Origin of the sequence: Dyella sp. (assembly GCF_036746095.1) — a bacterium.
GTDB lineage: Bacteria > Pseudomonadota > Gammaproteobacteria > Xanthomonadales > Rhodanobacteraceae > Dyella_B.
The window spans coordinates 1-55,857 of record NZ_DAIOEU010000031.1 but is presented as its reverse complement, the minus strand read 5'-3'; the positions used below and the strand labels follow the sequence as shown (position 1 = coordinate 55,857).

Here is a 55,857-nt window from a genome sequence, read left to right as displayed (position 1 = left end):
ACGAAAGCCGTGCGTGCGGGCGCGCTTGAGCTTGCTGGGCTGGAAGGTCCGCTTCATGGCTTCCTCCTAATAGTGAATGGGTGAAAAAGATCACGGAGTATGCGGAAGCAGACCGGTCCGTGTCAAATGCGGCCGTGGCAACAAGTTGTGGATATCCATGTGGATAGTTGCCGGGTTGGTGCTGGTAGACTTCCCGGTCCACCCTGCGCGAAAGCGCCCCTGCTGCGGTTGAAAGCATCCATGAGTGATCTGTGGCGGCGCTGTCTCGAGCGTCTTGAAGCTGAATTGAGCGCGGAGGACTTGCACACCTGGCTGATGCCGCTGCAGGCACGTGAAGATGTGGATGGATTGCAGCTTTACGCCCCCAATTCCTACACGTTGGACGTTGTTCGCGACCGTTATTTGTCTCGAATCGAGGCTGTGGTGAGCTTGCTCAACGGGCAGAGCCTGCTGGTTCGCCTGGAAGTAGGCTCCAGTGCCGTAGCGGCGGTGAACGGCCGCCATTCGAGCGCGGTGAAGCCGTCGCCATCAGCTGCCGTGGCCGAGGCCACGCCGGTGAATTTTCACCATAACCTGGATCCGCATTACACCTTCGAGACCTTCGTCGAGGGCAAGTCCAACCAGCTGGGCAAGGCCGCGGCGATGCAGGTGGCCCAGAATCCCGGGCGTGCCTACAACCCGCTGCTTTTGTACGGCGGCACCGGCTTGGGCAAAACGCACTTGATGCACGCCGCTGGCAACCTGATGCGCGAGCACAATCCGGGCTTCAAGGTGTTGTACCTGCGCTCGGAGCAATTCGTGGGCTCGATGATCGAGGCGCTACGCACCAAGAGCATGGACGAGTTCAAGCGCCGCTTCCGTTCGGTGGATGCGTTGCTGATCGACGACATCCAGTTCTTCGCCGGCAAGGACACCACGCAGGAGGAGTTTTTCCACACCTTCAACGCGCTGTTCGAGTCCAAGCAGCAAATCATCCTGACCTGCGACCGTTATCCCAAAGAAGTTGACAAGCTCGAGCCGCGCTTGAAGTCGCGCCTGGGCTGGGGACTATCGGTGGCAATCGAGCCGCCGGATTTTGAAACGCGCGCGGCGATTCTGTTGGCGAAAGCGCACGACAAGAGCGTGAAAGTGAGCGAGGACGTGGCGATGCTGCTGGCTAAGCGCATCCGCTCAAATGTTCGCGACCTGGAAGGGGCGCTCAATACGCTCGCGGCCCGCGCCAATTTCTATGGGCGGCCGATCACCACCGACTTTGCGGAAGAAACACTGCGCGACCTGCTTGCCACCCATGCGCAAGCGGTAACGGTACCGAACATCCAGAAGATCGTTGCGGAGTATTTCGGCGTGCGCCTGCAGGACCTGCTTTCCAAACGGCGCGTGCGTTCGCTCGCGCGGCCGCGGCAGATTGCAATGGCGCTGTCCAAGGAGTTGACCGAGCACAGCCTGCCGGAGATCGGCGAGGCCTTCGGTGGCCGTGATCACACCACGGTGCTGCATGCCTGCCGCACTATCCGCAAGCTATGCGAGACCGATACGCGCATGCGGCAGGACTGGGAGCAGCTTATCCGCACTCTCACCGGCTGATGCTTGAACAAGCGCTTGAAAACCGGGCGCATATCCTGTGGATAATATGAAGACGCTTTGATGCAGCAAACTTATCCACTGACGATGCACAAGCCGCGAGAGCTTCAAGGCACAGGGAAATTTTTTTCAAGCTATTGTTTGTAAAGGGTAATTCCCGGTTTTCAAGTTATCCACCGCCTCAGCTGCAACCACTACTCTTCTTTTAAAAACAGAACTGCAGGATAGGGAAAGCACAAACATGCAATTCAGCATCCAACGAGAAGCTCTGCTTAAACCCTTGCAGCAGGTTGTCGGTGTGGTGGAGCGTCGCCAGACGTTGCCGGTACTCGCCAATCTTCTGGTCAAAGTCGGCAACGGCAAATTGTCTTTCACCGGCACTGATCTCGAGGTCGAGATGGTCGCCGCCACTGACGCTGAGAAGCTGGTGGACGGTGAAACCACGATCCCCGCGCGCAAGTTGTTCGATATCGTTCGCGCACTGCCGGATGGGGCGAGGATCGAGCTGAAACAAAACGGCGATCGCGTTGCGTTGAACGCGGGACGAAGCCGGTTCACCTTGGCCACTTTGCCGGCCACCGAATTTCCGACCGTCGACGAAATCGAGTTGGTGGAAAGGGTGAGCCTGCCTGAAGAAGTCCTGCGCGACTTGATGGAACGCACGGCCTTTGCCATGGCAAACCAGGATGTCCGGTATTACCTCAACGGCATGTTGCTCGATCTGCAGGAACACGCGCTTCGTTGCGTGGCCACCGATGGCCATCGCCTTGCGTTGAAGGAAACGCATCTGGAGAGCAAGGTTTCGTCGCGTCGCCAGATCATCATTCCGCGCAAAGGGGTCAACGAGCTAGTGGGTTTGCTCGAATCAGGCGACGGTTCCGTGGAGCTCGAATTTGGCCGCAATCACCTTCGCGTACGCCGGGGCGAGGTCGTGTTTACCTCGAAGTTGATCGATGGTCGTTTCCCTGATTACGAGGCCGTCATTCCACTGGGTGCGGATAAGCGGGCGACGCTTGATCGCGAAGTGCTACGCGGCGCTTTGCAACGGGCGGCCATTCTTTCGAACGAAAAGTACCGGGGTGTGAAGCTGGAGTTCTCTCTGGGCAAGTTGCGTATCGTGGCGCATAACCCCGAACAGGAAGAAGCGGTGGAGGAAGTGGAAGCCGAAACCGGCGTGTCTGATCTCACCGTGGGTTTCAACGTCGGTTATCTGCTTGACGCGCTGGGTGCGTTGCGCGGTGAGAAGGCGCGGTTGAGTCTGCGTGACGCACAGTCCAGCTGCCTGGTGGAAGAGGACGAAAATGAGCAGTCACGGCACGTGATCATGCCGCTTCGCCTCTGACGCTCGGTTTCATGTTCGAATACAGGCGGTCATTGCCATCACGACGCCGGAGTTCACAGCTCCGGCGTTTTCGTGTGGGTGCCAACCATTCATGAGACTCGAACGTTTGCATTTGCAGAGGATGCGTTGTATTGGCGATCTCAGCCTCGACTTGGCACCTGGATTCAACGTTTTGGTCGGTGCAAACGGCGCCGGCAAGACCTCCGTGCTGGAGGCGGCCTTTCTGCTTTCGCATGGGCGCTCGTTTCGCGCCGGAGCGCGGGAAGCGCTGGTTCAGCGCGGCTCGTCCGGCCTAAGCATTTTTTCCAGCGTGCGGCGCGACGATGGTGTCGTGCATCGTCTCGGTTTGGGACGCGAAGGTGTTCGTTGGGAAGCCCGCCTCGATGGGCAGGATGTTTCTCTCGGTGAGCTGATTCGTGAGTGTGCCGTTGTGTGCTTTGAACCCGGCTCCCACGCGTTGATTGCTGGGGGAGCTGAAGAGCGGCGCCGCTTCCTCGATTGGGGCGTGTTCCACGTGGAACACGAGTTCTTGGGCATCTGGCGGCGGTACCAACGGGCGCTAAAGCAACGCAACAGCTTGCTCCGTCGAAGTGGCGTGCTCGATGAGGGCCTGATGGCCCCGTGGGAGCAAGAGCTTGGTCGGACGGCGCTCCTCATTGATCAGTGGCGCAAAGCCTATCTGGACGCCTTTGTTCCCTTCCTTAAAAAACAGGCAACGGTGCTCCTACCCGAATTGGGAACCATCGAGCTTCGACATCGCCGAGGCTGGCCGGAGGGTGAAGATCTGGCGGAAGTGTTGGCTGCTCAACGCCAAAAGGATCAGGGCAGGGGGCACACCAGTTCGGGCGCACATCGGGCAGATTGGTCGGTATCTTTCGAGCGGGCGCCACAGCGGGAACATCTTTCTCGTGGCCAGGAGAAGCTGACGGCGCTGGTCTGCGTGCTCGCTCAGGCGTGGCTCGACGCTCAGCATCGCGGGGAATGGCCCATCGTATGCCTGGACGATCTCGCTTCAGAACTGGATCAGGCGCACCAGGCGGCCGTTGTCGACAGCCTGCGGGACACGCTGGCGCAGGTATTTATCTCCGGGACCGAGCTCCCTCAAGTACTGGCAGCCCAGCCTATGCAAATGTTCCACGTGGAACAAGGGCAATTGGCGTCCCTGTTATAATCGATCGGTTGCATCCAGCCCGGCCACTTTGGCGCCACACCGGGCGGATTACTGGCGTCGGAATATGGTTACTGCATGAACGCATCTTACGATTCGAACAGCATCAAGGTACTCAAAGGCCTCGAAGCGGTGCGCAAGCGCCCAGGTATGTACATCGGCGATACCGATGACGGCACCGGCCTCCACCACATGGTGTTCGAAGTTGTCGATAACTCCATCGACGAAGCGTTAGCCGGCTATTGCGACCACGTCATCGTGACCATCCATGAGAATGACTCGGTCAGCGTGCAAGACAATGGCCGCGGCATTCCGGTCGACATGCATCCGGAGGAGGGCCGTTCCACCGCCGAAGTGGTGATGACCGTGCTGCACGCTGGTGGCAAGTTCGACGCGAACTCCTACAAGGTCTCGGGCGGCCTGCACGGCGTAGGTGTGTCGGTAGTGAATGCGCTGAGCGACCACCTGTGGCTGACCATCTATCGCGACGGCCACGAATACCATCAGGAATACAGCCTGGGCGAACCCCTGTATCCGGTGAAGCAAGTAGGGCCTTCAGAACGGCGCGGCACCACCGTACGCTTTCTGCCGAGCCCGCAAACCTTCTCCAATATCGAATTTCACTACGAAATACTTGCCAAGCGCCTGCGCGAACTGGCTTTCCTGAATTCCGGTGTCACCATTGATCTGCGCGACGAGCGCGGGGAAGGGCGCCACGATACGTTTGCCTACGAAGGCGGCATCAAATCATTCGTGCAACATCTGGCGCAGCTGAAGACCGCGCTCCACCCCAATGTCATCAGCCTGAGCGCACAGCAGGACGCCATCACGGTCGATCTGGCGATGCAATGGACCGACTCCTACCAGGAGACGATGTTCTGCTTCACCAACAATATCCCGCAGCGTGATGGCGGCACTCATCTCACCGGGTTCCGCGCCGCACTGACGCGCGCGATCCAGGCCTATATCGAGAAAGAGGGACTGGCCAAGAACGCCAAGGTCACCCTGTCGGGCGACGACATGCGCGAAGGCCTTATCGCCGTGCTCTCCGTAAAGGTGCCGGACCCGAAATTCTCCTCGCAAACCAAGGACAAGCTGGTTTCGTCCGAGGTGAAAACCGTGGTGGAGCAGGTGGTCTACGAGAAGTTGGGTGAGTTCCTGCTCGAGCATCCGAACGAAGCCAAGGCAATCGCCGTCAAGGTGGTCGATGCGGCACGTGCTCGTGAGGCCGCCCGCAAGGCGCGTGAGATGACCCGCCGCAAGGGAGCCCTGGATATCGCCGGGCTGCCGGGCAAATTGGCCGATTGCCAGGAAAAGGATCCGTCGCTATGCGAACTGTTCCTGGTGGAGGGTGACTCTGCAGGCGGCTCGGCCAAGCAGGGGCGCAACCGCAAAACGCAGGCTGTGTTGCCGCTCAAAGGCAAGATTCTCAACGTCGAGAAGGCGCGCTTCGACAAAATGCTTTCTTCTGCCGAAGTCGGCACGCTGATCACTGCGTTGGGTACCGGCATCGGAAAAGAGGACTACAACCCCGACAAGCTGCGCTACCACCGCATCATCATCATGACCGACGCGGACGTGGATGGATCTCATATCCGCACGTTGCTGCTCACGTTCTTCTATCGCCAGATGCCGGACCTGATCGAGCGCGGCCACATCTATATCGGCTTGCCCCCGCTGTACAAGCTCAAGCAGGGCAAACAGGAGCTGTATCTGAAGGATGATGCAGCACTCAACGCGTACCTGATTTCAAGCGCGGTCGACAATGCTGGACTGCTCTGCACCCCGGATGCGCCGCCTGTCAGTGGCGAGGCGCTCGAAAAACTGCTGCGCGATTATCAAACCGCCCTGGATCAGATCGAACGCCTGGGCCATCGCTTCGACGCAAACGTGCTGACCGCGATGGTCGAGCATGAACCTATCCAGTCGGCCTACTGGGATGAAGCCGCCGCCATGCAAACCTGGCTGGATGGACTGGCCAAGAACCTTGCTTCCAGCGGACTGGGCAAGCCACGCTATCGCTTGTCGTTCCGCCCCGCCCATGACGATCAACCCGCAGCGATCGAGGTGGTGCGCGACCAACACGGCATCAATCACACCTGGCTGTTGCCGCAGCCATTCTTCGCCGGCTCGGAATTCCGCCCCATTCTGTCCATCAGCCAGCAACTGGCCGGGCTGATCCAGACCGACGCCGTCGTGCGTCGCGGGAATGCGTCACGCGGGGTTATCCGCTTCGCCGACGTGCGCACCTGGCTGCTGGAAGAGGCGAAGAAAGGGCGGACGATCCAGCGCTTCAAGGGTCTGGGTGAAATGAATCCGGAGCAGCTGTGGGAGACCACCGTCAATCCGGAAACGCGCCGCATGCTGCAGGTTGGCATTGAGGATGCCATTGCCGCCGACCAAATGTTCTCGATGTTGATGGGCGAGGCGGTGGAACCCCGCCGCGACTTCATCGAGGCCAATGCGCTGAAAGTCGCCAACCTCGATATCTGAACTTCTGCACGTGTGCCGCGCTGTTCGCGGCGCACGTCAGCACCCGCTGCTGCATTAGCGCGTTAGTACATTCCTACAGCCATACACACGTCCGTCACGGCGTTCGCCTGATCCTGGCCTGCACACTTGGGGCGGAATTGTGTCCGCAATGCGCCACCGTATGGCGACAATGGCATAACCGCTTGATTTTAAAGAGAGTTTAATGCGGCATTGCAGCTTGTTATCGATAGCAAGGTCAGGTTAATCTCAGTGATCCCCCGCACAGCTCGTGCGTGAAATCCGACTCCTTTCATTTTGAGGAACGCTATGAAACACGCTTCCCTGAAGATGCTGGCTGGCGCTGCGCTTGCGCTGATGTTGGCGAGCACTCCGGCGCTAGCGAGCGACAACTCGTCAGGCGATCAGCAGAAGGCGGCTCCGCAATATCCCAATGCGACGCGCAAAGAACCCAAGCTGGATCTGACGGACAAGAAAGAACAGGAAGCGCTCAACAAAGGACTCGATGCGGCGCAAGCCAACAACAAAGATCAAGCAACGCAGCTGCTGCAACCGCTGATCGACAACAGCAAAAGCAAGTATGTTCAAGCGATGGCATTGCAAGGCCTGGCTCGCGTCCATGCGATGAACAACGATCTGCCTGGTGCCATCGATCTGCTCAAGCGTTCGCTCGATAACGGCGTCCTGCCGAACGACGCCTACTTCCAGCTCGAATACGAACTGGCCACGTTCTATGTGCTCAACCAGCAATATCAGCCGGCGATCGATCAGGTAGAAAAGTGGCGCGCGGAAGGCAAGAAAGAAACGCCCGAATCTTACGCACTGGAAGGCGAGGCCTATTACCGCCTGCAGAAGTATCCGGAAGCAATTACCGCCATCAAGAAAGCGCAGTCGATGACGAATAAGCCGGATCCGCGCTGGAACCAGCTGCTGATGCTCGCGTACAACGACTCCGGTCAAAAAGACAAAGCGGCCGAGATTGCAAAGCAGGCTGCTGCAGCATCACCCACGGATCCCACCAGCTTCCACAACGCGCTGAGTCTGGATATCCAGATGCAGAAATACGATGACGCGTTAAAGCTAATGGAAGATGGCAGGTCGAAAGGTCTGCTCACCACGGAGAGCGACTATGTAACCCTCGCCAAGCTCTACATGAACAAGGCGCAGGACCAAAGCACGCAAGATCCGGGTCCACTTACGGACAAAGCCGTGCAAGTGCTGCAGGAAGGCATGACCAAGGGCGTCGTAAAGCCGAGTGCAGATAACTACCTGCTCATGGGCGACGCGCACATGATCGGCGGCGACGCGAATGCAGCGGCAGATGCTTATCAAAAGGCCATTCCACTAGCGAGCGACGGCGAACCGGCTTACAAGGCGGGCGTGGCACTCGTAACGCAGAACGAATTCAGCAAGGCCAAGCCGCTATTGCAACAAGCCATCAGCAAGGGCGTGAAGCACAAGGGCAAAGCCTATATGGCGCTTGCCCAAGCGAACATTGGTCTAAAGGATAAGGCTGCTGCTGCCGAAGCAGTGCTGGAAGCCGAGAAGGATCCGGAAACCAAAGCTCAAGCGCAAAAATGGTTAAAACAAGCCAACATTGGCGGTTGATAAAAAGCTACATGACGAAAGCGTTTAGCCAGCTAGATGGACGTCTAAAAAGATTGCCATCTTTTGCCTACACAAATGCTATACAAACGCCATGTGCTGTTGTACCGTTGGACTTTTCCCGCGTTGTCCAGTGGCAAATGTCATCCCTTTGGGACCGGACTTTTGCCGCCGAATGCTGCGACCACGACATTCCGATTACTAGCTCCTGATTGAAAGCGACAGATGGCCTCAAGTAACGAAGCAACCGGCACTAAGCCGTTCAGTTGGGGGCGCACATGGGCGCTGGCGGTAGCCATCGCGCTGCATGCGTTTGCTTTCCTGATACTGATCGCGCCGATGGCGCCCCCGAAAACGGCGGAAGTTCAGAAAGAAAAGATCGTGCAGGTGAACTTCATCGAACCGCCGCCGCCACCACCACCTCCGCCACCGCCGCCGCCGGAACCGCCGAAGCAGCCGCCGCCGAAGGTCATCAAGCAGGTGATCCCGCCGCCGACGCCGCCGCCACCTGCGCCGCCGCCGGCCGTGGAAGAACCGTCCACCAATCCGGCTCCGTCGCCACCGCCTGCGCCACCTGCGCCGCCGGCACCGCCTTCGGATATCAAGGCAGGCGTTGATCCCTCTTACAGGGACAAGCTGCAGCCGAAGTATCCCCCGCAGGCTATCCGCCAGCGGCACGAGGGTACGGTAGTCCTCGAGGTTGTCGTTGGCACCGACGGCAGTCCGAAGAGTGTTACGGTCAAGCAAAGCAGTGGTTTCCGCGAGCTTGATCGTGCAGCGATGGAATCGGTCCAGAAGGTCCGGTTCAATGCTGAGATAAAGAACGGTAAGCCGGTCGAATCGACGGTAGACATCCCGATCACCTTCAACCTTAACCAGCTGTAATCCCAATTACAGTTACAGTTCACGCCTGACTTCTTAAGGGTAGCGTTTATGTTCCAACAAACTCCTGCTTCCGATGCCGCCCCGGCTCTGGGTGGCAACGCCAACGCCATGGCCATGCAACAAATGGGTTTTGGCGATCTAATCCACAACGCCGATTTCCTAAGCTGGATCGTGCTCGTGGTGCTGGTGATAATGTCCTTCGGCTCCTGGTATTTCATCATCGCTAACGCGATTCGTAACTCGATGGTGCGTAGTCGTGCTGACCGTGTCATCAATGGCTTCTGGTCCAATAATTCGACACAAGATGCCATTCGAGAGTTGGAAGCCCAACCAAAGGGCGAACCCTTCTCGAAGATCGCGCTGGATGCAGCTTCGGCGGTTGCTCACCACCAGCAGGCGTCCGCCGGTGGTGGTCGTCTGGCCGAATCGCTGAGCCGTTCGGAATTTATTGACCGCGCTTTGCGCCAGGCCGTAGCTCGTGAAAGTCTGCGCTTGGAAGGCGGTATGACTTTGCTCGCTACGGTTGGATCTTCAGCTCCCTTTGTCGGTTTGCTTGGAACGGTGTGGGGTATTTACCATGCGCTAATCCGAGTCGGCGCGTCTGGGAATACGTCGATGGAGGCGGTAGCCGGGCCCGTGGGCGAAGCGCTGATCATGACTGCTTTTGGTTTGTTCACAGCTATTCCAGCGGTGCTTGCCTATAACTTTTTCACCCGTTCGAATCGCCTAACCTATGCAAGATTCGACGAATTCGCGCATGACCTGCATGATTTCTTTGCAACTGGCGCACGTGTCGAAGGCGTAGCCCCGAGTCAGAAGTGAGGAATTGACCCATGGCGATGAGCTCCGGAAACGAGTCCGGCTCGCCGATGTCGGAAATCAATGTCACGCCGCTGGTCGACGTGATGTTGGTGCTACTGATCATCTTCATGATCACTGCACCGCTGATGTCGCACCGGATTAAAGTGGATCTGCCGACGGCCAATCCGAAGACCACGGATACGCCACCGCAGACGCCACCGAGGGATCTGGCCATCAAGGATGATGGCTCCATGTATCTCGATGACGATCAGAATCCGATCACTGAGGCGGAGTTGAAAGCGAAATTCACGGTGTTCGCGTCGATGTCGCCGCAGCCTGAACTTCAAATCCGTGCCGCCAAGGACACGGAGTTCAAGCTCGTGCGCAAAGTGCTTGGCGATGCCAAGGACTCGGGCATGGTCCACGTCGGTTTCATGACGACCACCAGCAAGGAGTGATGTGCCATGGCATTTAGTATGGGTGGTGGCAAAGGCCCCATGGCTGACATCAACGTCACGCCGCTGGTCGACGTGATGCTGGTGCTGCTGATCATCTTCATGATCACGGCACCAATCATGACGCATAAGATCAAGATTGACTTGCCGCAGCCGAATCCAAACGTCATCCCGCCAAGCAACCCGCCGGAGCCGATCCGTCTGAAGATCGATCAATCGGGTGCGTTGTATTGGAATGACACGCCGGTAGATGAGCAGCAATTGAAGACGCAGATCGCGGTCATTGCGACCAAAGCGGAAGCGGATCAACCGGAAGTACAGATCGATGCGGCTGACCAGGTGCCTTATCAGGTGGTTGCTCGAGTACTTGCCGATGCCAAGAGCTACGGCTTGAACAAGATCGGCTTTACCGAGAGCGGACAGTAAGTAACAAGACACCGGTTGAATCGGAACAGTTCAACCGTGTTGTTCAGGCGTTACCCCGAGAACCCTCCGCGAAAGCGGAGGGTTCTTTTTCTATGGAAATAAAACGCAGAACGCAATGCGCGATATAGCCACCTTCGTGCAGTCGAGTTCTCTCCAAGCCCAAGCAAACAGCCGTCTAAACGGCCAAGCTTCAACGAAGAATTTGCAGATAATTGCGCACGGTATTGTTAAGACCTTCGTACAAGGCCTCGCCAATCAGCGCATGGCCGATGGACACTTCGGCCAATCCAGGAATAGCGGCACGCAACGTACCCAGGTTGGCTTGGCTAAGATCGTGTCCTGCGTTCACCGCCAAACCAGCCTGTTGCGCACGACGAGCTGTTTCAACGCATAACTCCAATTGCTCCCTTGCATCGCCCTCGGCAAAGGCATGCGCATAAGGACCGGTGTAGATTTCAACGCGCTGCACGCCGAGTGCCACGGCGTGTTCGAAACCTGTCGCGCCGGGATCGACGAACAAACTCACCCTGCAGCCCAATTCGCGCAGCTGATCGACGAATGGGCGCAAGCGTTCCGCATCCTGCGCAAGGTCGAAGCCATGGTCGGAGGTGATCTGTCCATCGCTATCCGGCACCAGCGTCACCTGGGCCGGGCGCACCTCGCGGGCGAGTGCGACCAGTCCTGGGTATTCGCCGCGCGGCTCCGCAAAGGGGTTGCCTTCGATGTTGTACTCGACGCGTCCCCGCAAGATGCCGGCAAGCAGTCGCACATCGTCGGGTCGCACATGCCGCAGGTCGGGGCGTGGATGTACCGTAATGCCGCCACAGCCGGCCTCGATGCAGGTCACCGCGGCGCGGGCGATATCGGGTTCATTGCCGCCGCGCGAATTCCGCAGCACGGCGATCTTGTTGAGATTGACGCTGAGCAGGGTCATGGAGGCCAAAGAAAAAATTCGTGGGCCGGACACAGTGCTCCGATCATGGGCCGTCGGCAAGTGTCCCATACCGGATGTCCCGCGCGTGCCCTCGCCAAGCCACGCTACCGACGTAGCCTTCTCCGACCAGCGCCGGGCGAAGCTGCCATTGCGCGGCGTCATCGCCATCCAGCCAAAGCAGGCGCGGCGCCGCAGGGGGAACTGCCAGTCGCAGTCGTTCCAGGCCAAACGCAATGCCGCGCCCCATGGCTTTGAGCACGGCTTCCTTGGCCGTCCAAAGCTGGAGAAAGCCTCGCTCTTGCTCCGATTTATCCAACGCCAACAAAGCGGCGGTTTCCTCTGGATGAAAAAAGCGCTCGGCAAGTTGCATCGCGCGTGGACGTGGACGGAGCTGCTCGATATCGACGCCAGGTGCACAACCACGCGCTACCGCGATGAGCGCCATATCCCCACTGTGCGACCAGTTGAACTGCAACGTACGATCAAATGGCTTCGCCAATTCCGGGCGGCCGTGTTCACTTTCGACCAGCACGACGGCATCCGCTGGTACACCTAGATAAAGCCCCAGCAGCGCACGCAATGGCGCGCGCCGTTGCGCGCGGTTATATCCAAGGCGCCACACATGAATCTGGTCTTCGCTCAACTCAGCCGCAATAGCGCTGACGTGAGAGCTTTGATTCGTCTGCATGCGCGCATGTGGCTGGAATGGGAATGGGGTGGATATACAAGCACAGTACCTCTCTCCTTTCGGAAAGAGGCGACGCGACCATCACTCAGCGAATCAGCCGCTCATCCACCAGGTTCTTCACCACCGCCGGATCGGCCAGCGTGGAGATATCACCCAATTGGTCAGGCTGGTTCTCGCCGATCTTGCGCAGGATGCGGCGCATGATCTTGCCTGAGCGCGTCTTCGGCAAACCTGGCGCCCATTGAATGTAATCCGGCGTGGCGATCGGCCCGATTTCCTTGCGCACCCAAGCCACCAATTCCTTGCGCAGCTCCTCACTGCCCTGTTCGCCGGCGACCAGCGTAATGTAAGCGTAGATGCCTTGGCCCTTGATCTCGTGCGGGCAACCTACTACCGCTGCCTCGGCCACCTTCGGGTGCGCCACCAGGGCGCTTTCAACCTCGGCGGTGCCGATACGATGGCCGGACACATTGATTACGTCGTCCACGCGGCCGGTAATCCAGTAGTAACCATCTTCGTCACGGCGCACGCCATCGCCGGTGAAATAGTTGCCGGGGTAGGCTTTGAAATAGGTATCGATAAAGCGCTGGTGATCGCCATACACCGTGCGCATCTGTCCCGGCCAGGAATCGGTAATCAGCAGATTGCCCTCGGCGGGACCTTCCTGCACCGTGCCGGAAGCATCCACCACGGCGGGTTTGATGCCGAAGAACGGCAGCGTGGCCGAACCGGGCTTGGTGTCGATCGCACCGGCCAGCGGCGTGATCAGGATGCCGCCGGTTTCCGTCTGCCACCAGGTATCCACGATCGGGCAGCGCTCATCGCCCACCACGCGGTGATACCACTCCCAAGCTTCCGGATTGATCGGCTCACCCACCGAGCCAAGCAAGCGCAAACTGGCGCGCGAGCATTTCTTCACCGGCGCTTCGCCCTCGCGCATCAGTGCGCGAATAGCCGTCGGCGCGGTGTAGAACAAGCTTACCTTGTGCTTGTCCACCACCTGCCAGAAGCGGCTGAAATCCGGATAGTTCGGCACGCCATCGAACATTACCGTCGTCGCACCGTTGGCCAGCGGTCCGTAGACCACATAGCTGTGCCCGGTGACCCAGCCCACATCGGCGGTACACCAGTAGACGTCATCCTCGCGCACGTCGAACACCAGCTCGTGCGTCAGGCTGGCGTACACCAGATAGCCGCCCGACGTGTGCAACACGCCCTTGGGCTTGCCGGTGGAGCCGGAGGTATACAAGATGAACAAGGGATGTTCCGCTTCCACCGGCTCGGCCGGACATTCAGCCGACTGTCCGTCCATCAATACGTGGTAATAGCGATCACGTGGCGACTGCATGGGTACCGCCGAACCTGTGCGGCGCACCACGATCACCGTTTCCACACTGTTCGTGCCGGGCCGCTCGAGCGCCGCATCGACGTTGGCCTTGAGCGGGATCTTTTTGCCGCCGCGCACGCCTTCGTCTGCGGTAATCACCATCTTCGCCGTGGAATCGGCGATGCGGCCGGCCAGGGAATCCGGCGAAAAACCACCGAACACCACCGAATGAATCGCACCGATGCGCGCACAAGCCAGCATGGCGACCGCCACCTCAGGAATCATCGGCATATAGATCGCGACGCGATCGCCTTTGGTGATACCCAGGTGCTTCAGCGTATTGGCGAACTTGCATACTTCCGCATGCAGCTCACGATAGGTGATGTGACGCGATTCGGAAGGATCGTCGCCTTCAAAGATGATCGCGGTCTTGTCACCGCGCATGGCCAGATGACGATCCAGACAATTGGCCGACACGTTGAGCTGCCCGTCGTCATACCAGCGGATGTGCAGGTTCTGCGGATCGAAGGAAACGTCGCGAATGCGCGTGGGCTTCTTTGACCAATCCAGCCTCTCGCCCATGCGGCCCCAGAAGCCATCGGGATCCTTGACGGACTCAGCATACAAGGTTTCGTAATCGGCTCTGCGAAGGCGCGCCTTGGCGGCAAAAGCGGGATCGACCGGATAAACCTTTGACATATCAGCCTCCTGCTCGCCGGTCTGCCGGGAGCGCACTCAGTGGGTAACCGCCTGGCACGAACGTGTCGTGTCAAGCGCCCGAGTGTAGCGTTTGGACGGCCGAACCGCCAAAGTTGCGGCGCACCATCGCGCTTGCGGGGGTTTATCCCGATGCTTATGAACGCAAGTCGGATCGAGCATGGCTTCCGGCCGTGCATTCGCTTCGATGCGTGCCTGCGCAAAGGCGAGTGCGGTGACGAAGGCGCCAGCGATGCCGGCGAACAGCCAGAGCGCCATGGCGCCGGGACCGTGCCGCGTAACACAAAGCACCCACGACGCCAGCGTCGCAAACAGCCATAACCAGCGCATCACAGGTTCCCCCTATCGCCATCCCTTCGAAAGCCGGGCCAGCGTACGCTCGCCAACGTGGCGGAATTGCGATCCGATCCGCGCCGCACACATGGCCTCCCCGTAAGATGGATCCTTCGAGCAGGACCAGGAAAAAAGGGACACGATGGCTGAGCCAAACCCATCCACATCTGGCCCGAAGCGGTCGCTGATGGCCTGGACGGACATTGTCGACTGGCTGGGCATCGGCCTGGACCACTGCAAGCCGATTCGTGTTTCGCTGCTGGTGCTGGCCTTCGCCACCATCGTCATTACCAACGTGGACCAGGCGACGGAGTTGTTCCTGATCGCGTTGTGGGTCGATCCGAGCGACACACGCTACGTCTTCTTGCTTGCCACCAGCGCATTGGCTGGCCTTGCCATCTGGCACGCGACCCACCATGCGTATCGCTTGACCTACCCGCGCTGGCCTGCGCTGCAGGATCCGCGTGCGGCCGCATTGCGGCGGTGGTTACCGCGGCTGCTGGCCATCGTTGTACCGCTGTTGGTGCTGTACGGCTATCTGCTGGCGCTGCGCACACCACATCCTGCCTGTACCGTACACGCGCAATGTATGCGGCGCGATCTGCGCAGCGCCGGGCTATTGGTTGTCGCGGCAGCGATGATCGTGTTTTTCATTGGCCGCCAACGCGTGTTGGAGAGTGCCGCCGAACGCACGGCCAAGGCGATCGAGCCGCGGGTAGCAACGATCAAAGCCTTGGGCACGCTGCCGCTGAGCATCTTCCTGGCTGCGCTGATCTTGAATGTGCTTATTACCGTGCTGGTGACGTTTCAGCCACGCCAATTCGATGGCATGGGATCGCTGGCCGTGGCGCTGATCTCAGCCAGCTTCTTCTGCATGAGCGGTGGCTTTCTCTGCATGCTGGCGGATCGCCACGGTGTGCCATTGCTTAGCCTGCTCATGGCACTGTCGTTGGTGTTGCACGCCTTGCATCTCAACGACAACCATCGCGTTCGCCAATACCCCGGCATGAGCACGCATCAGCAGCCGCAAGCGCCGCCTGCCGATCGGCGGCCCAGCTTCGAGGCGTATACCAAGGCGTGGTTGCAAAGCCGCTGCAACCCCCAGCGAACATGTCCTGTGATCCTGGTTTCCGCTGAAGGAGGCGGCCTGCGCAGCGCCGCGTGGACGGCGATGGTGTTGAGCGAATTCACCGCACGCGTCGATCAGATATGGCCGCCCCAGGGTGGCGAGCCAATGTTCGAGCGCTACCTGTTTGCGGGCAGTGGTGTTTCCGGTGGCAGCCTTGGCTTGGCTACCTATGTCGCGTCCTTACGGTTGGCGCCGGGCACGGGTGAAGCCGCACAATCGCGCAGCGAACACATTCTCGACCATGACTTCCTCGCGCCGGTGATGGCGAATGCGTGGTTTATCGACTTTACCCAGCGTTGGCTGCCAGGCGCATGGTTTGACGATCGCGGCCGCGCACTGACTCGAGCGTGGGAGCAGGCCGCGCAGGAACAAGGTATCGACGCGCTGGCACAATCATTCTCGCAGATGTATGAGGGCGCCCATGGCGAGGTCAGCACGACCACGCCCGCGCTATTTTTCAACAGCACCACGGTCGGACAAGGCTGGCGCTTCATCCAGCATCCGTTCCGGCCCTTTGCGCATAGCCCGTGGACGACGGCCTATGATGGCGCGCTATGGCAAGACCCGCGCATACCGCTCAGCGAGGTGGTGCTCAACAGCGCGCGCTTTACCTATTTGAGTCCCGCCGGCACGCTGCAGACGTCGGGCGGACGTGCATCGCTGTCGCCGGCGGCATTTCAGTTGGTAGACGGCGGTTACTTCGAGAATTCGGGCACCGCAACATTGCTGGAGGTCATGCGGCGCTTGCGTGCGATCGCGGCCTCTGTTGCGCAGCCGATCCGCGTCATCGTCTTGCATATCAGCAATGACCCCAGCTTGCATGATTTCGTCGAAGCGCACGATCCCAAGCATCCGCTGCTGCTCTATTCGCCAACCTGTCCGCGCACGTTGAGCCCCACAGAGCTGCACAGCTACGGCGAAGTTACCGCTCCGCTCGTTGCCCTGCTGGATACGCGCAATGCGCGCGGGGAGTTCGCCAGGTCGGCATTGCTGGCCTCATTGCAGACAAATGCGGCGGACCCTAACCGCGGCGACGTGTTATGGCACCTGCGACTTTGTCCCGGCAATTATCCGTTGCCGTTGGGCTGGACGATCTCCTCGCCGGTGTTCGATGAAATGCATCGCCAGCTGGAACAGAACTATCCCCTTGCAACCATGGGCACATGGTTGGCGCAACAGATCAAAGCCGCCACGCAACCTTAAGTGTCGCACCGGCTGAGATAGCCAGGGAGCATGATGGCGCGATGGCAGATCTTCCTCACGCATTCAAAGGCCGCGGCGCTGCGTCCAACCCGGAAGGACGCTTCGAAAGCATTCGCCATCACGCCGAAGATGACGGCTGGCAACACGCTGTGCTGGATGAAGAGCAACCGCGTCCGCGTACCGAAGTCACCGAAAAGCACGCGCGCAGCGTGATCACGCACAACGACTCGCCGGACATCGCCTTCAGTTCGGCGATAAACCCGTATCGTGGTTGCGAGCACGGATGCATTTATTGTTTTGCGCGGCCAAGCCATAGCTATCTGAACCTGTCACCGGGCCTCGATTTCGAAACCAAGCTGCGTGCGAAAAGCAATCTCGCAGAGGTGCTGCGCGCGGAGTTATCCAAGCCTCGCTACGTGCCGAGTCCGATCAATATCGGCAGCAATACCGATCCCTATCAGCCGATCGAAAAGACCTGGCGCATCACCCGCGCCGCATTGGAAGTACTGGCCGAATGCCACCATCCGTGCACCCTTGTCACCAAGAACGCACTGGTCGAACGCGATCTGGATATTCTTGCGCCGATGGCGCGCGAAGGACTGGTGCAGGTTTTCATTTCGGTCAATTCACTGGACAACCATCTGGCTGCCAAGCTCGAGCCGCGCGCAAGCGCACCGCATCGCCGCTTGAAAGCCATTCGCACGCTTGCCGAAGCGGGCGTGCCGGTTGGGGTATTGGTGGCGCCGATCATTCCGGCCTTGAACGACCGCGATATGGAAGCCGTGTTGGACCAGGCCGCTGCCGCCGGCGCCAGCTGCGCGGGTTATACCGTGCTGCGCTTGCCGTACGAGCTGAAGGCGTTGTTCCGCGAATGGTTGTCGCTGCATGCACCGCAGCGCGCAGAACATGTGATGAGCCTGGTGCAGCAGCTCAACGGCGGCAAGGATTACGACAGCAATTTCGCTACGCGCATGCGTGGTCAGGGTGTGTTTGCCGAGTTGTTGAAGCGGCGTTTTGAAGTGGCGTGTAGGCGCCATCATTTTGGGCGCGCGCGCGAGTTGCAGCTGTCTACGTCGCGGTTTGTGCCGCCGCGTAAGCTGTCGCCGCAGGGCGAGTTGTTTTGAGGGAAATGGGCTGCTTGCCATGTTGGGGTTCGGCTATGCCTCACCCCAACCAATATCGTGCATAGTGTGCGTTACTGGGGCGGCAAATATTTCTCGAACCAATTCAACGCCCGTTGCAATACATCGCGTTGGTTCGCCGGCTTGTTGAAGTGATGTCCTTCACCTGGATACACCACCAATGACGTCGGCACGCCAAGCGTGCGCAATGCGTGCCAGTATTCAAATGACTGCGGCGCCGGGCATTCCGCATCGCGCTCGCCCACCACGATCAGCGTCGGCGTCTTTACCTTCTTGATGAAATTGATCGCCGAACTCTTCGCATACACCGCCGGATCGTCGTACACGGATGCGCCGAAGAACGGAATCATCCACTGGTCGATCTCGTTCTGGCCGTAGTAACTCTGCCAGTTGGCAATACCGGCACCGGCCACTACGGCGCGGAAACGCTGGGTCTGCGTCGGCACGAACATGCTCATGAAACCGCCGTAGCTCCAGCCGGTCAGTCCCAGGCGATGGTCGTCGACCGGCACCTTTTTCTCCACCGCATCCACGCCCGCCAGCGTGTCGCGCAAATCGCCGTAGCCGAAATCCTTGCGATTGGCCTGGACGAATGCCTCGCCCTGTCCGTAACTGCCGCGCGGATTGGGCATGAATACAAAGTAGCCAAGGGTAGAGAACGGAATCGCGCTGTAACCGACTGACGGCCAAAGCGGCATCACTGCACCCGACGGACCGCCGTGAATATTGACGATCATCGGATAGCGCTTGCTGGGATCGTAGTTGGCCGGATACAGCAGCCAGCCTTGCACGTGGAAACCTTCGTTGTCCCACTCCACCGATTCGGCCTTGCCCCAGCTCGGCTTGAAATTCGCATTGATGGCGGTCACCGCAGCCGGCATGCCGTTGTCGATCGTGCCTGCATACACTTCCGGCGCCGCGGCGTACGACGATTGTGCAAAGGCGACTTGCCGATGATCGGCGGAGAACGAAAGCCCCAATATCGCGGTGCCGTCGCCCACGTATCCCGCCGTCGTAAACAATACGTGCTGCTGTTGCGCCTGATGGGCATCGATCGAATAATCGGCCAACTGTACGCTGCCGTTGCTGATCTGATTCACCAGCAGCGATTGCGGCGAACGCCAGCTAAACCACGACGGCGTGACATGGATGCCCGGCGTGAGATCGACCGGCGCACCGCCCGAGGCGGCAACGCCGTACAGATCACCGCCGGTAAAACCCTGGTCGCTCATCAGGCCGCCGATGAAAACGATGCGCGATCCATCCGGCGACCAGCGCGGCAGCGCGATCTGCAATCCATGCAGCGGGCCGCTCACCGTGTTCGGATCGACCAAAGCCGCGCGTGATGCATTCGGCTGCGCAGCCTGAACATAAAGCTGTGCAATCCACCAGTTGTTGTCACCCGGCGGTGGCGCCGCCACATAGGCGACGCGCGCGCTGTCCGGTGCCCAGGCAAACTCATAGACATGGCTGTTCGCCGGCGTGATTTCCTGCAACTGGCCACCCTGTGCCGGCACCGTGGCGATGCGCTGCACTTCGATGCCTTCCACACCGATCTCACCGATGGCGGGTTTGGCTGCCGCCAGTGCGCTTGCACGCCGCGTTGCACCCTGTACGTAAAGGAACGCCAGCGTTTTGCCGTCCGGCGACCAGCTCAGCGCATTCGCATAACCGTCGAGCGAGGCCAGGTGCACGGGCTTGGCCTGGGAGGAGACGTCGAGCACGTAGATATCCGGCTGCTTGTTGCCGCCCATGCCCGCACGGCTGCTGGCGCAATTGGAGAGAAACGCCAGATGGTGCGAGTCCGGCGCCCAGGCCAGGCCGCTCTCGCTGCATGCACCGGGCTTGGCTGCCAGGCCGATGCTGTGCGCATGCTTGCCGTCGGCATCAGCCAGCATGATGCCGGGCTTGTCCTGGGTTTCCACCACCCATGCCAGGTGTTGTCCATCCGGCGACAAGGCCACCTCGTGGATGGCGCGCACTTTGCCCAGCTCGGTGAGCAGGGCTTCGATGCGCGGATCGGTGGCGCCGCGCGTGTCGGCCAGTGCGACGGGCGCAAGAAATGCCGCCAGCAGCGGCAGCAGCAAACGAGAGGGCTTCAGCATGACAGTACATTCCCCAGACACGACAAAGCCCAACGCTAGCAGCTACCACCCGCCCTCCCCATGTGCATGAAGGCACTGCCACGGGTCCGGACCATGCATGTCACCGTCATCCCGTACAATCCGGCCCCATGAAAATCGCCTCATGGAACGTGAACTCGCTGAAGGTGCGCATTCCGCATCTCACCCAGTGGCTGTCTGATGCACGCCCCGACGTGGTGGCGCTGCAGGAAACCAAGCTGGAAGACGCCAAGTTTCCCGTCGACGAGCTCGCCGCCGCCGGCTACCAGGCCATCTATGCCGGGCAGAAAACCTATAACGGCGTGGCGATTCTTGCCCGCAACGACAAAGGTTTCCGGTTCGAGGACGTGCTCACCGACATTCCGGGCCTGGATGATCCGCAGCGGCGCATTCTTGCCACGACGGTTGGCGGCGTGCGCGTGGTCGATCTCTACGTCGTCAACGGCAAGGCCGTGGGCGACGAGAAATACACCTACAAGCTGCACTGGCTGGAGCGCGTGCGCGGCTTTCTGGCGGAAGAAATCAAGCGCCATCCGAAGCTGGTGGTGCTGGGTGATTTCAATATCGCACCCGACGACCGCGACGTATACGACCCGCTCGCCTGGGGCGAGGAGGTCCTGTGTTCCCCGCCCGAACGCGCGGCCCTGAAAGCCATGACAGACCTGGGCCTGCATGACAGCTTCCGGCTGTTTGAAGAGGCTGGCGGCCATTTCAGCTGGTGGGACTACCGGCAGGGGGCGTTCCGGCGCAACATGGGTCTGCGTATCGACTTGATCCTGCTTGGCGATGCCCTGAAATCCTCGGCCAGGGCTGCCACTATCGACCGCGAACCGCGGCGCTGGGAGCGGCCTTCCGACCACACGCCAGTCACGGTGGAACTGGATATTGAATGACGATGAGCGATACCAAGACCAACTGGCCCAGTTCGCTGGACGATAGCGAGCTGGACGAACTGGACGCCTACCTGCGCACGCACGCCCAGGAAGGCCAAGGCCATCTATTGCTCGACGGTGTGCACGGCTTGCTGAGTGCCTTGGCCGTCGGGCCGACCAAAGTGCTGCCCGATGAATGGCTGCCCGAAGTGCTGCACGAACCCTTCGCCGACGAAGAAGAAGGCAATCGCGTGCTCGCGCTGCTGGCCAAGCTCAATGATTCGATCAGTGCCGAACTAGACGTGGATGCCTACGAACCCATTCTCGGCGAATTGGATACCGAAGCCGGTCCTGCGCTGTCGGCGGCCGGCTGGTGCGAAGGCTTCAGCCGCGCCATCGACCTGCGTGCCGGTCTGTGGGAAAAGCGCTTGGCCGACGATCCATCGTTGATGGAAATTCTCGGTCCGGTGATGGCCTTGGCGGTAGACGAAGGCATCCTGAGTGCCGAAGCCGAATTCGAAAAACTCACCGAAGACGAATACGACGACTGCCTAGCGCAGCTGCCCGCCGTGCTGGCCGCCGTCAACCACTATTGGTACGAGCATCCCGCCACCGACGCAGAACTCGACACGCTGCACCACGCGACGGAAACCGGCGCCGACCATCAGCCGCCACCGCGGCACCGTAGCGGGCACTGGGTGCATTGACCGCGGCTTTCCCTCTTGCATGGAGAGGGAACGTGATTGGCGGCACCATGCACGAGGCTGTGCATATCGCGAAACAGTCCGTTCGCATCGACCAGTCTTGGGCTTGCGCGCCGGCACAACCATCATGTGCGCCAGATCCTTCTGACGGGAGCACAGCATGACCGAACGCCGCATTCTCCGCCGCATCCGCGGTACCGATACCTCCGACGGTGCAGGCGTGAAACTCAAGCGCATCATCGGCCAGCCGGGCCTGGACATGCTCGACCCTTTCCTGCTGCTGGACGAGTTCCGTTCCGATCAGGCCAACGACTACATCGCCGGTTTTCCGGAACATCCCCATCGCGGTTTCGAAACCGTCACCTACATGCTGGCCGGTCGCATGCAGCACGGCGACAACCACGGCAACCGCGGTGACCTGAAGCCCGGCAGCGTGCAATGGATGACCGCCGGCCGCGGCATCCTGCACTCGGAAATGCCGCAGCAGGAAAACGGTCTGATGTGGGGCTTCCAGCTGTGGGTGAACCTGCCGGCAAAGGACAAGATGACCGCGCCGCGCTATCAGGACATTGATCCGGAACACATTCCTGTTGTGACGCCGGCCGATGGAGTGACGCTCAAGGTCATTGCCGGCCATTTTGGTGACGCAACCGGTCCGGTGTCCGGAATTGTCACCGCGCCGGTGTACCTGGATATCGCCCTCGATGCTGGCGCCGGGATTGAGGTTCCGCTGCCGGAAGGCCACCACGCGTTCGCCTATGTGTTCGACGGCAGCGATGCCCAGGTGGCCGGCGAGGAGCTCTCCCGCAGCGAGCTGGCGGTGCTGTCCACGGGCGACAGTGTGCGGGTTGCCGGCCGCGAAGCCCCGGCCCGCGTGCTGTTGGTGGCTGGCCAACCGTTGCAGGAACCGGTCGCGCGCTATGGCCCGTTCGTGATGAACACGCCCGAGCAGATCCACGAGGCGATTGCCGATTTCCGCGCCGGCAAGTTCTAAGCCACAACCCGCGCTTCAGCCATGCCATGGCCCCGCCGATAGAGATATGGGCGGGGCCATGTGCGTTCGGTCACAGCCCTCACCAAAGTGGCCAGCTTGACGGGTCGACGGCATGGACGATGCATCAGGTTCCACGCCGAAAGCGTTAAGGATTCGCCGAGAAAAAAGGGTTGCGGAGCGAAAAAGTACGGCGTTAAATTAGAATTAATCCAGCGCTCAACATATGCCTGTACAATCTTGCTCCGTAAAGTTTTTAGAAACCGCAGTTAACTCGTTGTTTTACCAGACCATGACCGTCCTAACCTTCACCATCATCGTGGTTTTCGCACTCGCCGCCGTAGCGGTGAAGCGCGTGCCGGCGGGACAGGTCTACAGCCTCTACCGCAACGGCAGGCCGGTGCGCCTGCTGCAGCCTGGTACCCATGTCGTCCTGCCGCTGCTCGACCGCGTCGGCCATCGCATTGATCTTGGCGGCCGCGTAATGCGCTTCGATGCTTCCTTTGACGAAACCACGCCCGTGCAAGGCACCGTCTACTGGCAGGTACTGGAACCGGAACGCGCCGACGCCGTGATCGAAAGTGCCGACCAGCTCATCCGCAGCGGCGTGCTGCAGGCCCTGCAAACCGAGACGGACGCCGATCAGCAGCAACGCCGCGAAGTGGCTTGCCGCCTCAAGACCAACCTCAACCAGCAGCTGCGCGAGCGCGGCGTGATGGTCACCCGCGTGGAACTGGACGCCGCCGCGTAACAAACCGAATCTGGCCAGGTCGCCCAAGAAGCACCGGCTCAGGGGAATCTGAAAGACTCGACCCGCTGCGGCGGGTCTTCTTTTGGCCGAAATTCACAGGGATACTGCGCGGCCTTGCCGCGCCCGAGGAATCGCGATGACCGACCGCTCCGCCCTGCAAACCCAGCTCGAACAGGGCATTGCCGCGCTCGGCTTCACCTTGCCGGGGCAAGCCGTGCCGCGCCTGCTCGACTATCTGGCCCTGCTGGAACGCTGGAACGCGACCTACAACCTTACGGCTATTCGCCAGCCCGCGGAAATGGTGACCCGGCATCTGCTCGATTCGCTGGCGATCCTGCCCTACGTGCAGGGCGACACGCTTGCCGACCTCGGTACAGGTCCCGGCCTGCCTGGCATTCCGCTGGCCATCGCCGCACCGGGTCGGCAGGTATTGCTGGTGGATTCCAACGGCAAGAAGGTGCGCTTCCTGCGCGAGGCCATCCGCTCCCTGAAACTGGAAGGCGTGCGCGCACTGCAATCGCGGGTGGAGGATGTGGAAGGCCATTTCGACTGCATCACCGCACGCGCCTTCGCCAGCCTGGCGGATATGTTGGCGTGGGGTGGTCATCTGCTGACCCCCGGCGGCGTTTGGCTGGCGATGAAGGGCAAGACGCCGGAGGAGGAGTTTGCCGGCGTCCCGTCCGTCTTTGCCGTGCGGGGTATCCACGCGCTGGCGGTGCCTGGACTGGGCGCGGCAGAGCGCCACCTGGTCGTGCTACAGCACGCAAAGGCCTGAATACATCAGGCTTTGCCGCCCCCTTCCTGCTAATCTACCCCTCCTTTCGCACACGCCTCGGTACCGGACAAAACATGGCCCGTATCATCGCTGTCGCCAACCAGAAAGGTGGCGTCGGCAAAACCACTACCGCTGTCAATCTCGCCGCAGCGCTCGCTGCGGCGAAGCGCAAAGTGCTGCTGATCGATCTCGATCCGCAGGGCAATGCGACCATGGCATCCGGCGTGGACAAGCACGAAGCCTCGCCCAGCGGCTGCGAAGTGCTGCTGGCCGAAGCGCCGATCGATACCGCCATCGTCACCACCGAAGCGCATTACGACCTGCTGCCGGGCAACGGCGATCTCACCGCCGCCGAACTGAAGCTGATGGATGCGCTGGCGCGCGAGAACCGTTTGAAGGAACAGCTGGCGAAAATCGGCGGCAAATACGACATCATCCTGATCGACTGCCCGCCCACGCTGCACCTGCTCACCGTCAATGCCCTGACCGCGGCGAACAGCCTGCTGATTCCGGTGCAGTGCGAATACTTCGCGCTGGAAGGTCTTTCCAGCCTGCTCGACACGGTCAAGGCCGTGCGCCAGCGCCTGAATCCGCAGCTGGAGATCGAAGGCCTGCTGCGCACCATGTACGACGTGCGCAACAACCTCGGCAACGAAGTTTCCGCGCAGCTCACCCAGCATTTCGGCGACAAGGTGCTGCGCTCGATCATTCCGCGCAACGTGCGCCTCGCCGAAGCGCCCAGCCACGGCCAACCGATCCATCTCTACGATCGCAGCTCGCGTGGTGCGATTGCCTACATTGGCCTCGCCGGCGAAATCATCCGCCGCGAACGCGGTTCGCAGGCAGCCGTGGCAGCGTTGCACGCCATGCATGGCGATGCCCCCGGGGAGTCGTCGATCGAAGCCTCGGCACATCTGGACCAGGAGTAGGAATGTCTGCTGCGAAGAAACGTGGACTGGGACGCGGGCTCGATGCCCTGCTCGGCGGTGGCGATACCGGCGCACCTTCGGTGATCGAGCAGGAAGGCGAGCTGCGCACCCTGCCCATCCAATACATCCAGCCCGGCAAATACCAGCCGCGCCGCCATTGGAACGATGAAGCGCTGGATGAGCTGGCCGCATCGATCCGCGCCCAAGGACTCATTCAACCGGTGGTGGTGCGCGCACTCGGCAAGAACAGCTACGAGCTGATCGCCGGCGAACGCCGCTGGCGTGCCGCGCAACGCGCGCAGCTCAGCGACATTCCAGCGCTGGTCAAGGACGTCCCCGAAATCGCGGTGCCGGCGATGGCGTTGATCGAAAACATCCAGCGCCAGGACCTTACCCCGCTGGAAGAAGCCGACGCCGTCAAGCGGCTGATCGACGATTTCGATCTCACCCACCAGCAAGCTGCCGATGCGGTAGGCCGTTCGCGCGCGGCGGTTTCCAACATGCTGCGCCTGATCGACCTGCCCGCATCGATCAAGCGTCTGCTGGACGATGGCAAGCTGGAGATGGGGCACGCGCGCTGCCTGCTCACCCTGCCCGAATACCAAGCCGAATCGCTGGCGCTGGAAGCGGCGCGCAACAACTGGAGCGTGCGCGAGCTGGAAGACGCCGCCCGCAAAGCGCAGACCGCGCCCAAGGGCAAGGCCAAGAGCGCACCGGCGCGTGATCCGAACGTCGACGCGCTGGAACGCGAACTGGCCGAGCGCTTCGCCACCAAAGTGGAAGTGGCGCATGGCCGCGGCGGGCGCGGCAAGCTGGTGATCCACTACCACAGCAACGACGAGCTGGATGGGATTCTCGGCAAGCTGCGCTAGCCCGTCATGCCGGCGCAGGCCGGAATCCAGTGGGACATGCGTGCGAAGCACACGACCTCGTTTTGCATGCTTCGCATGGTTTATTTGGACTGGATTCCGGCCTGCGCCGGAATGACGAGCAAAAGCATGGCGCTCGTCAATACCGTTTACGCATTAAAAGGCCTTACTTCATGCCGCAACTCTCCGTCGTCGTGCCCGTCTTCAACGAACGCGACAACATTCCCTCGCTGCTCGCCGAAATCGCCACCGCCCTGCGCGGTCACGTGGACTTCGAGGTCGTCTACGTCGACGACGATTCCAGCGACGACAGTCGTGCAGTGTTGCAGGCGCAGAAGGCCAGTTATCCGGAACTGCGCGTGCTGCATCACGTGACGCGCAGCGGGCAGAGCACGGCGGTGTGGAATGGCGTGCATGCCGCACGTTCGCCGTGGGTGGCGACGCTCGATGGCGACGGCCAGAACGATCCGGCTGATATTCCCAAACTGCTGGCCGCGCGCGATTCGGCACCGGCAGATGTGAAGTTGCTCGCTGGTTGGCGTACCACGCGTCGCGACAGCTTCAACAAGCGCATCTCCTCCAAGATCGCCAATGCTGTGCGTTCGCGCATGCTGCGTGACGCTACGCCGGATACCGGCTGCGGCCTCAAGCTGTTCGAGCGCGAGATATTCCTGCGCTTGCCCTACTTCGACCACATGCATCGTTACCTGCCGGCCCTGGTCAAGCGCGCTGGCTTCAGCAGCCAGAGCGTGCCAGTGGGGCATCGCCCGCGCACGGCCGGCAAATCCAAGTACGGCATGCTCGATCGCTTGTGGGTCGGTATCGCGGATTTGCGCGGTGTCGCATGGCTCATGCGAAGGGCCAAAGTCACCCGTATCGAAGAACTCTAGGGCCTGGCCCCGGAGCAGCCACCATGCGGCCGCGCGTAACTACTTCGGGCCATGCTGAGACATCAAACAGGCTCTTGGAACCCGCTCACATCGTTTGAATGACCGGGGCGTATGCTTGGCGGACGTCGTACCCGCCAGGAGGCCGTCTGTGAGCATCGCTGTCAAACGTGTCTACGAACCTGTCGCCAAATCGGATGGCTATCGCGTGCTGGTGGATCGCATCTGGCCGCGCGGCTTGAAGAAGGAAGATGCAGCGCTGGATATCTGGGCGAAGGAACTGGCTCCCAGCACGGCGCTGCGAAAGTGGTTCGGCCACGATCCCGCATGCTGGGAAGCCTTCCGCCATCGCTACGCCAGCGAGCTCGATAAACACAAGTCGTTCTGGCAGCCGCTGATCACGCGCGCCGAGCGTCATCGCGTCACGCTGCTGTTCGGTGCGAAGGATGAAGAACACAACCAGGCGGTTGCGTTGAAGATGTACCTGGACAACTGGATGAAGGCGAACGGCCTGGGTTGATGCCGGGGCGCGTGCTCATCGCGAACGCGGTTGCCACGCTTCCAATGACGTGCGCATCTTTTCGCGCCCGGACTCGACCAAGTTCCGCGCGCGATGAAAGGCATACACGCTGGACACATTGCGCGGCAGTTGCACCAGCAAATCCGGTTGATAGGCCGCCAGGCGCAAACGCGAAAGATTGGCCTGCATCAAATCCATCGATTGGCCCAACAGCTCCAGCGCGCCCAGTTCATGCGCCTTGCCGGGCGCGAGGGCCTTGGCGTCGCTGCCCGGCAGCAGCTTTTCCAGCAGGCGACTGAGTCCGCTCCTGCCCCTGGTTTCATGCGCCGACATTTCGACCGGCAGATTCGCCTCGGCCGGCCCGTCGATGCTGACGGCAATCACGTAGTCCGCCGGTTCGCGAATCAACGGCGTGACCGGTACCGGATTGAGCAAGCCGCCGTCGACCAGTACGCGTCCATCGATCAGCTGCGGGCGGAACAGCGTGGGGATGGCAATCGAAGCGCGCACGGCATCGAACAGCGAGCCGCGCGTGAGCCAAACCTCGCGCTCGCGTTCAATATCCGTGGCGACGGCGGTAAAGGCGATCGGCAAGTCTTCAATCTGCACGTCGCCGATCAGCTCCAGCATGGTGCCGATGATCTTCTCGCCCTTGATCAAGCCGCCGCCGGCAAACGAAAACGACCAGTCCACCAGTTTCAAGATGTCGAACTTGTCGAGGGAGCACACCCAATCGCGGTAAATCGGCAGCTTGCCTGCTGCATGGATGCCGCCGATCAGCGCGCCCATCGAACAGCCGGCGATGGCGACGATCTCGAAACCCTGCTTTTCGAGTTCCTCGATGGCGCCGATATGCGCCAGCCCTTTGGCACCGCCCGCGCCCAGCGCCAGCGCGACGGTGGGCTTGCGCGATGTGTCGTCCTTGCCAACCTGCAATTGAATCTCGGTGGATGGCATGAGTCGTGGTGACGATAAAAGGGCTTATTGATAGCCGGTCAGTGCGAGCTGCAGCATGATCTTCATTTCCTCGCGCAGCGGCAGGGGCGCGGCGATCTCCGCATCCGGCCCGTATTTCAGCACGTCCATCAGCAATTCGCGCGAATTGGAATACGGCAGCTGCAACTCGTAGCGACCATCGGGCAGCCACGTGCCCTTCTGCTGCGAATGCCAATGCTCATCCGCCACCCAGCGCGCGGCATGCGCAGAGAAACGGATGGTGGCCCACGCTTTGGGTTTGCCGGCGAAGATGCCGTAGCTGGAAGCGAGCAGATCGTTGAGTTCGTTTTCGGCGACGTCATTGGCCGCCGCTTCCAGCGCATGCGGTTCGGCAATGCGATCGACCGCGAAGCTGCGCAGCGCTTCGCGGTCGTGATCCCAGGCATCCAGATACCAGTTGTCGCGGTAATGCGTCAGACGTTGCGGCGACACCGTGCGCTTGCTTTCATTGTTGGTGGTGCGCGCGCGATAAACGAAGCGCAACTGCTTGCGATCCAGCACCGCGCCGGCGGTAATGCGGAACACCTGCTGATCCAGCTTGCGCTCGCCCCACGGAATTACCCGGATGCGTTCCACCGGCAAGGCCTTGCCGCTGGCACGATCAGAGAGCAGATGCTCGATGCGCGCCTTGAACGGCGCCAATGCGCCGGCGAGCACGCCGGGCCCGCTGCGCCCGATCAGCTCGTTCAAGGCGAGCAGGGCTGCCAGTTCATCCGAGGTGAGCCACAGCCCCGGCAGTTCGAAACGCTGCCCTTCGGTGGCTTCATAACGGAACGCGGCATGTTCGCCGCCCGCGCTCTCGATCGGTGCACCCAGCGCATCGCGCAGGAAGGCGATATCGCGGTAAAGCGTGGCACGTGAACAATCCAGCTCGTCCATCAGCCGCGGCAGCGGCACCGGATAGTGGGCCGACTTCAATAGACGGTGCAGGGTGAGAATGCGCTCGTAGCGATCCATGTCGGCGTTCGGCAGGGGAGGGTTTTGTGTAGCATGGAGATGCTAAGTGACGCCCGCAAGCGTTAGGTAACCTTTGATCTCTTCCTACAGATCCGGCATGAGGTCCAGAAGACGCGCATACAGTGCGGCGACGGGTACGTAGGAAGAGATCAGAAGCTCCTTAGGACTTTCCCCGGTCCACATGGCTACACGCCCCAATCCAATGCAGTCGGTCGATGGCGACCCGGCAACCCTACCCGTGGGGCTGGCGCCTATGCTCCTGGAAGTCCTGGCCTTGTGCGGCTATGGGCTGTGGATGCTGCTCGGTTTGGCGCTGGCCCTTGGCATTTACAGTCCCGGGCGGGGCGATGCCCTGGTGCCGCTGGCGCTGGGTTGCGTTTTCGTCAGCGCCGGCCTGGTCGCTGCCTGCCTGCGCCTGCGCACGCTTTCGGAGTGGCATGGCTGGCAGATCGGGCGCCCGCAGCGACCCACCCGCGAAGCCGTGCTGGCCCTGGCTACCTACCTGCCCATGCTCGGCCTGGCTGGCCTGGTACGCGGCACCGATGATTTCTGGGCCACGCGCAGTATCAGCCTGGTGCTCGCATCGGGCAGCCTGGTTTGCCTGATCACCAGTGCTTACGGCTATCGCACGCGCCGGCTGGCCGACCAGGCCGGCGTCGCCGTGCAGCTACCGATCAGCCGCGTGCTTTCGGCCTGCTACGGCGGCGGCCTGTGGCTTTGGGTCTGCCTGGCCTTCCAGGCGGATTTGCCGCACACCTCCAAAGCCTCGCTGCCGTGGGCGATCGGCTTGCTGCTGCTGGCCATGCTGCTGGGGCTGGTCGATGGGGTGGGCTGGCATTCCCTGCGCGCCTCCAGCCTTGGCGAACGCCGAGAGCGTTCCCAGCAAGGATTGCAAGCACGCCGCTTCCTGGCCGCCGTGCTGATCTGCGCCATCCCCTGCCTCAGCCTGCTGGTAGTCCCGGTGCTGCCGGCAGGCCGCTGGCTGACGCCCGTCGCGGGGGCGGCCTATATCGTCGGCAAAAGCCTGGAGCTGTGGCTCTATGACTTCGCGCTGACACGCTTTGCCATTGCCCGCCTACAGGCCAGGTCATCAGGGCTGACATCGGCGAGTCATTAAGATCGCTCTAAATATTCACAAAGCATTCAAGCCGCGCCGCTAAAGTGGCCTGTCCCCAACAGCTTTTTAACATTGGACGATCCAGCGATGAAAAACCTGCTGATGACCGGCCTGGCGCTCGCCGCCTTGGCCACGTTCACCGCCCACGCCCAGGACACGTCCTCCGGCACCCAGACAAGCACCGGCACCTGGACCGGTTCGGGTGAACTGGGCTTCGCCTCCACCACCGGCAACTCCCGTTCGCAGAACGTGAACGCAAAACTGAACCTGGCCCAGGAAACCGACCAGTGGAAGAACAGCTTCTTCGCTGACTGGCTGCGCTCCAAGGGCCAGGTTACCGTCACCAACGCGCAGGGCAACGCGGTCAAGCAATTCGACACCACCGCGGACCGCTACGACCTTGGCGCATCGGCCGGCTACAAGCTCGACCCGCGCAGCTACATCGTGGCCGCCGGCCGTTATGACCACGATGATTTCGCCGCTTACCGCTGGCAAGGCACGGTCTCGCTCGGCTATGGCTACATGGCGTTGAAGACCGACCGCACCCAGCTCTCCTTCGAAATCGGCCCCGGTTACACGGAATACCAGCCGGCCACCGGCACCCAGACCATCAACGGTGTAGCCGTACCGCTGAAGGAACCGCGCCAGAGCCAGGTGGTGGCGCGCGGCCTGGTGAACTACAAATACCGACTCACCGAAAACACGGCTTTCGACGATACGTTCCTGATGGAAGCCGGCAGCAAGAACACCTACCTGCAGAACGATGCAGGCCTTGCCGTCAGCATGACCAAGAAGCTCTCGATCAAGGTGGGCTTCCAGGTACGCCACAACAGCGACGTGCTGCCAGGCATTCGCCGCACCGATACGCTGACGACGACCAATATCGTCTACAACCTCTGATCATTCGCGGCGATCCCGCCGTACCTGTCGACCCTCCGTGTTCAAGCACGGAGGGTTTTGTTTTGTGCCTGTCCTTGCTTTGATGGCGTCGATCCCTCGCACCGCTGTCAGCGTTGGAATACCCGCCCTCAGGCCGATGCCTGCTACAGCATCGGCGTCATATCCCGAACACTGCGCGCACATCAAATTTTCGTAAAGCCGTCCGATCGCGACGCGATTCGGCACGGGCGCAGAGGGATGGTTACATGAAACATAAGACACGAATCGCGACGGCGATTGCCGCAGCGTTGCTCATGAGTGCGGTCCACGCACAAGATGCCTCGCAAGCAGAAAGCGGCGAAACCAAATCCAAAACGCTGCAGGCCATCACCGTCACTGGCTCGCATATTCGCAGTGTGGACGTGGAAACCTCGCAGCCGGTGTTCACCATCGATCGGCAGGCGATCAAAGAATCGGGTTTGACCAACCTCAACGACATCCTTGCGCGCCTGCCTTCGGCGGGTACGCCCGACATCACACCGCAAGACACGTTGGGCAGCGGCATGGATGTAGGTGGCCGCTACGTTGATATTCGCTATCTGGGCGCAACGCGCACCCTTGTACTGGTGAACGGCCACCGCTGGAGCACCAGCTTGGGTGGTTATACGGACATCTCCACCATTCCGGTTTCGATGGTCGAACGCATCGACGTGCTCAAAGATGGCGCCTCCTCAGTGTACGGCTCTGATGCGATCGCCGGCGTGGTCAATATCGTCACGCGCGAAAAGTTCGATGGCGCCGAAGCCAACGTGTACTACGGTTCAAATCAAAAGGGCGACGGCCAGCAGAAAAACGCCGATTTCACCTGGGGATACAACACTGAAAAATCATCCACCATCATCAGCGCGTCATACCAGGATGAATCGCCGATGTGGGATCGCACGCGTGACATCACCCGTTATGCCTACGGACCGCGCCATCCCGACGACGGCTTAGGCACCGGTCCGTGGGGTCGCGTGACTGATCCGCGCGCGCCTGGCACACAAGGAGCCGGCAAATATAACGAGCAAGGACAGTGGACACCGAACCAGTACGTGGTCAATCACGGAAGCGCGAACACTGGCAATCTCGACAACTATCACTTTTACGACGGCAATCCGGGCGACCTGTACAACGCCAACCAGATCATGACATTCCGCGCTGGCAGCAAGCTGAAAACGCTGGCCGTACAAGAGCGCTACAAACTCACTGACAGCATCACCCTGACCGGCAACGCCACGTACAGCACGCGCGATACATCCAGTCAGCTGGCGGGCTATCCGCTCTCCACATCAGGCGTTCCCACTGCCAATCTGGTTATCGATCCGAACAACGCGTACAACCCATTCCCGGGTTACGAAACTCAGTTCGCGCGACGCACTGTCGAGTTGCCGCGCATTACTTGGGCAAATTCCCGGCTGGCGCACCTGGACGTCGGTGCGCAGGGCTACTTCACTTTCCTCGACCACGACTGGAGCTGGGACGCCAACTACACCTTCTCGCAGACGAATGTTCGCCAGATCACGACGGGCAATCTGTATCTGCCCAACGTGTTGAATGCGATCGGTCCCACGACGATGTTGGACGGGCAACCTGTCTGCGCCGACGCAACAGCACGCGCTGCCGGCTGTACCCCCTGGAATGTGCTGGCAGGCCCCGGCTTTACCTCGTCCTCGCAGTGGGATTACCTCAATTCGGTCAGCATCGCGCGCCAGCAAAGTCAGACGGACGACGTATCCGTGAACGCGGGCGGCGGTCTCTTCGATCTACCGGGCGGAACGGTGAACATCGCGGGCGGTTTGGAACATCGTCGCGAAAAGGGGTATTTCCGCCCCTACGGTCCTGACTCGGCAGGCCTCACCACCAACCTTGCGAGCGATCCCACCAAGGGCCGTTACAACGTAAACGAGGCCTACTTGGAGGTGGATGTTCCACTGTTGCGGGATTTGCCAGGCGCGCAAGAACTCGGCATCAACCTTGCCAGTCGCTACTCGCACTACAGCAGCTTCGGCAGCACCACCAACAACAAGTACAGCATTCGCTGGCGCCCGATTGAAGAGCTACTGGTGCGTGGCACGTATGCCAAAGGTTTCCGTGCACCGGCATTGCAGGATCTCTACGCGGGCAGCGCGCAAAGCTTCGAAAGCTTCCTCGATCCCTGCGACAGCATCTATGGCACAGCCGCCAGCACGTCCGGCGTAGCATCTGCGTGTGCGGCTGCCGGCGTGCCGACGGGTTATCGCCAGATCAACCAAGCGGGTCAGGCCGTAGGCCCCAATGGCGGTCAAACGCCGATTCCGTTCACATCGGTTTCCAACCCGACCCTGAAGCCGGAAACCTCCAGCACCCGTACGCTAGGCTTGGTCTACAGTCCGCACTATGTCGATGGCCTGGACTTCACCCTGGACTACTACGACATCCGCCTGAAGCAAGCCATCACCTACCTGGATGCCAATCAGGTCTTGAGCTATTGCTACGGCCAGAGCATCAGTAGCTATTGCGCAAACATTACGCGCGATAGCACCGGTCAAATCGTGCAGCTTTACGAAGGTCCGGTTAATCTCGATGCGATCAGTACCGCCGGTTTTGACTTTGGCATTCATTACCGCTTGCCGGCCACACCATTCGGTCAATTCCGTGTTGGACTGGATGGCAATTATCTAAGCAAGTATCAGCAAAGCAACGGGCCTGGCACGCAGCCCTCAAACATGGCTGGCTGGATGAACGGTACACAAGCCTTGTATCGCCTGCGTTCCAACCTGCAAGTTGATTGGCAATACAAGCAATTCGGTGCGGGATGGACTGTGCGCTATTTCTCCGGACTCAAGGACAGTTGCTGGGACGCCGACACCGAATGCGGCAATCCGAACTACACCAATCCGGTGTATGCAGGCCAAGGCATGGCGCAAAAAGGCTCGGTGGCTTTCAATGATGCGCAATTCCGTTACAAAACATCATGGAATGGCACTCTTTCCGTCGGCGTGAACAACATCTTCAACAAGAAGAGTCCGTTCTACTACAACGTTTCTTTTGCAGGTTCGGGTAGCCCACCGCTCAATCCGCAATTCGATATCGATCGCTACTTCTACGTGCAATACAGCCAGAAGTTCTGAGTGCTTTATCCGCGCGATGTTCGAAAAAAACGGGCCAGCTGGCCCGTTTTTTTAATGTGCAAGCAGCGTGCCTGCGCCTTGTGCGAACAGGGCTTGCGCCACCTCCTTGCCAAGCACCACCGCGTCATCGCCGCTACCCGTTGCTTCCGCAAGCAAGAGACGCCCACTCGACACATCCCCCACCATGCCGCGCAAATGCAAGCCGCGCTCGGTCACCGTGCACCACGCACCCACCGGCACCGTGCAGCTTCCGCCCAGCGCTTGATTCATTGCGCGCTCGGCGGTGACAGCCAAGCGTGTATCGGCGTCATCCAGTACCGCAAGCGTTTCCAATACATCGAGCTGATCCGCGCGCGCTTCGATCGCAATGGCCGCCTGTCCTGGTGCTGGCAACCAATTGGGTGCGGCCATGCGGCTACGGATGCGATCGTGCATGCCTAAGCGTTCCAGCCCGGCGCAGGCGAGAACGATCGCGTCGTAATGGCCAGCATCCAGCTTCTGCACACGCGTACCGACGTTGCCGCGCAGATCGAGCAGTTCCAGATCGGGCCGCACCGCGCGCAACTGTGCTTGGCGACGCAAGGATGAGGTGCCTACGCGCGCACCGAGCGGCAGCGCAGTGACGTCAGCGTAGTGATTGCTGACGAAAGCGTCCGCCGCATCGGCGCGCGGCAGGATGGCGGGCAGGGTAAAACCGGGTTCCAATTCCGCCGGCACATCTTTCAGCGAATGCACGGCCAGATCCGCGCGGCCTTCCAGCATGGCCACTTCCAGTTCCTTGAGAAACAAACCCTTGCCGCCGATCGTCGCCAGCGGCTTGTCCAGAATCTCGTCGCCGCGTGTAGACAACGGCACCAATTCCACACGTAGACCAGGATGCGCCCCGCGCAACAAGGTTGCCACGTGCTCGGCCTGCCACAGGGCAAGCGCGCTCTTGCGGGTGGCGATGCGTAGCAGGGAAGGCGACATGACAGCTCCGGAAAGGGTGGCAGTCGTTATTGTCGCGCACTCGTCAACCCACACGCAGCAGCTTGCGCAAGGTCGGCAAATTGCGGCGGCTGACTTCCGGACTGAAATCCGTACCAGCCAGCCGCGCCAGCACCCGGCCATCGGCCAGTGTCTTCAGCCCCACCAGGCGATTGGCCGGCACCAGGCAATTGCGATGCAGGCGAATCAGATGTTCGGGATAGGTTTCCTCAAGCTGCCGTAGCGAATCATCGAGCAGCAACTGATCGCCCGCGCGATGCGCCACCACGTATTTCTCTTCCGCCACCAGGCAGATCACGTCGTCCAGCGCAATGCGGATGGGCTCACCACGTACGCGCGCATGCAGCCAACCCACCGGCTCGCGCGGCTGCGATTCCAGCCGCTGGCGCACGCGCCGTAGCGCATCGCGCAGCCGCTCCACGCGCACGGGCTTCAACAGATAATCGGCGGCGCCCAATTCGAACGCATGCACGGCGTGTGCTTCATAAGCGGTGCAGAACACCACCTGCGGACGCGTGCGGTTGGCCAAGCGCGCGGCCAGTGCCTTGCCATCCAGGCCGGGCATGTTGATGTCGAGCAGCAGCAGGTCCGGCTGCTTTTCGGAAATCGCCGCCAGCGCGGCTTCGCCGTCGGCCACGCTGCCGACCACGTCCACGTCCGCGCACTCTTTCAGCAGCGCGTCCATGCGCGCTCGTGCGAGTGGTTCGTCGTCAACGATCAGTACGCGCATGATGCATCTCGATGGGAAGCTGCAACGTCACTACAAAACGATTCCCTTGCGGTCCCGCCTCCAGGCTCGCCCGTGGTCCGAAATGATAAGCCACGCGCTGGCGCACGTTGTTCAAGCCGTGCCCGCTGCCGCCAACAGACGGTGTTTCGGCGAGCGGATTGTCGATCTCGATGCGCATCATGGCGCCCGCACGCACACCGCGCAGCACGATCTCGCCGCCTTCACGCAGCGGCTGCACGCCGTGGCGCACCGCGTTCTCCACCAATGGCTGCAGCAACAGCACCGGCATCAATGCATCCCTTGGCAGATCATCCAGCTCACGCCGCACGCGCAAGCGTTCACCCAGGCGCAGTTGTTCGATGTCGAGATAACGATCCACCAGATGCAGCTCTTCACCCAGCGTGCCGCTGTGCGTATCGTCCTGGCCCAGAGCGGCACGGAACAGTTCGGAAAGATCTTCCACCGTACGTTCGGCCGCTTCCGGATCCACGCGCACCAGCGCCGCCACCGTATTCATGCTGTTGAACAGAAAGTGCGGGCGAATGCGCGCCTGCAAGGCTTCAACCCTGGCGTGCGCGACGGCGGCGAGCCGCGCCTGCCATTCGGCCAGCACGTAGAAATAGCGCAGCATGGCCGCGCCGAGCAGGGCGGCGATCAAGCCGTTATCGCGCACGAATGTGTTGGAGCCAGCCGGTATCAACTGCATCTCCAGCATCGTATCCATCCACTGCGCCATCACGCTGCCCAGCACCACGATCGACACCATCACCAGCCACACGCCCGCATATGGCAGCAGGCCGGGCAGGCGCAGCAGCCAGGGACGCAGCTTGCACAGCGCCACGCCGATCACCATGCCCACCCACTCCACGAACAGCATGCCCACGCTGTAGCCACGCCAGCCGCGCGTGCTCTGCGGCGCCAGCCATGCCAGCGTCACGCACAGCGCGCCCACCACCAGCAGCGCCGAGATCACCGGCAGGCTGCAGAAGTCCGGCAGCGGGCTGTGCGGCTGTGAAGAAGGTTTGCTGGTCGTCCCCGGCATGCGCGCAGTATGCCCGCATGGCTCGCTGTTTTTCAGCGCAGGCGTTCGCCGATCCAGCGGCGCAGGTCGGCGATCTCCTGCGGATGGACCGAGTGCGGCATCGGGTAGGTATGCCAGTCCACCTGATAGCCCAGTGTTTCCAGTGCGGCACGCGAGTCGACGCCTCGCTGCAGCACCACCACCGGATCGAACGTGCCGTGTCCCCAGAAAATCGGTATGTGGGCATTGGCGGCGCTACGTTCGCCCGCCAGCGTATGGGCGATCGGCAGATAGGTGGACAGCGCCACGATGCCCGCCAGTTTCTGCGCATGACGCAGGCCGGTTGCCAGGGCAATTGCACCGCCCTGCGAAAAGCCCGCCAGCAGAATGCGTTCGCTCGGCACGCCGCGCTCATGCTCGCGAGCGATCAACGCCTCCACCTGCTTGATGGCTTCGCGCGTGCCCGTTTCATCTTGCGGCGCGCCCGGCTCGAAGCTATAGATGTCGTACCACGCACGCATCGCCATGCCGTTGTTGATCGTCACCGACCGCACCGGTGCATGCGGAAATACGAAGCGCAGGGCCGGCCAGTCGGGCGAGACCAGCTCCGGCACGATCGGCGCGAAGTCATGGCCGTCCGCGCCTAGACCATGCAGCCAGATGATGCTGTAGACGGGGTTGGCGGCGGTTTCGTTTTCGACGGTGGGGAGCAGGGTCATAAGCACATGAAGGCACAGGTAAGCAGAGCCGCATCGTAGCAGCTGCCATTGCACTCCTTGCGTGCTTGACGCACATTGCCCGGCTTGTTCTGCGGCGAGGCACAGGCACATGGAATGGAGCGACGTTCGGATCTTCCTTGCGGTGGCGCGCAGCCAATCGCTGGGTGGCGCGGCACGCATGCTTGGCATCAGCCACCCTACGGTGGGTCGCCGATTGCGAGCATTGGAAGCGGCCACCGGCCAGACTTTGTTCCAGCGGCATAACGATGGCGTGGTACTGACTGACGCCGGCGAGGGCGTGCTCAAGCTTGCCGAAGACATGGAAACCAGCGCGTGGGCCATGCAGCGGCGTCTTGCCGGTGAAAGCGATCATCCCGAAGGTGTGCTACGCATATCAGCCGCCGAATGGTTTGCCGCTTATGTGTTGCCGCCGGTACTGCAGGAATTGGTGGAGCGGTACCCGCGCGTTACGCCGGAATTGATAGCCGGTACGCGCCTGTTTGATTTGTCGCGCCGCGAGGCTGATCTCGTCTTCCGCGTCGTACCGTTCGCCGAGGCCGACATCGTTCAGCGTCGCCTGATGCGCATCGGTTATGCGGTTTATGCCGCGTATGATGCCGATGATCCGGCGAGCGATGGTGCCAATACGAACCTGCTGCTGATGGATACAAGTTACTATCACTACCCCGATGTCGTCTGGCTGCAACAGCGACTGCCGAAAGCACGCATCGTGTTCACCACCAACAGCCGCGAAATGCAGGCACGGCTCTGTGCTCGCGGCATGGGCCTGGCCGTGTTGCCACAGCCTATCGGGGAGCAGGTGCCAGGCCTGCGACGAGTGAATCTGGGCGAAGCACCGCCCAGCCGCGATATCTGGATGGGCTATCACCAGGACCTTCGCCGCATGGATCGCCTGCGTGCGATGGCGGATATCGCCGGACGTTTATTGGGCGAAACCTCCGAACAGAATTGAACGGCTGCAGTGCACGTTCGTCAGTGTTTTAGCCATGACGTGTTGCGCATGCTGGCGTTCTCCCCTCAATGAGGATCTGTCATGTGCGCGTCCGCACCCAAGTTTCGCCCAAACCGTGGCTACTACGCCATGGCACTCGGCGCCTTCACCGTCGTGGCGTTATCGGATGGCGAGTTCGAACTGCCCGCCGAGAAACTGTTGATCGAACGTCAACCTGGTGATGTAAACGACCTGCTGACGCATGCGGGATTGCCGGGCGTTGTATGCAGCGACGTCAATGCTTATCTGCTCGACACCGGCGATGCGTGCGTGCTGGTGGATGCCGGAGCAGGGAGCTTGCAAGGCCCAGGACTAGGTCGTTTGGTCTCGCATATGCATGCCGCCGGCTACGCACCGGAACATGTCGACCTGGTATTGCTTACGCATCTGCATCCCGATCATGTCGGTGGCATAGCAAGTGAAGGGCTCGCTACGTTTCCAAAGGCCATAGTGTGTGTCGACGAACGCGAACTGGCATTCTGGTGCAACCGCGCCAATGCCACGCTGGTGGATGAAAGCGTACGTGCCAGTTTCGACGGCGCCGCCGCATCACTGCAACCGTACAGAAAGGCAGGACGTCTTATTGCCTTCCAGTCGGGCGATCAGCTGGTGCCTGGCATCGTGGCGATCGAGCTGGATGGCCATACCGTGGGCCATACTGGCTTTCGCGTTGAGAGTGAGGGACAGCGCCTGCTGTTATGTGGCGATGTCCTGCATGTTGCCGCGGTGCAGTTGGCCGATCCTGACATCGCCATCCGTTACGACAGCAATCCAAAGAGAGCGAGCGAGACACGAATGCGTATGCTTGCGGAAACTGCCGCGCAAAATTGCTGGCTGGCTGCCGCACATGCGCCGTTTCCTGGGATAGGAAAGATCAGGCGCGCAGACGAAGGATACGAATGGGAACCGGCCGTCTGAAGCTTGGTTTCCAGGAGCCGGAAGTGTCGGATCACTGCGCGCTCGTGTTGAGCATGTCGTTTGATCACAGATCCAGCGCAGCTCACAACTCCTGCTCGTCGTTCCGGCGAAGGCCGGAATCCATTCCGCATGTCGCGGGATGTTCAACACGCCTGATGACTTCACGCTCCGTATCGAGAACGGATTCCGGCCTTCGCCGGAATGACGATTCGCTTCGATTTGGATTAGATGTGAATCCTGGATTAGTCGGGTTTGTACCCAACCGACGCGATCACCGCGCAGGCAACCCAAGCTCCTGCGCAAAAAACGTCAACATGATCGCCGTATTACCAACACGCTGACTAAACGGCGCACCAATCCCATGCCCCGCATTCATGCGCGTCAGCAACAGGATCGGTTGGTCCGACGTGGTCGCGTTCTGCAAGGCCGCGGTGAATTTGCGCGACTGCCACGGTGCCACGCGCGGATCGTTCGCACCCGTCGTCATCAACACCGCCGGATACGCCGTGTGCGGTTTCACGTTCTGCAACGGCGAATACGCCAGCGTGGCCTTGAATTGCGCCGGATCGTTGACCGTGCCGAACTCGCTCACGTTGTAGGCACCGTTGGTGAAGTGGGTCTCGTGCCGAATCACGTCATAGATGCCGACCATCGCGACCACCGCGCGATAATCGTCCGGATGCTGCACCAGCGATGCACCCATCAGCAGGCCGCCGTTGCTCTCGCCGAGAATGCCCAGATGCTTGCGGTCGGTCCAATGCGTGCCGAACAGCGCCAGCGCAGCCGCGTGGAAATCATCGAACACGTTTTGCTTGTGCAGCTTCTGGCCCTGCGCATGCCAGTCCTGGCCGTATTCGTTGCCGCCGCGGATATTGGCAAAAGCCAGCACGCCGCCGCGCTCCAGCCAGGCCAGTTCCGGCCCGATGAAGTGCGGCGTGATCGGAATGTCGTAGCCGCCGTAGCTGTACAGAATGGTTGGCCGCTGCCCGTCCGGCGTGATGCCGGGCATGCTCAGCACGGTGACGGGTATCTTGGTGCCGTCCTTGGAGGTGCCGTCGATGCGATGCACCTCCACCTTGCTGTAATCGGCCGCGGGTTTCACTTCGAACACCGTGCGCAGGCTGCCGCTTTTCGCATCGTAGTCGGCCCAGCGCGCGGGCAGCGTCCAGCCGCCGTAGGTGATCAGTGCGTGATCCTGGCCTTGTTCCGCGGCGATGCCTTCGATCGTGATGTCATGCGCTGGCAGCGGCAAGCGGCGCACCCGTCTGCCTTGAGCGTCGTATTGTTCCGCCCACCAATCGGGGCCCCAGCTGCGCGTTACCAGAAAACCGTCGGCGATCGGCGCAATGTTCTGCAGTGCTCCCTCGCGTTGCGTTACCACGGTAGTGACCTTGCCCTGCGCATCGACCGCCAGCAGCTTGCCGCGTGGCGCATCGGCAAAGCTCGTCACCAGCAGGCGCTGGCCAACCCAGGCCGCATTGCGCACGTTGGCTTCATGGCCCAGCACTTTCTTCCACGCAGCGCCTTGGCGCAGGTACACCTCGGCGGAGCCGCCATCGCCGATGTTGGCCAGCACGGCAAGCTGCGTGGCGCCGGGCGAGGCCAGCAAACGGTATTCGGCCACCTTCGAATAGCTTTTGCCGAACACCACCTCATCGGAGCGTGAGGCTTGTCCAAGCACGTGATGCACCAAGGCTGCATCGAACTGGCGTACTTTCGTACCCGATGGCGGCAACGGAAAGCGCACATAGACGAAACCGTGCTCGTCGGCATCCCACGCAACATCTTGCGGGGTCGTGCCGCCGCCGGCATACGGCAAGGCATCGCTCAGTACCTTGCCGGTGGTCGCGTCGAGCACGTGCAGCGTGGTCAATTCGCTGCCACCTTCCGCGGTGCCATAGGCCAGGTAGCGGCCAGTCGGTGACGGCCAGTAACCGGTGATCGCCGTACTGCCGTCGCCGGCATTGAGATCCACCAGCACGCGCGCCTTGCCATCCGGCCACGCCTGCGCCATCAGCTGCGGTTGCGGCTGGGGCGGCGTTTCCTGCATGTAGAACAGCGTGCCGCCGGCGAGCAGCGGCGAGGAGCGCGTGGTCGAGGTAATGGCCAGCTGCTGCACGCGCTCGGTCATCGCCTTGCCGTCGGGCATCGCGGCGAGCACCGCTTCGGTGTGTTCGTTCTGCGCCTTGATCCAGGCTTGCACGGCAGGATCCTGTGCGTTTTCCAGCCAGCGGTAGGGATCGTTGACGGTCACGCCATGCAAGGTGCTGGCGGAGGGACGTGTCGGTGACGCAGGCGGTTTGCCGTCACCGGCATAAGCGGCCACGCTGGCGACCAACGCAAGGGCAGGCAGGCAACGCAGGAAAAGGGACATGCCTTGAGATCCTGTGGCTAGAGCAGACCAGCCAGCCTATACCGTGCGCAGACTCAGGCGAAACGGGACCCATGGCGCTTGTCAGCGCGGCGCGCTTGGCTATGCTGGCCGATTTTCCGACCCGGAGTTCCACTCATGCGCCGACTGCTGCTCGCCGGTCTGATCGCACTCGCCGTACTGCCTGTGGCAGCAGAAACCCCTTCGACCACATCGAAGCTTGATCTGGAAACCATCATGGCCAATCCGGACTGGATGGGGCAGGCGGTGGAGAATCCGTATTGGAGCGTGGACGGCCACAGCCTTTACTACCGCCTCAAGCGTGATGGCAGCGCGGTACATGATCTGTATCGTGTCGATCCCGCGAGCGGCAAGAACACCAGGCTCGACGCCGCTGCCACGGCCCAGGCCGAAGGCCCGGCCGTGTACGACCGCGCGCATCGCCGCGCGGCTTACGTCTTCCACGGCGACGTGTTTCTGGTCGACCTGGGCAGCGGGCGCCGCACGCAAGTGACGCGCAGCGCGCTGCCGGAATCCTCGCCGCGCTTTTCCGCCGATGGCCGTGCCTTGCAATTTCGCGAAAGCAACAACTGGTACGTCTACGACATCGCCAGCGGCATCACCGCGCCGGCCGCGGTATTGAAATTCACCGACGATCCCAATGACAAGAAGCCCGATGCACTCGAGCAGCAGCAGCTCGAACTGTTCAAGGACCTGCGCGAAAACAAACAGGACAAAGACGCCCTGCACGCGAACGAGCAGGCATTGGCCGCTGCCGATCCCACGCGCGCGCCGCAGCCGTTTTATCTCGGCGACAAGGCACAGCTGGTGGACACCGAGCTGTCGCCCGATGGCCGCTGGATGCTGGTGCTGACCCAGCCAGCCCACCACGATGACGGCAAGGCGCCGGACGTGATCCACTACGTGACCTATTCCGGCTACACCGAAACCGAGGCAGCACGCCAATACGTCGGCCGCAACGATCCCGCGCCGCAATCGGTGCTGCTGCTCGATCTCAGCGCACACAAATCCTATCCGCTGGCCACCGACAACCTGCCCGGCATCAAGGACGATCCGCTCAAAGCCATTCGCGCAAAAACCGTCGCCGCCCTGGAAAAAGCCGGCAAGGACGATGACGCCAAGGCGCTGAAGGCGCCGGATGTGCGACCGGTGATCATGTACACCATGGACAGCGGTGCGGCCGGCATCGTGTGGAGCGACGACGGCCGCCAGGCCGCGCTGGAATTCCTCGCCATCGACAACAAGGATCGTTGGATCGCCAGCGTCGACTTCGCGCACCACACACTGGTGCCGCAACATCGCCTGCACAACGATGCATGGATCAACTGGGGCTTCAACGACTTCGGCTGGCTCAAGGACAACCGCACGCTGTGGTACCTCAGTGAAGAGAGCGGCTATTCGCAGCTTTACGCAAAACCGGTGGACGGCACGGCGAAGGCGCTGACCTCCGGCAAGTTCGAAGTGAGCGAGCCGCAGCTTTCCAACGACGGCAAGTGGTTCTACCTGCGCACCAATAAAGTGGCGCCGTATAGCTACGACGTTTACCGCGTGCCCTCGAACGGTGGCGAACTCAGCCGAGTCACGCAATACGGCGGCATGGACCAGTTCACCCTGTCGCCGGACGATAGGCAGCTCGCCGTGCTGCATTCGTCGGCCTACGTGCTGCCGCAGCTCGCCGTGCAAAACGTCGAAGGCGGCACCCCGCGCGACCTTACCCACACCATGAAGCCCGCGTTCACCGCCTACCGCTGGATCGAACCGAAGATCGTGGAAGTGCCATCCACGCACGGCGCCGGCGTGATCTATGCGAAGTACTACGGCCCGGCGAACGAGGCCGATGCATCCGCTTCGCGCCCCGCCGTGCTGTTCGTGCACGGCGCCGGTTACCTGCAGGATGTCAAAGAGGCCGCCACCTATTACCAGCACGAGCAATTGTTCAACAACCTGCTGGTGCAGGAAGGCTACGTGGTGCTGGACATGGATTACCGCGCTTCCGAAGGCTATGGCAGCGCATGGCGCACGGCGATCTATCGCCAGATGGGCCATCCGGAACTGGAAGACCTGCTCGACGGCAAGGCGTGGCTGGTAAAAAACCACGGCGTCGATCCCAAGCGCGTGGGCATCTACGGTGGCAGCTATGGCGGGTTCATGACCGAGATGGCGCTATTGCGTGCACCGGGCGAATTCGCCGCAGGCGCAGCGCAACGCCCGCCGTCGGACTGGGTGACGTACAACGACCCGTACACCGCCGACATCCTCAACACGCCACAGCTCGATCCGGAGGCGTACAGGATCAGCTCGCCGATCACCTATGCAGAAAATCTGCGCGATCCGCTGCTGATCAATCACGGCCTGATCGACAACAACGTGATGGCCAGCGATTCGATTCGGCTGTATCAGCGCTTCATCGAATTGCACAAGAAGAATTTCTGGATCTCGCTGTATCCGCTGGAGCGGCATGAATTCGAGCATGCGGATGCATGGTATGACGAGTATCGGCGGATCAATGAGTTGTTCGAGAGGTGGGTGAAGCCGGGGGCTGCAAACTAGCCGCTACCCGGGTTCCGGCGCTCGCGGGACTCCCTGCTCGTCGCGATACTGGATGGTTCGTTGTCGCGGCGAAACCCGGGACCCTGCGACGCGAGGCGCGCCAAAATCGCCAGGCCCCGGCTTTCGCCGGGGGTAATCCGCTGCATGTGCGGCGTCATGCGCTTGGCGCTGATCACTTCCAGTCGGCCAATGGCGACCTGGTGCCGCAGCATGCGGCGTTCGTGTCGGGTCACGCGGCTTACTCTTGATCCTGGCGGCCCGTCGCGATGTCGGCCGCGGCGCGTTCGAGAATCGCCGCTACGCGTTGCGCTTCAGCCTTGTTCCAATCCGCGCCGCGCATCAGCACGGCATGCTTGAGCTGGTGCATGGCCTTGCGCACCGACATCGGCAGCGACAGCTTGGCGATCAGGCGTGCGCTGTGCCGGGTGCGTTCGGTCATCGCGTCCACCGCGCCGCGATTGGCCTGCAGGTAGGCGCGGCCTTCGTCGGTAATGGCGTACAGCTTGCGCCCGCCCTGTTCGCTTTCCACCGCGGCGTAGCCGAGCTCTTCCAGCATGGTCAGGGTGGGATAGATCGCGCCCGGGCTTGGCGAATAGGCGCCATGGAACATTTCTTCGATGGTGCGGATCAGCTCGTAGCCGTGGCGCGGTTGCTGCTCGATCAAGGCCAGCAGCAGGAGTTTCAGGTCCCCATGGCCGAGCAGGCGTCCCCCGCCGCGCCGGCCCCCGCCTTGCAGGTCGCCCCATTCGCCGAACGCATCGGCGTGATGCCCGAACGGGCCGTGCCGGCCGCGGCGGCCGTGGAAACCGTAAGCCTCTTCGCCGTCGCCATAGGCTTCGCGGCCTCCCCGGTAGCAATCATCGTGATGCCGGTGCATGAAGCGGTGGAACAGGAAATGCCGGTGCATGGCGTAACTCCGATATATCTAAATCGTGGCGAAAACGATATATCGAATTTGTATCGAAGTGCAAGCCCGGGCAATTGTCCCCGCCGCCGCCGGGCACTTTGTCGATTCTCCCCGTCCCTGTTCGTCACTCACAAGTAGGGCCCTAATCCGGAGAAGCGACCATGACTCAAAACCCCACTCTCGTCCCCGTCGCCGAGCTGGTAAAGCGCAACAACGCCAGCCAGCCCAACGAAAGCGCGGAGTACCGCCGTGCCCGCAATGAACTGCTGCGCGAGGAAATCGAATTGCGCCGCCAGATCGAGCGTGTTGCCCAATTGCGCCGCGCGCTGCCACCCGGTGGCGAGGTGATCGGTGACTACCGTTTTGCAGGCGAAAACGGACCCACCGATTTCGCCGGCCTGTTCGGCGACAAGCAGACCCTGGTCGTCTACAGCTACATGTTCGGTCCACAGCGCGAACGGCCGTGCCCGATGTGCACCTCGCTGCTGAGTGCCTGGGAAGGCGAAGCGCGCGACATGGAGCAACGTATTGCGTTGGCGGTCGTCGCACGTTCGCCGGTCGACCGGCTGGTGGCGTTCAAGCACGAACGCGGCTGGCGGAACCTCAAACTGTTTTCCGACCAAAACGGCAACTTCACCCGCGACTACCACGGCGTGGCCGACGACGGCAGCGACATGCCGGCGTTCAACGTGTTTACGCGGCGCGATGGCACCGTGCGTTTGTTCTGGGCCGCCGAAATGGGTTTTGAAACCTCCGATCCTGGACAGGACCCGCGCGGCGCGCCCGATCCCATGCCGATCTGGACGGTGCTCGACATGACACCCGAAGGGCGCGGCACCGATTGGTATCCAAAGCTGGATTACATGGCGTAATCCCTATGGCCGTCATTCCCGCTTTCGCGGGAATGACGGCCATGAGGTTATGTGGTGCTCTTCGCGCGAATGCCACGCAAGGCCAACCCGGCCGCCAGCACCAGCATGATCAACGCGATCCACGCGGATTGATGCAAGCCATGCACCACCATGTCGTTGCTGTTGCCGGCCAGCGCTCCGAACAGCGCCACGCCGATCGCGCCTGCTGCTTGGCGCGCTGCGTTGAGCACACCCGACGCAGTACCCGATGCGTGCTTTTCCACCGCGGAAAGCACCGTCGTGGTCATCGCCGGCACGCCCAGGCCCATGCCGCTTGGCAGCAACGCGAACGCCGGCAGCATCAGCAGATAAGGGCTGCCTGCATCCAGCAGCAAAAGCAGGCCAAAACCGGCCGCATCGATCAGCGCGCCAAGCACCATCGGCAGGCGCGCGCCGGTGCGCCCGACCAGCCAGCCGCTGAAGATATTCACGCCGAAGAACGTGGCCGTCAGCGGCAGGTACGCCAGGCCGGTGCGCAACGCGCTATAGCCGTGCACGCGCTGCAAATACAAGCTGAGCAGAAACACGATGCCGTAATAGGTGAGGTTGACGATCACGCCGTACGCCACCGCCACGCTGAAACCCGGCGCCTTGAAGAAACGCAACGGCAACATCGGCGCAGCACTGCGCGATTCGGCCCACACGAACAACGGTGCCGTGATCAACGCGACGCCCGCGCAAGCAAGCACCAGCGGGTGCGTCCAGCCAAGTGGTTTGGCTTCGATCACCATCATCGTCAAGCCGGTCAGCGCGAGGATCGCCAACACCTGTCCGCGCAGATCGAAGCGACCATCGTGCGCCTTGCGTTCGGTTTCCGGTACGCGCCAGGTCAGCCATGCACCCACCACGCAAATGGGCACGTTGACGAAAAAGATGCTGCGCCAGCTGGTTACGCTCATCAGCAGGCCACCAATGATCGGGCCGGCCGCAATGGCGATCGCACCCGAAGCGGTCCACCAGCCGACGGCACGGGCGCGCAGCGCGTGCTCATGCGCCGTGGCATGGCTGAGCAAGGCCAGCGAGCAGGGCAGCATGGCCGCCGCGCCGATGCCTTGCAGCGTGCGCCCGCCGATCAGCATCGCCGCGTCGCTTGAGCAACCGCAAAACACCGAGGCAAGCGCAAACAGCAGCATGCCGCCGAGGTATACGCGCCGTGCACCCAGGCGATCGCCGAGATAGCCCATGCTCAGCAGCAGTACCGCAAACGCGAGCGCGTAAGCATCCACCACCCATTGCAGTCCGGCCACGCCCGAATGCAAATCGCCCGCAAGACGGGGCAACGCCACATTGACGATGGTGACGTCCAACTGCACCAAGGCAAAGCCGAAGCTGGCTGCGGTGGTGACGCGCGCGATGCCGTGGTGGGAGGAGCGCTGCTGATCCATGCGGATAAAAAGGAGGTGGGGCGACGATGAGTCGACCTTATGGCATGGCAAGTATGGATGTTTCGTGGAAGAGCGAAATATCCATTTTATGCTTCATATCCCCGCATTCACGAATCCATTCCACACGCTAGACAGATTGTCTGCATTCACCGTACCCAACCTACTAGCGAAACGCCACCCGGGCTGTGCGTTAAAGACAGGCGGTGCAAGAACCAAAGCCAATAAACTTCGAACAGCCGTCAAACACTCAATCGATGCCACGCCAGCGCGCGACCAGGCCGACCGATGCGATCAGCGCATCCGACAGCAACCGCATATCCGCCGGCATGTGTCGACGCCGTACATCCAGCAGCAAGGCGGCGCGCATCCGGTCGCTGTGATTCCACACCTCGTGGGGGTAAGTGTCGTCCCACAGCAAATGCTCGCCGTTGCCGATGCGGTGTTCCTGATCGTCGAGCGACAGCACGGCTGCGGGCCGGCCTTGCGCATCCACCGGCACGGACAGCCCGAGCTGATAACGCAACACGCCGCGAAAGGGACCGCGGTGCCGCGGAATATGTTTGCGTGGTGCCAGGAATGACAGCGTGGCCGACAGCACGTCCGGCGTGTTGGCGATCAGTTGCGCCAAGGTGGGGCAGGCTGCCAGGTGGTTGTCGATGTCCGTGCCGTACACCTTCAAGATGTAGACCCGCCAATCCTTGCCGTCGTGGGCGGAAATCGGCGTCTGCGCCGGCATTACTTCGTGAAAGCGCGGGATGGTTTGCATGCGCGCGGCTACCGCAAGCGCTTCGTCGCGAATCGCTTGCCATGCCTTCGCGAAGCGGACGGCATCGGGAAAATAGATGCCGGCGTCGAGCACCGGCGGCGTATCGATGCGCGCATCGTACAGGCGGCGTACCGCGTTGGCTGACAGGTCGTACAACAAGCTCATATGTTGTGGTGTCTTGTCGCGTGGACGCCATGGAGCGCCACGCATGCTCCCGTTTCCCGTAGCGGCACAACGTGAAGGCGGTCGGGCCGGGACAATGGTCGACGCCCGCGGTGATTGACCTCTATGGCGTCCTGCGCACGCAAAAGTTTGCGCCCACAGCTCATTGGCGTCATCGAGCAGTGCTATCGTCGGCCGTCGCTTCGAGCTAAGGCATGGCCATGGATGCAACGAATCGCATTTCCGCAAGTTTTCGCGCGGGAGCCGCCCGCCCGCCGTTGACACGCGCGCTGGTGGAAGCGGTGACCGCCTTGCTGGCGTCCATCGCGACCTTGCTCTGCGTGTCGGCCATCAGCCCTGAATCCGGCTCCGGCGTACTCGCCGTGGTGCTGTGCCTGTCGCTCTCGCGCAGCCAATTGGATCGGGATCGCCGTGGCCGCATCGAGGCGTTCTTCGTGCTGCCCGCGGTAGGCCTGGCCGCGGCAGGTATCGGCCTGCTGCTGCTACGTTTTCCCATCGCGGGTGCGCTGGTTTTCACGGCAGGCATGTTCTTGTCGATCTGGTTGCGGCGGTTCGGTCCCATGGCGCGCCGCGTCGGTTCACTGATCGCGCTGCCGTTCGTCACGCTGCTGACGGTGCCTTACATGCCGCCGCGGCATCATGGATTTGTTCCGCCGGTTTTGATGCCGATCCTGATCGCGCTGCTGGCCTTGTTCTGGGTCAACATGGTGCATGTGCTCGCCCAAGCGCTGCGCTTGCTGAAGCCGGTCACGCTGCAGGCTGCTGGGCATCCTGCGCCACCGGCGGAAAGCTCGCTGCGCCCCATCGCGTCCACGCGCATGGCGATCCAGATGGCGTTGGCGCTCGCCGTGGCGTTCGCCATCGGCTACGTGGTGTTTCCACGGCATTGGGCGTGGGTGGTACTGACCGCCTTTATCGTCAACAGCGGCAATCGCGGCCGCTTGGATGTCGCGCACAAAAGCGTGCAGCGCGTGCTCGGCGCGGCGGCGGGAACCATCGTTGCCGGGTTGGTCAGCACGCATTTGGACATCGACCGCCACACCATGGTCATGCTGATGCTCGCGGCGGTCTTTCTCGGCATGTGGCTGCGGCCGGTCAGCTACGGCTGGTGGGCATTGTTCGTCACCGTGGTGCTGGCGCTATTGCAGGATTTCGTCGGCGTTCCCGCATCGCACATGCTGTGGTCACGCCTGGAAGAAATTGCCGTGGGCGCTGTCATCGGCGTGGCGGCGGCATGGTTCGTCCTGCCAGTGCGTTCGACCAGCGTGTTGCGCAGGCGCATCGCCGATGCACTGGCTGCCCTCGCGGCGGCCATGGATCGGCAACAACCCACGCGTACACCGGATGCGTTTTTCACCGCGTTGCACGCCGTCGAACACATGGCGCCCGCGTTCCGCGCCACTCGCCACGTCGCGCGTTACGTTCGAAAGGACCGGCCAGCCGAATGGATCGACGTGTTGCTCACCTGCCGCGAACCGGCAGGCTCGCTGATCGAACAAGGCAAGGTGCCGGCGAACGTGTATCAGGCGCTGGGCCACGCACGTCGATCCATGCGCGAGCCGGAAGCCATTCTGCCGGCATTGCAGCAATTGCAGGCAAGCCTGCGACAGGCATGTGCTGAATGACGCCGGCGTGGCGGTATGCATGGACGTTGGCACGCCGGCGTTCGTGCGCCGATCCCCCCGGCCGGCGTGATCATCGGGGGGAATGATGTGCGGCACGCGTCAGGCGTTTGAAATCATCACGCGATTGCGCCCCGCACGCTTGGCTTCATACAACGCCGCGTCGGCGCGCCGGCGTGCGGGCATCATGTCCGGCTCGCTGGGATCGGCGATGGCGGCGCCGATGGATACGGTCAGCGCGTATGACTGGCCGGCGATATGGAACGACGTGCGCTCGACGGCGCTGCGAATTCGCTCGGCCAGCGCCAGCAGGCCGGCTTCTTTCACGGATGGCGACAGCACCAGAAATTCTTCGCCGCCCACGCGGCCGACCAGATCGCCCACGCGCAGCATGCGGCGGATGTTGTAGACCAATTCAAGCAGCACCCGATCGCCATCGTCGTGGCCGAAGCGGTCGTTGATGCTCTTGAAATGGTCGGCGTCGATCAACAGCACGCCGATCGGTTCCTTTCGCGTGCGCGCATGCGCGAGCAGGTCTTCCGAGGCTTCCAGCAGCCCAAGGCGATTGGTCACGCCGGTGAGCGGATCGATGCGGGCCAGATCATGCAATTCACGCTGCAGGATTTCGTTGTACAGCAGCAGAAACCCCACGCTGGCCATCAGCGGCTGCATGCCGAACAGAAACACGTACACCACGTTCACCGCAGTGGGCGTGCCGATGCTTTGCGGGGCCGACGACAGCAGCCACAGTGACACGTTACGCCATACCAACAAGGCAATGGCGAGCACGTACGCCCAAAGTAACAGGTACTGCGCGCGTGCATCGTGTTTCGGGCGGCCATTCCACAGCGCAGAAATATTGAGCATCGCCATGGCCAGCAAAAAAGCCGAACCCCACAGCACACGCAACCGATAATCCGGGTGGACGGCGGCGAGGTAAGTGGCGCCCAGCCAGGCGACCACGCCCAGCGCGATCGCCTCGCGCCAGCGCCGCTTGCGCTGCAGCACCATGCGTAACGCCACGATCGTCAATGCCTGCGCGCTCAAGTTGAACGTGTTGCCGACCAGCAGCACGGTCAGTGTCGATAGCTTGAAATCGAACGCCAGTATGAAATCGCCGCAGGCTTCGATCAGCAAGGACAGTGCGCGCAGGCGCAACCCTTGCACGGCATGGCTGCTGCCGATGCGCGTGCCGAACCACAGCATCAGCGCCAGCAGCAAGGCGTCGCCGCCGTTGACCAGCGATAGTGTCTCGACATTCAAATGCATCGCAGACTCCCGCCACCAAGCTTTGTCCCTGCACGTTCCGCGCAACCCATGGCAGCGCTGAAGCGCCCGGTGCTATCGCGCATTGCAACGCGTTATGGTCGACATGGCTGTGCTCCTCCTTTCCGCAGGCGCCCGGGGTCCGCATCGGCACGTACATGCTTGATTATTTGATTCGCCGATTGCTGCAATCAGGCAAGGACCATGCCATGGAAAAACGCGGCAAGCTGCCAGCCACGCCTGCGTGCGTGCGGGGGTGGCGTTTAGCTTTGTGAAAAAAGCGACTTAGATCGAGATTTGCCGGCCGATATCGACGGCCGGGTTGGCGGGGATGCGCAGGTAATCGTCGTCTCGCGCGCCGTACGCAACAGCAAGGCAAACACCACACCTACCTGGTGCGGTATGCCATGGCCGTCTTCACGCGCGACGATTTTTTCCATGCCGACGAAATAGGTCAGTTTGTCGGGGTGGCCAGGGCAGGCGTGCATGGCAATTGCACCGTCAAGCCGCCAGCGGCCATTTCCGGATTTCGCGCAATGTTGCGCTTCACGCCCAGCAAGGCCAGCAGCACCAGGATGCCGCCTTCGCCGTCGTTGTCGATGCGCGTGGCAAAGCCGGCGTACTTCACCGAAGTAATGATGATCAGTGTCCAGACCGGCAGCGACCTCGCGCCGAAAACGGTTGGCGGGTATTCCCGCCGGTCATGTCCACCATGGTCTTGAAGGTGTGCAACGGGCTGGTTCCGATATCCCGGACACCATGCCCGGCGCGCCGACCTCCAGCAGCGCGGACTTCTTTCGCGGATTCGTTGCGGTTTCCGCCAGGGGCTTGCGCCGCCCATCCCAAGATCGTCCCGGAACCCGGCCAAAATGACACAGGCTCAGCCGCTCGTGCCTGTTGCTTGCATGACGTGGCTGGCCTAAGGTCACGGACCTGTGTTCGACGATCTCTCGTTTCCACTACCCACGCCCCAGGAGAGAACCGCCATGCCCAAAGCCAACAAGGCCGACAAGCTCGCCAAAGCCAAGCAGCTGCGCAAGGCTCCGCTTAAAACCCCCAGCGCACTCGGTGAAGATGCCCGCCGCGACATTTCCGCCGAACTCAACACCCTGCTGGCCGACATCTTCGCGCTTTACCTGAAGACCAAGAACTTCCACTGGCACATGAGCGGCCCACATTTCCGCGACTATCACTTGTTGCTGGATGAGCAATCCGACGAAATCTATGCAACCACCGATCCCATCGCCGAGCGGGTGCGCAAGCTCGGTGGCACCACCTTGCGTTCCATCGGCGACATTGCCCGCCATCAACGCCTGGCCGACAACGATGCGGATTTCGTCAGCCCTGCCGACATGTTGGCGGAATTGCGCGAAGACAACGCACGCCTGGCCGAGTACATGCGCAAGACGCATGAGCTGTGCGACGAATACAACGACGTGGCTACCGCCAGCCTGCTGGAAAACTGGATCGACGAAGCGGAACGGCGCGTGTGGTTCCTGTTCGAGACAGGCCGCGCTGGTGAATAAATACGGCTAACGCAACCTCGCGAATGCTACGCCTCATCATGCCGGTTTTCGCCGGCATGATGAGTTCTGTAGCTATGTCCGGAGGATCAAGCAAAACGTTTCCCGGACAGCAGTGGGCTTGCGCCGGAATGACAGACATAAGACCTAGCGCGTAGCCAATTCGCTCACGCGATTGCGCAATCGCCCAAACGAGAACCACGGCATTTCCGCGTACGACGCGGCCACGATCCATCCCGCCGCCGTTATCACCGTCGAGATCAGCAACCCCGTCCACACAAAGCGCTGCGATGGCGTGGCCAGCACGGATGGAATCCATACCAGCACGGTGAAGCCGCCCATCATCCACGCTTCCAATGTCGCCGCCAGTCGCGGCACCATGTTCAAGGCGATCGCCAGGCCGGCGGCGATGTGCGCAATGCCGGTGAGGTACGCCCAGCCCAGGCGGTACGGAAGCCACGCCGGCACCATGCCTGCGGTTTCCTTGGCATACACCAGATGCTCCAGCCCGATCAGCGGCAGCGCCACCGCGAACGCGACGCGCGCGACATGCACCGCACGCATGCCAGTCAACCCCGCGACGTAAGGCGTATCGCCGGACGCTGCCGCAGATGCATACAGCACCCCGCACGCCGCGACCAAGGTAACGATCTCGGCGCAACCGCCCCATGTCACTTCATGCATCGGCGCCAGAATGACGCGTGGCATATGTAGCGCGAGCAACCACAACAAGGTGTAGGCCATCATCACGAAGGCGGCCGGCACCAGCGTGCGCCGCCATAGCAAACCTGCGCCGCCGACCGTCATGACGGCGCCCGCGAGCACAGCCAGAAACGCATGCCCAGGCAAATCCGGCGACACCGGTTGCCACACCGAGGCGAAATCTCGCGAGAACACGCCAAGCAGGCCCAGCGCCACGAACGCCAGGGCAAATACCACGCGACCCATATCGGCCATGCGCATGCAGGTTTTCCCGTTATCGTCAGTGCGTCCATTCAAGCGGGCGCCATGTACGGTTCAAGAGCCAATTGCACGGCAGGCCGGCAAGCCAATGGCGCCGCCGCCAGGATTTCGCCCCCCTTCGCGCCGCGCGGCGGCACGCCATGCGGTTAGCATGGCCGGCCAGATCATTCTTCAAGGAGCGCAAGCATGGATCGTCGGGATTGGCTCAAAGGCATGGCGGCGGGCGCGGCGGCGCTGGCCATGCGTCCCTCGTTGTTGTTGGCAGGCACGCAAGACACCAACGCCCAACTGGCTGCGCTCGAACGCCGACATGGCGGGCGCCTCGGCGTGGCGATACTCGATACCGGCAACGGACACCGTGGCGGCTATCGTGCCGACGAACGCTTCCTGCTCTGCAGCACGTTCAAGATGCTGCTGGCGGCGGTAGTGCTGCTGCGCGTCGATCGCGGTACGGAACGGCTGGATACACGCTTGGTGTTCGGCAAGGAGGACCTGCTTGAATACGCGCCCATCACCAGTCAGCACGCCGGCCCGCCAGGCATGACCATCGCGGAACTCTGCCACGCTGCCATCACGCTGAGCGACAACACTGCGGCCAATGTGTTGATGAAGCACCTGGGCGGTCCGCATGTCGTGACCGATCTTGCGCGCCAGCTTGGCGATACGCTTACCCGCCTGGATCGCATGGAGCCCGAACTCAACCGGAAGACTCCCGATGGCTTGAGCGATACCACCACGCCCAACGCCATGATGGCGAATACGCAAAAACTGCTGCTCGGCCATGTGCTTTCCGATACCTCGCGCAAACAGCTGAGCGACTGGATGCTCGGCACCACTACTGGCAAAAAGCTCATCCGCGCCGGCCTGCCGTCTGACTGGCGGATTGGCGAAAAGACTGGCGCCAACGGTTTTCAGAACAACGACGTCGCCATCTTGTGGCCACCGGGACGCAAGCCATTGCTGGTGGCTGCGTACTACGAAAATGAAGCGACGGATACGGCTGGGCGCAGCGCTGTATTGGCAGCCGTCGGCCGTGTCGTCGCAACGATAGCGTAGGTTGCCAGAAACACCTCCGCCTCACGGCCACCATTCCCACGGAAGCGGGAATCCATTTTCAGGGATGCATCAGAGCAAATGGATTCCGGCATCTGCGCACTACTGTCCGGAGAAATTTTTCGCCGTTCTTGCAGGAAAGCTAAAATCCAGCGACTTGAAAATCTGCAAAGGCACTGGATTCCAGCTTTCGCTGGAATG

The 55,857-nt window shown here is 61.5% G+C and carries 49 protein-coding genes; 30 read left to right on the top strand and 19 right to left on the bottom strand.

Annotation, left to right across the window (positions count from 1 at the left end; genetic code table 11):
- Positions 1-240 precede the first annotated feature (240 nt).
- The 4 genes from dnaA (at position 241) to gyrB (ending at position 6,584) form a co-directional block, all read left to right on the top strand.
- Positions 241-1,584 carry a chromosomal replication initiator protein DnaA gene (gene dnaA, locus V7M64_RS13385; protein ID WP_333679706.1) on the top strand — a complete coding sequence of 448 codons (1,344 nt, stop codon included), beginning with the start codon at positions 241-243 and terminating at the stop codon, positions 1,582-1,584.
- 238 nt (positions 1,585-1,822) lie between these two features.
- Positions 1,823-2,923 carry a DNA polymerase III subunit beta gene (gene dnaN, locus V7M64_RS13380; protein WP_333679705.1) on the top strand — a complete coding sequence of 367 codons (1,101 nt, stop codon included), beginning with the start codon at positions 1,823-1,825 and terminating at the stop codon, positions 2,921-2,923.
- Positions 2,924-3,014: 91 nt separating this feature from the next.
- Positions 3,015-4,094, top strand: coding sequence for a DNA replication/repair protein RecF (gene recF, locus V7M64_RS13375; RefSeq protein WP_333679703.1), 1,080 nt, complete (start codon positions 3,015-3,017; stop codon positions 4,092-4,094).
- 75 nt (positions 4,095-4,169) lie between these two features.
- Complete coding sequence (gene gyrB / locus V7M64_RS13370; protein ID WP_333679702.1) at positions 4,170-6,584, top strand: DNA topoisomerase (ATP-hydrolyzing) subunit B; 2,415 nt, start codon at positions 4,170-4,172, stop codon at positions 6,582-6,584.
- 393 nt (positions 6,585-6,977) lie between these two features.
- Here the strand turns inward: gyrB and V7M64_RS13365 are convergent, their stop codons facing one another.
- Entirely contained in the window at positions 6,978-7,202 is a 225-nt protein-coding gene (locus tag V7M64_RS13365; RefSeq protein ID WP_333679711.1) for a hypothetical protein, read from the bottom strand.
- Between V7M64_RS13365 and V7M64_RS13360 the strand changes: the two genes are divergently transcribed.
- From V7M64_RS13360 to V7M64_RS13340, 5 genes are all read left to right on the top strand, one after another.
- Complete coding sequence (locus V7M64_RS13360; protein WP_333679710.1) at positions 7,125-8,189, top strand: tetratricopeptide repeat protein; 1,065 nt, start codon at positions 7,125-7,127, stop codon at positions 8,187-8,189. The genes V7M64_RS13365 and V7M64_RS13360 overlap by 78 nt on opposite strands.
- Before the next feature lie 222 nt (positions 8,190-8,411).
- Positions 8,412-9,071: a TonB family protein gene (locus tag V7M64_RS13355; protein WP_333679701.1), complete on the top strand. Its 660-nt coding sequence runs from the start codon at positions 8,412-8,414 to the stop codon at positions 9,069-9,071.
- Between the two features lie 48 nt (positions 9,072-9,119).
- Positions 9,120-9,893 carry a MotA/TolQ/ExbB proton channel family protein gene (locus tag V7M64_RS13350; RefSeq protein WP_333679699.1) on the top strand — a complete coding sequence of 258 codons (774 nt, stop codon included), beginning with the start codon at positions 9,120-9,122 and terminating at the stop codon, positions 9,891-9,893.
- 11 nt (positions 9,894-9,904) lie between these two features.
- Positions 9,905-10,330 (top strand): biopolymer transporter ExbD, encoded by a 426-nt coding sequence (locus tag V7M64_RS13345; protein ID WP_333679697.1) that lies wholly within the window; start codon positions 9,905-9,907, stop codon positions 10,328-10,330.
- Between the two features lie 6 nt (positions 10,331-10,336).
- Positions 10,337-10,753 carry a biopolymer transporter ExbD gene (locus V7M64_RS13340; protein ID WP_333679696.1) on the top strand — a complete coding sequence of 139 codons (417 nt, stop codon included), beginning with the start codon at positions 10,337-10,339 and terminating at the stop codon, positions 10,751-10,753.
- 190 nt (positions 10,754-10,943) lie between these two features.
- Here the strand turns inward: V7M64_RS13340 and V7M64_RS13335 are convergent, their stop codons facing one another.
- The 3 genes from V7M64_RS13335 to acs form a co-directional block, all read right to left on the bottom strand.
- On the bottom strand, positions 10,944-11,687 hold the full coding sequence (locus V7M64_RS13335; RefSeq protein WP_333679709.1) for a pyridoxine 5'-phosphate synthase: 744 nt from the start codon (positions 11,685-11,687) through the stop codon (positions 10,944-10,946).
- Positions 11,688-11,730: 43 nt separating this feature from the next.
- Positions 11,731-12,057, bottom strand: a complete 327-nt coding sequence (locus V7M64_RS13330; RefSeq protein ID WP_333679707.1) for a 4'-phosphopantetheinyl transferase superfamily protein — start codon at positions 12,055-12,057, stop codon at positions 11,731-11,733.
- A gap of 403 nt (positions 12,058-12,460) precedes the next feature.
- Positions 12,461-14,401: an acetate--CoA ligase gene (gene acs / locus V7M64_RS13325; RefSeq protein ID WP_333679695.1), complete on the bottom strand. Its 1,941-nt coding sequence runs from the start codon at positions 14,399-14,401 to the stop codon at positions 12,461-12,463.
- Positions 14,402-14,939: 538 nt separating this feature from the next.
- Between acs and V7M64_RS13320 the strand changes: the two genes are divergently transcribed.
- Positions 14,940-17,084, top strand: coding sequence for a hypothetical protein (locus tag V7M64_RS13320; RefSeq protein ID WP_333679694.1), 2,145 nt, complete (start codon positions 14,940-14,942; stop codon positions 17,082-17,084).
- Positions 17,085-17,125: 41 nt separating this feature from the next.
- The gene (locus V7M64_RS13315) at positions 17,126-18,208 is read left to right on the top strand and encodes a PA0069 family radical SAM protein (protein WP_333679693.1); all 1,083 of its coding nucleotides are present in this window, start codon (positions 17,126-17,128) and stop codon (positions 18,206-18,208) included.
- A gap of 71 nt (positions 18,209-18,279) precedes the next feature.
- Here the strand turns inward: V7M64_RS13315 and V7M64_RS13310 are convergent, their stop codons facing one another.
- The gene (locus V7M64_RS13310; RefSeq protein ID WP_333679691.1) at positions 18,280-20,331 is read right to left on the bottom strand and encodes a S9 family peptidase; all 2,052 of its coding nucleotides are present in this window, start codon (positions 20,329-20,331) and stop codon (positions 18,280-18,282) included.
- Between the two features lie 128 nt (positions 20,332-20,459).
- On the opposite strand from V7M64_RS13310, the gene xth reads away from it, so the two are divergent.
- The 9 genes from xth to V7M64_RS13265 all read left to right on the top strand — a co-directional run bounded on the left by xth (position 20,460) and on the right by V7M64_RS13265 (position 27,647).
- Positions 20,460-21,242 carry an exodeoxyribonuclease III gene (gene xth, locus V7M64_RS13305; RefSeq protein WP_333679689.1) on the top strand — a complete coding sequence of 261 codons (783 nt, stop codon included), beginning with the start codon at positions 20,460-20,462 and terminating at the stop codon, positions 21,240-21,242.
- Positions 21,243-21,244: 2 nt separating this feature from the next.
- Positions 21,245-21,928, top strand: a complete 684-nt coding sequence (locus tag V7M64_RS13300; protein WP_333679688.1) for a YecA family protein — start codon at positions 21,245-21,247, stop codon at positions 21,926-21,928.
- A gap of 157 nt (positions 21,929-22,085) precedes the next feature.
- Positions 22,086-22,919: a pirin family protein gene (locus V7M64_RS13295; protein WP_333679686.1), complete on the top strand. Its 834-nt coding sequence runs from the start codon at positions 22,086-22,088 to the stop codon at positions 22,917-22,919.
- 289 nt (positions 22,920-23,208) lie between these two features.
- Complete coding sequence (locus V7M64_RS13290; RefSeq protein ID WP_333679685.1) at positions 23,209-23,667, top strand: SPFH domain-containing protein; 459 nt, start codon at positions 23,209-23,211, stop codon at positions 23,665-23,667.
- Between the two features lie 136 nt (positions 23,668-23,803).
- Positions 23,804-24,442 carry a 16S rRNA (guanine(527)-N(7))-methyltransferase RsmG gene (gene rsmG / locus V7M64_RS13285; RefSeq protein ID WP_333679684.1) on the top strand — a complete coding sequence of 213 codons (639 nt, stop codon included), beginning with the start codon at positions 23,804-23,806 and terminating at the stop codon, positions 24,440-24,442.
- Positions 24,443-24,516: 74 nt separating this feature from the next.
- Entirely contained in the window at positions 24,517-25,371 is an 855-nt protein-coding gene (locus V7M64_RS13280; RefSeq protein WP_333679683.1) for a ParA family protein, read from the top strand.
- A 2-nt stretch (positions 25,372-25,373) separates the two neighbouring features.
- Positions 25,374-26,243, top strand: a complete 870-nt coding sequence (locus V7M64_RS13275) for a ParB/RepB/Spo0J family partition protein (protein ID WP_333679681.1) — start codon at positions 25,374-25,376, stop codon at positions 26,241-26,243.
- 170 nt (positions 26,244-26,413) lie between these two features.
- Positions 26,414-27,130 (top strand): glycosyltransferase, encoded by a 717-nt coding sequence (locus V7M64_RS13270; protein ID WP_333679679.1) that lies wholly within the window; start codon positions 26,414-26,416, stop codon positions 27,128-27,130.
- Positions 27,131-27,278: 148 nt separating this feature from the next.
- Positions 27,279-27,647 (top strand): DUF488 domain-containing protein, encoded by a 369-nt coding sequence (locus V7M64_RS13265; RefSeq protein ID WP_333679678.1) that lies wholly within the window; start codon positions 27,279-27,281, stop codon positions 27,645-27,647.
- Between the two features lie 15 nt (positions 27,648-27,662).
- On the opposite strand, the gene V7M64_RS13260 is transcribed toward V7M64_RS13265, so the two are convergent.
- Together V7M64_RS13260 and V7M64_RS13255 are read right to left on the bottom strand one after the other, a co-directional pair.
- Positions 27,663-28,604, bottom strand: coding sequence for a patatin-like phospholipase family protein (locus V7M64_RS13260; protein WP_333679677.1), 942 nt, complete (start codon positions 28,602-28,604; stop codon positions 27,663-27,665).
- Positions 28,605-28,628: 24 nt separating this feature from the next.
- On the bottom strand, positions 28,629-29,600 hold the full coding sequence (locus tag V7M64_RS13255) for a YafY family protein (RefSeq protein ID WP_333679676.1): 972 nt from the start codon (positions 29,598-29,600) through the stop codon (positions 28,629-28,631).
- A 253-nt stretch (positions 29,601-29,853) separates the two neighbouring features.
- Between V7M64_RS13255 and V7M64_RS13250 the strand changes: the two genes are divergently transcribed.
- From V7M64_RS13250 to V7M64_RS13240, 3 genes are all read left to right on the top strand, one after another.
- Positions 29,854-30,717 (top strand): hypothetical protein, encoded by an 864-nt coding sequence (locus tag V7M64_RS13250; protein WP_333679675.1) that lies wholly within the window; start codon positions 29,854-29,856, stop codon positions 30,715-30,717.
- Positions 30,718-30,804: 87 nt separating this feature from the next.
- The gene (locus tag V7M64_RS13245) at positions 30,805-31,617 is read left to right on the top strand and encodes a DUF481 domain-containing protein (RefSeq protein ID WP_333679674.1); all 813 of its coding nucleotides are present in this window, start codon (positions 30,805-30,807) and stop codon (positions 31,615-31,617) included.
- Positions 31,618-31,862: 245 nt separating this feature from the next.
- On the top strand, positions 31,863-34,748 hold the full coding sequence (locus V7M64_RS13240) for a TonB-dependent receptor (protein WP_333679672.1): 2,886 nt from the start codon (positions 31,863-31,865) through the stop codon (positions 34,746-34,748).
- A 51-nt stretch (positions 34,749-34,799) separates the two neighbouring features.
- Here the strand turns inward: V7M64_RS13240 and hemC are convergent, their stop codons facing one another.
- Genes hemC through V7M64_RS13220 form a run of 4 tightly spaced genes read right to left on the bottom strand, consistent with a single transcriptional unit; the run spans position 34,800 to position 38,205 of the window.
- Complete coding sequence (gene hemC, locus V7M64_RS13235; protein ID WP_333679671.1) at positions 34,800-35,717, bottom strand: hydroxymethylbilane synthase; 918 nt, start codon at positions 35,715-35,717, stop codon at positions 34,800-34,802.
- 43 nt (positions 35,718-35,760) lie between these two features.
- Positions 35,761-36,465, bottom strand: a complete 705-nt coding sequence (locus V7M64_RS13230; RefSeq protein ID WP_333679669.1) for a LytTR family DNA-binding domain-containing protein — start codon at positions 36,463-36,465, stop codon at positions 35,761-35,763.
- On the bottom strand, positions 36,446-37,507 hold the full coding sequence (locus V7M64_RS13225; RefSeq protein WP_333679668.1) for a histidine kinase: 1,062 nt from the start codon (positions 37,505-37,507) through the stop codon (positions 36,446-36,448). The genes V7M64_RS13230 and V7M64_RS13225 overlap by 20 nt, the downstream gene beginning before the upstream one ends.
- 32 nt (positions 37,508-37,539) lie before the next feature.
- Complete coding sequence (locus tag V7M64_RS13220) at positions 37,540-38,205, bottom strand: alpha/beta hydrolase (protein WP_333679667.1); 666 nt, start codon at positions 38,203-38,205, stop codon at positions 37,540-37,542.
- A gap of 109 nt (positions 38,206-38,314) precedes the next feature.
- On the opposite strand from V7M64_RS13220, the gene V7M64_RS13215 reads away from it, so the two are divergent.
- Together V7M64_RS13215 and V7M64_RS13210 are read left to right on the top strand one after the other, a co-directional pair.
- Positions 38,315-39,178, top strand: a complete 864-nt coding sequence (locus V7M64_RS13215) for a LysR family transcriptional regulator (RefSeq protein ID WP_333679665.1) — start codon at positions 38,315-38,317, stop codon at positions 39,176-39,178.
- Between the two features lie 81 nt (positions 39,179-39,259).
- Positions 39,260-40,135, top strand: coding sequence for an MBL fold metallo-hydrolase (locus V7M64_RS13210; protein WP_333679664.1), 876 nt, complete (start codon positions 39,260-39,262; stop codon positions 40,133-40,135).
- A 271-nt stretch (positions 40,136-40,406) separates the two neighbouring features.
- On the opposite strand, the gene V7M64_RS13205 is transcribed toward V7M64_RS13210, so the two are convergent.
- Complete coding sequence (locus V7M64_RS13205; protein ID WP_333679662.1) at positions 40,407-42,509, bottom strand: prolyl oligopeptidase family serine peptidase; 2,103 nt, start codon at positions 42,507-42,509, stop codon at positions 40,407-40,409.
- A gap of 135 nt (positions 42,510-42,644) precedes the next feature.
- Between V7M64_RS13205 and V7M64_RS13200 the strand changes: the two genes are divergently transcribed.
- Complete coding sequence (locus V7M64_RS13200) at positions 42,645-45,077, top strand: prolyl oligopeptidase family serine peptidase (protein WP_333679660.1); 2,433 nt, start codon at positions 42,645-42,647, stop codon at positions 45,075-45,077.
- On the opposite strand, the gene V7M64_RS13195 is transcribed toward V7M64_RS13200, so the two are convergent.
- Together V7M64_RS13195 and V7M64_RS13190 are read right to left on the bottom strand one after the other, a co-directional pair.
- Positions 45,074-45,310: a hypothetical protein gene (locus V7M64_RS13195; protein ID WP_333679658.1), complete on the bottom strand. Its 237-nt coding sequence runs from the start codon at positions 45,308-45,310 to the stop codon at positions 45,074-45,076. The genes V7M64_RS13200 and V7M64_RS13195 overlap by 4 nt on opposite strands.
- 5 nt (positions 45,311-45,315) lie before the next feature.
- A complete protein-coding gene (locus V7M64_RS13190; protein WP_333679657.1) occupies positions 45,316-45,984 on the bottom strand; it encodes a PadR family transcriptional regulator in 669 nt (222 codons plus the stop codon).
- Between the two features lie 161 nt (positions 45,985-46,145).
- On the opposite strand from V7M64_RS13190, the gene V7M64_RS13185 reads away from it, so the two are divergent.
- Positions 46,146-46,856 carry a DUF899 family protein gene (locus V7M64_RS13185; protein ID WP_333679656.1) on the top strand — a complete coding sequence of 237 codons (711 nt, stop codon included), beginning with the start codon at positions 46,146-46,148 and terminating at the stop codon, positions 46,854-46,856.
- Positions 46,857-46,903: 47 nt separating this feature from the next.
- Here V7M64_RS13185 and V7M64_RS13180 read toward each other — a convergent pair whose 3' ends face one another.
- Positions 46,904-48,280 carry an MFS transporter gene (locus V7M64_RS13180; RefSeq protein WP_333679655.1) on the bottom strand — a complete coding sequence of 459 codons (1,377 nt, stop codon included), beginning with the start codon at positions 48,278-48,280 and terminating at the stop codon, positions 46,904-46,906.
- 247 nt (positions 48,281-48,527) lie between these two features.
- On the bottom strand, positions 48,528-49,256 hold the full coding sequence (locus V7M64_RS13175) for an aspartyl/asparaginyl beta-hydroxylase domain-containing protein (RefSeq protein WP_333679653.1): 729 nt from the start codon (positions 49,254-49,256) through the stop codon (positions 48,528-48,530).
- Positions 49,257-49,429: 173 nt separating this feature from the next.
- On the opposite strand from V7M64_RS13175, the gene V7M64_RS13170 reads away from it, so the two are divergent.
- On the top strand, positions 49,430-50,854 hold the full coding sequence (locus V7M64_RS13170; RefSeq protein WP_333679652.1) for an FUSC family protein: 1,425 nt from the start codon (positions 49,430-49,432) through the stop codon (positions 50,852-50,854).
- 99 nt (positions 50,855-50,953) lie between these two features.
- Here the strand turns inward: V7M64_RS13170 and V7M64_RS13165 are convergent, their stop codons facing one another.
- On the bottom strand, positions 50,954-52,120 hold the full coding sequence (locus V7M64_RS13165; protein WP_333679651.1) for a GGDEF domain-containing protein: 1,167 nt from the start codon (positions 52,118-52,120) through the stop codon (positions 50,954-50,956).
- Positions 52,121-52,571: 451 nt separating this feature from the next.
- Positions 52,572-52,958, bottom strand: coding sequence for a KUP/HAK/KT family potassium transporter (locus V7M64_RS13160; protein ID WP_333679650.1), 387 nt, complete (start codon positions 52,956-52,958; stop codon positions 52,572-52,574).
- Positions 52,959-53,103: 145 nt separating this feature from the next.
- On the opposite strand from V7M64_RS13160, the gene V7M64_RS13155 reads away from it, so the two are divergent.
- Positions 53,104-53,643, top strand: coding sequence for a DNA starvation/stationary phase protection protein (locus tag V7M64_RS13155; protein ID WP_333679649.1), 540 nt, complete (start codon positions 53,104-53,106; stop codon positions 53,641-53,643).
- Between the two features lie 144 nt (positions 53,644-53,787).
- On the opposite strand, the gene V7M64_RS13150 is transcribed toward V7M64_RS13155, so the two are convergent.
- Positions 53,788-54,603: a hypothetical protein gene (locus V7M64_RS13150; RefSeq protein WP_333679648.1), complete on the bottom strand. Its 816-nt coding sequence runs from the start codon at positions 54,601-54,603 to the stop codon at positions 53,788-53,790.
- A gap of 186 nt (positions 54,604-54,789) precedes the next feature.
- Between V7M64_RS13150 and bla the strand changes: the two genes are divergently transcribed.
- Entirely contained in the window at positions 54,790-55,659 is an 870-nt protein-coding gene (bla, locus tag V7M64_RS13145) for a class A beta-lactamase (protein ID WP_333679647.1), read from the top strand.
- Positions 55,660-55,857: the final 198 nt, after the last annotated feature.

Bases quoted from the DNA above. Each gene is read 5' to 3' on its own strand.
- V7M64_RS13300 (WP_333679688.1), top strand. From the start codon at position 21,245: ATGAGCGATACCAAGACCAACTGGCCCAGTTCGCTGGACGATAGCGAG.
- V7M64_RS13175 (WP_333679653.1), bottom strand. From the start codon at position 49,256: ATGCGTGGCGCTCCATGGCGTCCACGCGACAAGACACCACAACATATG.
- V7M64_RS13255 (WP_333679676.1), bottom strand. From the start codon at position 29,600: ATGGATCGCTACGAGCGCATTCTCACCCTGCACCGTCTATTGAAGTCG.
- rsmG (WP_333679684.1), top strand. From the start codon at position 23,804: ATGACCGACCGCTCCGCCCTGCAAACCCAGCTCGAACAGGGCATTGCC.
- V7M64_RS13275 (WP_333679681.1), top strand. From the start codon at position 25,374: ATGTCTGCTGCGAAGAAACGTGGACTGGGACGCGGGCTCGATGCCCTG.
- V7M64_RS13225 (WP_333679668.1), bottom strand. From the start codon at position 37,507: ATGCCGGGGACGACCAGCAAACCTTCTTCACAGCCGCACAGCCCGCTG.
- V7M64_RS13365 (WP_333679711.1), bottom strand. From the start codon at position 7,202: ATGGACGCGAGCCAGGCCTTGCAATGCCATCGCTTGAACATACTTGCT.
- V7M64_RS13345 (WP_333679697.1), top strand. From the start codon at position 9,905: ATGGCGATGAGCTCCGGAAACGAGTCCGGCTCGCCGATGTCGGAAATC.
- V7M64_RS13190 (WP_333679657.1), bottom strand. From the start codon at position 45,984: ATGCACCGGCATTTCCTGTTCCACCGCTTCATGCACCGGCATCACGAT.
- V7M64_RS13170 (WP_333679652.1), top strand. From the start codon at position 49,430: ATGGATGCAACGAATCGCATTTCCGCAAGTTTTCGCGCGGGAGCCGCC.
- V7M64_RS13335 (WP_333679709.1), bottom strand. From the start codon at position 11,687: ATGACCCTGCTCAGCGTCAATCTCAACAAGATCGCCGTGCTGCGGAAT.
- V7M64_RS13315 (WP_333679693.1), top strand. From the start codon at position 17,126: ATGGCAGATCTTCCTCACGCATTCAAAGGCCGCGGCGCTGCGTCCAAC.
- V7M64_RS13220 (WP_333679667.1), bottom strand. From the start codon at position 38,205: ATGACCCTGCTCCCCACCGTCGAAAACGAAACCGCCGCCAACCCCGTC.
- hemC (WP_333679671.1), bottom strand. From the start codon at position 35,717: ATGTCGCCTTCCCTGCTACGCATCGCCACCCGCAAGAGCGCGCTTGCC.
- V7M64_RS13155 (WP_333679649.1), top strand. From the start codon at position 53,104: ATGCCCAAAGCCAACAAGGCCGACAAGCTCGCCAAAGCCAAGCAGCTG.
- acs (WP_333679695.1), bottom strand. From the start codon at position 14,401: ATGTCAAAGGTTTATCCGGTCGATCCCGCTTTTGCCGCCAAGGCGCGC.
- V7M64_RS13310 (WP_333679691.1), bottom strand. From the start codon at position 20,331: ATGCTGAAGCCCTCTCGTTTGCTGCTGCCGCTGCTGGCGGCATTTCTT.
- V7M64_RS13245 (WP_333679674.1), top strand. From the start codon at position 30,805: ATGAAAAACCTGCTGATGACCGGCCTGGCGCTCGCCGCCTTGGCCACG.
- V7M64_RS13215 (WP_333679665.1), top strand. From the start codon at position 38,315: ATGGAATGGAGCGACGTTCGGATCTTCCTTGCGGTGGCGCGCAGCCAA.
- V7M64_RS13350 (WP_333679699.1), top strand. From the start codon at position 9,120: ATGTTCCAACAAACTCCTGCTTCCGATGCCGCCCCGGCTCTGGGTGGC.
- V7M64_RS13290 (WP_333679685.1), top strand. From the start codon at position 23,209: ATGACCGTCCTAACCTTCACCATCATCGTGGTTTTCGCACTCGCCGCC.
- dnaN (WP_333679705.1), top strand. From the start codon at position 1,823: ATGCAATTCAGCATCCAACGAGAAGCTCTGCTTAAACCCTTGCAGCAG.
- V7M64_RS13205 (WP_333679662.1), bottom strand. From the start codon at position 42,509: ATGTCCCTTTTCCTGCGTTGCCTGCCTGCCCTTGCGTTGGTCGCCAGC.
- V7M64_RS13260 (WP_333679677.1), bottom strand. From the start codon at position 28,604: ATGCCATCCACCGAGATTCAATTGCAGGTTGGCAAGGACGACACATCG.
- V7M64_RS13160 (WP_333679650.1), bottom strand. From the start codon at position 52,958: ATGGGCGGCGCAAGCCCCTGGCGGAAACCGCAACGAATCCGCGAAAGA.
- V7M64_RS13210 (WP_333679664.1), top strand. From the start codon at position 39,260: ATGTGCGCGTCCGCACCCAAGTTTCGCCCAAACCGTGGCTACTACGCC.
- V7M64_RS13165 (WP_333679651.1), bottom strand. From the start codon at position 52,120: ATGCATTTGAATGTCGAGACACTATCGCTGGTCAACGGCGGCGACGCC.
- V7M64_RS13200 (WP_333679660.1), top strand. From the start codon at position 42,645: ATGCGCCGACTGCTGCTCGCCGGTCTGATCGCACTCGCCGTACTGCCT.
- bla (WP_333679647.1), top strand. From the start codon at position 54,790: ATGGATCGTCGGGATTGGCTCAAAGGCATGGCGGCGGGCGCGGCGGCG.
- V7M64_RS13340 (WP_333679696.1), top strand. From the start codon at position 10,337: ATGGCATTTAGTATGGGTGGTGGCAAAGGCCCCATGGCTGACATCAAC.
- V7M64_RS13230 (WP_333679669.1), bottom strand. From the start codon at position 36,465: ATGCGCGTACTGATCGTTGACGACGAACCACTCGCACGAGCGCGCATG.
- V7M64_RS13180 (WP_333679655.1), bottom strand. From the start codon at position 48,280: ATGGATCAGCAGCGCTCCTCCCACCACGGCATCGCGCGCGTCACCACC.
- V7M64_RS13270 (WP_333679679.1), top strand. From the start codon at position 26,414: ATGCCGCAACTCTCCGTCGTCGTGCCCGTCTTCAACGAACGCGACAAC.
- dnaA (WP_333679706.1), top strand. From the start codon at position 241: ATGAGTGATCTGTGGCGGCGCTGTCTCGAGCGTCTTGAAGCTGAATTG.
- V7M64_RS13185 (WP_333679656.1), top strand. From the start codon at position 46,146: ATGACTCAAAACCCCACTCTCGTCCCCGTCGCCGAGCTGGTAAAGCGC.
- V7M64_RS13295 (WP_333679686.1), top strand. From the start codon at position 22,086: ATGACCGAACGCCGCATTCTCCGCCGCATCCGCGGTACCGATACCTCC.
- V7M64_RS13150 (WP_333679648.1), bottom strand. From the start codon at position 54,603: ATGCGCATGGCCGATATGGGTCGCGTGGTATTTGCCCTGGCGTTCGTG.
- V7M64_RS13320 (WP_333679694.1), top strand. From the start codon at position 14,940: ATGGCCTGGACGGACATTGTCGACTGGCTGGGCATCGGCCTGGACCAC.
- V7M64_RS13330 (WP_333679707.1), bottom strand. From the start codon at position 12,057: ATGCAACTTGCCGAGCGCTTTTTTCATCCAGAGGAAACCGCCGCTTTG.
- V7M64_RS13250 (WP_333679675.1), top strand. From the start codon at position 29,854: ATGCTCCTGGAAGTCCTGGCCTTGTGCGGCTATGGGCTGTGGATGCTG.
- V7M64_RS13355 (WP_333679701.1), top strand. From the start codon at position 8,412: ATGGCCTCAAGTAACGAAGCAACCGGCACTAAGCCGTTCAGTTGGGGG.
- xth (WP_333679689.1), top strand. From the start codon at position 20,460: ATGAAAATCGCCTCATGGAACGTGAACTCGCTGAAGGTGCGCATTCCG.
- gyrB (WP_333679702.1), top strand. From the start codon at position 4,170: ATGAACGCATCTTACGATTCGAACAGCATCAAGGTACTCAAAGGCCTC.
- V7M64_RS13240 (WP_333679672.1), top strand. From the start codon at position 31,863: ATGAAACATAAGACACGAATCGCGACGGCGATTGCCGCAGCGTTGCTC.
- recF (WP_333679703.1), top strand. From the start codon at position 3,015: ATGAGACTCGAACGTTTGCATTTGCAGAGGATGCGTTGTATTGGCGAT.
- V7M64_RS13280 (WP_333679683.1), top strand. From the start codon at position 24,517: ATGGCCCGTATCATCGCTGTCGCCAACCAGAAAGGTGGCGTCGGCAAA.